The 56,904-nt window shown below is 67.6% G+C and carries 52 protein-coding genes (2 of these 52 running past the window's edge); 35 read left to right on the top strand and 17 right to left on the bottom strand.

The genetic code is table 11. The features are described 5' to 3' along the window. A protein-coding gene (locus ACTJLD_RS02760) for an ABC transporter permease subunit (RefSeq protein ID WP_027787300.1) crosses the window boundary here: on the top strand, positions 1-703 show its 3' portion. Its footprint begins 119 nt before the window's first position; the window shows 703 of its 822 coding nt (coding positions 120-822); the start codon falls outside the window, past its left edge; its stop codon occupies positions 701-703. Between the two features lie 87 nt (positions 704-790). Continuing rightward, positions 791-1,201, top strand: coding sequence for a hypothetical protein (locus tag ACTJLD_RS02755; protein ID WP_440657925.1), 411 nt, complete (start codon positions 791-793; stop codon positions 1,199-1,201). Positions 1,202-1,350: 149 nt separating this feature from the next. On the opposite strand, the gene ACTJLD_RS02750 is transcribed toward ACTJLD_RS02755, so the two are convergent. From ACTJLD_RS02750 to ACTJLD_RS02740, 3 genes are read right to left on the bottom strand one after another with little or no spacing between them, the layout of a single operon-like run. Beyond that, positions 1,351-2,157: a sulfite exporter TauE/SafE family protein gene (locus ACTJLD_RS02750; protein WP_060314095.1), complete on the bottom strand. Its 807-nt coding sequence runs from the start codon at positions 2,155-2,157 to the stop codon at positions 1,351-1,353. An 18-nt stretch (positions 2,158-2,175) separates the two neighbouring features. Next, the gene (locus tag ACTJLD_RS02745) at positions 2,176-3,846 is read right to left on the bottom strand and encodes a TIGR01244 family sulfur transferase (RefSeq protein ID WP_440657924.1); all 1,671 of its coding nucleotides are present in this window, start codon (positions 3,844-3,846) and stop codon (positions 2,176-2,178) included. A gap of 28 nt (positions 3,847-3,874) precedes the next feature. Beyond that, positions 3,875-4,759 carry an MBL fold metallo-hydrolase gene (locus ACTJLD_RS02740; RefSeq protein WP_440657923.1) on the bottom strand — a complete coding sequence of 295 codons (885 nt, stop codon included), beginning with the start codon at positions 4,757-4,759 and terminating at the stop codon, positions 3,875-3,877. Positions 4,760-5,020: 261 nt separating this feature from the next. On the opposite strand from ACTJLD_RS02740, the gene ACTJLD_RS02735 reads away from it, so the two are divergent. From ACTJLD_RS02735 to ACTJLD_RS02715, 5 genes are all read left to right on the top strand, one after another. Then, complete coding sequence (locus ACTJLD_RS02735) at positions 5,021-6,403, top strand: sigma-54 interaction domain-containing protein (protein WP_027787305.1); 1,383 nt, start codon at positions 5,021-5,023, stop codon at positions 6,401-6,403. A gap of 72 nt (positions 6,404-6,475) precedes the next feature. Beyond that, positions 6,476-7,006, top strand: coding sequence for a M949_RS01915 family surface polysaccharide biosynthesis protein (locus ACTJLD_RS02730; RefSeq protein ID WP_059696656.1), 531 nt, complete (start codon positions 6,476-6,478; stop codon positions 7,004-7,006). Between the two features lie 164 nt (positions 7,007-7,170). Then, positions 7,171-7,731 (top strand): DUF2975 domain-containing protein, encoded by a 561-nt coding sequence (locus tag ACTJLD_RS02725; RefSeq protein ID WP_440657920.1) that lies wholly within the window; start codon positions 7,171-7,173, stop codon positions 7,729-7,731. 8 nt (positions 7,732-7,739) lie between these two features. Next, positions 7,740-7,964, top strand: coding sequence for a helix-turn-helix domain-containing protein (locus tag ACTJLD_RS02720; RefSeq protein ID WP_440657919.1), 225 nt, complete (start codon positions 7,740-7,742; stop codon positions 7,962-7,964). Between the two features lie 103 nt (positions 7,965-8,067). Continuing rightward, a complete protein-coding gene (locus ACTJLD_RS02715; protein ID WP_440657918.1) occupies positions 8,068-8,646 on the top strand; it encodes a hypothetical protein in 579 nt (192 codons plus the stop codon). 57 nt (positions 8,647-8,703) lie between these two features. Here the strand turns inward: ACTJLD_RS02715 and ACTJLD_RS02710 are convergent, their stop codons facing one another. From ACTJLD_RS02710 to ACTJLD_RS02695, 4 genes are all read right to left on the bottom strand, one after another. After that, positions 8,704-9,732: a MerR family transcriptional regulator gene (locus ACTJLD_RS02710; RefSeq protein ID WP_440657916.1), complete on the bottom strand. Its 1,029-nt coding sequence runs from the start codon at positions 9,730-9,732 to the stop codon at positions 8,704-8,706. A gap of 118 nt (positions 9,733-9,850) precedes the next feature. Beyond that, positions 9,851-11,428, bottom strand: coding sequence for an efflux transporter outer membrane subunit (locus ACTJLD_RS02705; RefSeq protein ID WP_440657914.1), 1,578 nt, complete (start codon positions 11,426-11,428; stop codon positions 9,851-9,853). A 2-nt stretch (positions 11,429-11,430) separates the two neighbouring features. Further along, entirely contained in the window at positions 11,431-14,610 is a 3,180-nt protein-coding gene (locus ACTJLD_RS02700) for an efflux RND transporter permease subunit (RefSeq protein ID WP_059696664.1), read from the bottom strand. Next, a complete protein-coding gene (locus ACTJLD_RS02695; protein ID WP_440657913.1) occupies positions 14,607-15,716 on the bottom strand; it encodes an efflux RND transporter periplasmic adaptor subunit in 1,110 nt (369 codons plus the stop codon). Before ACTJLD_RS02695 ends, ACTJLD_RS02700 begins: the two co-directional genes overlap by 4 nt. Positions 15,717-15,901: 185 nt before the next feature. On the opposite strand from ACTJLD_RS02695, the gene ACTJLD_RS02690 reads away from it, so the two are divergent. Further along, the gene (locus tag ACTJLD_RS02690; protein ID WP_027787313.1) at positions 15,902-16,522 is read left to right on the top strand and encodes a TetR/AcrR family transcriptional regulator; all 621 of its coding nucleotides are present in this window, start codon (positions 15,902-15,904) and stop codon (positions 16,520-16,522) included. A 96-nt stretch (positions 16,523-16,618) separates the two neighbouring features. Here the strand turns inward: ACTJLD_RS02690 and ACTJLD_RS02685 are convergent, their stop codons facing one another. Together ACTJLD_RS02685 and ACTJLD_RS02680 are read right to left on the bottom strand one after the other, a co-directional pair. Next, a complete protein-coding gene (locus ACTJLD_RS02685) occupies positions 16,619-18,352 on the bottom strand; it encodes a ClcB-like voltage-gated chloride channel protein (RefSeq protein WP_196486452.1) in 1,734 nt (577 codons plus the stop codon). Positions 18,353-18,455: 103 nt separating this feature from the next. After that, entirely contained in the window at positions 18,456-19,523 is a 1,068-nt protein-coding gene (locus ACTJLD_RS02680) for a YeiH family protein (protein WP_440657911.1), read from the bottom strand. Between the two features lie 112 nt (positions 19,524-19,635). Here ACTJLD_RS02680 and ACTJLD_RS02675 point away from each other — a divergent pair, with 112 nt between their 5' ends. From ACTJLD_RS02675 to ACTJLD_RS02640, 8 genes are all read left to right on the top strand, one after another. Further along, entirely contained in the window at positions 19,636-20,529 is an 894-nt protein-coding gene (locus ACTJLD_RS02675; RefSeq protein ID WP_060174532.1) for a LysR family transcriptional regulator, read from the top strand. Positions 20,530-20,702: 173 nt separating this feature from the next. Then, a complete protein-coding gene (locus tag ACTJLD_RS02670) occupies positions 20,703-21,467 on the top strand; it encodes a xylose isomerase (RefSeq protein ID WP_027787317.1) in 765 nt (254 codons plus the stop codon). 28 nt (positions 21,468-21,495) lie between these two features. Further along, positions 21,496-22,488: a sugar kinase gene (locus ACTJLD_RS02665; protein ID WP_440657909.1), complete on the top strand. Its 993-nt coding sequence runs from the start codon at positions 21,496-21,498 to the stop codon at positions 22,486-22,488. Positions 22,489-22,639: 151 nt separating this feature from the next. Further along, complete coding sequence (locus ACTJLD_RS02660; RefSeq protein WP_021160915.1) at positions 22,640-23,920, top strand: MFS transporter; 1,281 nt, start codon at positions 22,640-22,642, stop codon at positions 23,918-23,920. Between the two features lie 5 nt (positions 23,921-23,925). Continuing rightward, positions 23,926-24,891, top strand: a complete 966-nt coding sequence (locus tag ACTJLD_RS02655; protein WP_440657907.1) for an NAD(P)-dependent oxidoreductase — start codon at positions 23,926-23,928, stop codon at positions 24,889-24,891. 425 nt (positions 24,892-25,316) lie between these two features. Further along, positions 25,317-26,360: a LacI family DNA-binding transcriptional regulator gene (locus ACTJLD_RS02650; protein ID WP_027787319.1), complete on the top strand. Its 1,044-nt coding sequence runs from the start codon at positions 25,317-25,319 to the stop codon at positions 26,358-26,360. Positions 26,361-26,414: 54 nt separating this feature from the next. Next, entirely contained in the window at positions 26,415-27,203 is a 789-nt protein-coding gene (locus ACTJLD_RS02645) for a YhfC family intramembrane metalloprotease (protein ID WP_222215034.1), read from the top strand. A 13-nt stretch (positions 27,204-27,216) separates the two neighbouring features. Beyond that, positions 27,217-27,579: a DUF3022 domain-containing protein gene (locus ACTJLD_RS02640; RefSeq protein ID WP_050015466.1), complete on the top strand. Its 363-nt coding sequence runs from the start codon at positions 27,217-27,219 to the stop codon at positions 27,577-27,579. A 33-nt stretch (positions 27,580-27,612) separates the two neighbouring features. Here the strand turns inward: ACTJLD_RS02640 and ACTJLD_RS02635 are convergent, their stop codons facing one another. Next, on the bottom strand, positions 27,613-28,044 hold the full coding sequence (locus tag ACTJLD_RS02635) for a PGDYG domain-containing protein (protein WP_301827072.1): 432 nt from the start codon (positions 28,042-28,044) through the stop codon (positions 27,613-27,615). A 133-nt stretch (positions 28,045-28,177) separates the two neighbouring features. After that, a complete protein-coding gene (locus ACTJLD_RS02630; protein WP_027787322.1) occupies positions 28,178-28,729 on the bottom strand; it encodes a Spy/CpxP family protein refolding chaperone in 552 nt (183 codons plus the stop codon). Between the two features lie 255 nt (positions 28,730-28,984). Between ACTJLD_RS02630 and ACTJLD_RS02625 the strand changes: the two genes are divergently transcribed. Next, positions 28,985-29,449, top strand: coding sequence for an Lrp/AsnC family transcriptional regulator (locus ACTJLD_RS02625; protein ID WP_006481526.1), 465 nt, complete (start codon positions 28,985-28,987; stop codon positions 29,447-29,449). Here ACTJLD_RS02625 and ACTJLD_RS02620 read toward each other — a convergent pair. Next, on the bottom strand, positions 29,406-29,849 hold the full coding sequence (locus tag ACTJLD_RS02620) for a hypothetical protein (RefSeq protein ID WP_440657904.1): 444 nt from the start codon (positions 29,847-29,849) through the stop codon (positions 29,406-29,408). The two genes, ACTJLD_RS02625 and ACTJLD_RS02620, sit on opposite strands and share 44 nt — an antisense overlap. Before the next feature lie 333 nt (positions 29,850-30,182). On the opposite strand from ACTJLD_RS02620, the gene ACTJLD_RS02615 reads away from it, so the two are divergent. Then, positions 30,183-31,283: a saccharopine dehydrogenase family protein gene (locus ACTJLD_RS02615; protein ID WP_011352168.1), complete on the top strand. Its 1,101-nt coding sequence runs from the start codon at positions 30,183-30,185 to the stop codon at positions 31,281-31,283. A 94-nt stretch (positions 31,284-31,377) separates the two neighbouring features. On the opposite strand, the gene ACTJLD_RS02610 is transcribed toward ACTJLD_RS02615, so the two are convergent. After that, entirely contained in the window at positions 31,378-31,995 is a 618-nt protein-coding gene (locus ACTJLD_RS02610; protein WP_027787323.1) for an AAA family ATPase, read from the bottom strand. Then, entirely contained in the window at positions 31,992-32,138 is a 147-nt protein-coding gene (gene cydX, locus ACTJLD_RS02605) for a cytochrome bd-I oxidase subunit CydX (protein ID WP_440657903.1), read from the bottom strand. Before cydX ends, ACTJLD_RS02610 begins: the two co-directional genes overlap by 4 nt. Before the next feature lie 155 nt (positions 32,139-32,293). Here cydX and corA point away from each other — a divergent pair, with 155 nt between their 5' ends. Further along, the gene (corA, locus tag ACTJLD_RS02600) at positions 32,294-33,271 is read left to right on the top strand and encodes a magnesium/cobalt transporter CorA (RefSeq protein ID WP_027787325.1); all 978 of its coding nucleotides are present in this window, start codon (positions 32,294-32,296) and stop codon (positions 33,269-33,271) included. 13 nt (positions 33,272-33,284) lie between these two features. On the opposite strand, the gene ACTJLD_RS02595 is transcribed toward corA, so the two are convergent. Beyond that, a complete protein-coding gene (locus tag ACTJLD_RS02595; protein ID WP_021160928.1) occupies positions 33,285-33,572 on the bottom strand; it encodes a YciI-like protein in 288 nt (95 codons plus the stop codon). A gap of 321 nt (positions 33,573-33,893) precedes the next feature. Then, positions 33,894-34,382 (bottom strand): adenosine-specific kinase, encoded by a 489-nt coding sequence (locus ACTJLD_RS02590; protein ID WP_091923283.1) that lies wholly within the window; start codon positions 34,380-34,382, stop codon positions 33,894-33,896. A gap of 138 nt (positions 34,383-34,520) precedes the next feature. Here ACTJLD_RS02590 and ACTJLD_RS02585 point away from each other — a divergent pair, with 138 nt between their 5' ends. Then, complete coding sequence (locus tag ACTJLD_RS02585; RefSeq protein ID WP_027787327.1) at positions 34,521-35,519, top strand: cysteine synthase A; 999 nt, start codon at positions 34,521-34,523, stop codon at positions 35,517-35,519. 100 nt (positions 35,520-35,619) lie between these two features. Beyond that, positions 35,620-36,105 carry an aminoacyl-tRNA deacylase gene (locus ACTJLD_RS02580; protein ID WP_027787328.1) on the top strand — a complete coding sequence of 162 codons (486 nt, stop codon included), beginning with the start codon at positions 35,620-35,622 and terminating at the stop codon, positions 36,103-36,105. 472 nt (positions 36,106-36,577) lie between these two features. Here ACTJLD_RS02580 and ACTJLD_RS02575 read toward each other — a convergent pair whose 3' ends face one another. Continuing rightward, a complete protein-coding gene (locus tag ACTJLD_RS02575; protein WP_124536505.1) occupies positions 36,578-36,817 on the bottom strand; it encodes a hypothetical protein in 240 nt (79 codons plus the stop codon). A gap of 122 nt (positions 36,818-36,939) precedes the next feature. Here ACTJLD_RS02575 and ACTJLD_RS02570 point away from each other — a divergent pair, with 122 nt between their 5' ends. The 14 genes from ACTJLD_RS02570 to ACTJLD_RS02505 all read left to right on the top strand — a co-directional run. Further along, entirely contained in the window at positions 36,940-37,635 is a 696-nt protein-coding gene (locus ACTJLD_RS02570) for an energy transducer TonB (RefSeq protein ID WP_440657956.1), read from the top strand. An 86-nt stretch (positions 37,636-37,721) separates the two neighbouring features. Further along, positions 37,722-38,639, top strand: coding sequence for a MotA/TolQ/ExbB proton channel family protein (locus ACTJLD_RS02565; protein ID WP_060174526.1), 918 nt, complete (start codon positions 37,722-37,724; stop codon positions 38,637-38,639). A gap of 20 nt (positions 38,640-38,659) precedes the next feature. Continuing rightward, complete coding sequence (locus tag ACTJLD_RS02560) at positions 38,660-39,082, top strand: ExbD/TolR family protein (RefSeq protein ID WP_021160935.1); 423 nt, start codon at positions 38,660-38,662, stop codon at positions 39,080-39,082. A 372-nt stretch (positions 39,083-39,454) separates the two neighbouring features. After that, entirely contained in the window at positions 39,455-39,886 is a 432-nt protein-coding gene (locus ACTJLD_RS02555) for an ExbD/TolR family protein (RefSeq protein WP_048022780.1), read from the top strand. A gap of 16 nt (positions 39,887-39,902) precedes the next feature. Continuing rightward, positions 39,903-41,093, top strand: coding sequence for a tetratricopeptide repeat protein (locus ACTJLD_RS02550; RefSeq protein ID WP_440657900.1), 1,191 nt, complete (start codon positions 39,903-39,905; stop codon positions 41,091-41,093). A gap of 322 nt (positions 41,094-41,415) precedes the next feature. Further along, a complete protein-coding gene (locus tag ACTJLD_RS02545; RefSeq protein ID WP_027787334.1) occupies positions 41,416-41,991 on the top strand; it encodes a helix-turn-helix domain-containing protein in 576 nt (191 codons plus the stop codon). 316 nt (positions 41,992-42,307) lie between these two features. Then, positions 42,308-45,106: a TonB-dependent receptor gene (locus tag ACTJLD_RS02540; RefSeq protein WP_060314053.1), complete on the top strand. Its 2,799-nt coding sequence runs from the start codon at positions 42,308-42,310 to the stop codon at positions 45,104-45,106. A 317-nt stretch (positions 45,107-45,423) separates the two neighbouring features. Further along, positions 45,424-47,277, top strand: a complete 1,854-nt coding sequence (locus ACTJLD_RS02535) for an extracellular solute-binding protein (RefSeq protein WP_440657955.1) — start codon at positions 45,424-45,426, stop codon at positions 47,275-47,277. Between the two features lie 13 nt (positions 47,278-47,290). Further along, a complete protein-coding gene (locus tag ACTJLD_RS02530) occupies positions 47,291-48,343 on the top strand; it encodes a microcin C ABC transporter permease YejB (protein WP_027787337.1) in 1,053 nt (350 codons plus the stop codon). Next, complete coding sequence (locus tag ACTJLD_RS02525; RefSeq protein WP_027787338.1) at positions 48,297-49,409, top strand: ABC transporter permease; 1,113 nt, start codon at positions 48,297-48,299, stop codon at positions 49,407-49,409. The genes ACTJLD_RS02530 and ACTJLD_RS02525 overlap by 47 nt, the downstream gene beginning before the upstream one ends. Continuing rightward, entirely contained in the window at positions 49,409-51,052 is a 1,644-nt protein-coding gene (locus ACTJLD_RS02520) for an ABC transporter ATP-binding protein (protein WP_059682489.1), read from the top strand. The genes ACTJLD_RS02525 and ACTJLD_RS02520 overlap by 1 nt, the downstream gene beginning before the upstream one ends. Continuing rightward, complete coding sequence (locus tag ACTJLD_RS02515) at positions 51,045-52,496, top strand: TldD/PmbA family protein (protein WP_440657898.1); 1,452 nt, start codon at positions 51,045-51,047, stop codon at positions 52,494-52,496. The genes ACTJLD_RS02520 and ACTJLD_RS02515 overlap by 8 nt, the downstream gene beginning before the upstream one ends. Continuing rightward, complete coding sequence (locus tag ACTJLD_RS02510; RefSeq protein ID WP_440657896.1) at positions 52,496-53,857, top strand: TldD/PmbA family protein; 1,362 nt, start codon at positions 52,496-52,498, stop codon at positions 53,855-53,857. The genes ACTJLD_RS02515 and ACTJLD_RS02510 overlap by 1 nt, the downstream gene beginning before the upstream one ends. 21 nt (positions 53,858-53,878) lie before the next feature. Further along, positions 53,879-56,904, top strand: partial view of a multidrug efflux RND transporter permease subunit gene (locus tag ACTJLD_RS02505; protein ID WP_440657894.1) — the 5' portion only. The gene runs 136 nt beyond the window's last position; the window shows 3,026 of its 3,162 coding nt (coding positions 1-3,026); its start codon is at positions 53,879-53,881; the stop codon falls past the right edge of the window.

The raw sequence follows: 56,904 nt of genomic DNA, 5'->3' as shown, positions 1-56,904 counted from the left end.
GTCGGGGTTCTCGTTCCGCTGGTACTCGGCGCTTGTCGAGGACGACGAGCTGCTGACGGCCGCGTGGCTGTCGCTGAAGATCGGCGTGCTGACCGCGTTCGCGTCGGTGATCATCGGCACCTGGGCCGGTTTCGTGCTCGCGCGGATGGGGCGTTTTCGCGGTTTCGCGCTGTTCAGCGGGATGATCAACGCGCCGCTCGTGATTCCCGAGGTGATCCAGGGGATCTCGCTGCTGCTGCTGTTCATCGAACTGGCGAAGTGGATCGGCTGGCCGGCCGAGCGCGGCATCTTCACGATCTGGCTCGGCCACGTGATGCTGTGCATCTCGTACGTCGCGATCATCGTGCAGTCGCGCGTGCGCGAGCTGAACCCGTCGCTGGAAGAGGCCGCGCTCGATCTCGGCGCGACGCCGCTGAAGGTGTTCTTCACGATCACGCTGCCGCTGATCTCGCAGGCGCTGATCGCGGGCTGGCTGCTGTCGTTCACGCTGTCGATCGACGACCTCGTGCTATCGGCGTTCCTGTCGGGCCCCGGCTCGACGACGCTGCCGCTCGTGGTGTTCTCGCGTGTGCGCCTCGGGCTGAACCCGGAGATGAACGCGCTCGCGACGCTGTTCATCGTCGCGGTGACGGCCGGCGTCGTGATCGCGAACTTCGTGATGCTGCGCCAGGAGCGCAAGCGGATGGCGGGGTTCGCGACCTGACGCCTGAATGGCGTCTGCCATGAACAACGCCCGGTGCCGACGACGAGTCGGGCCGGGCGTTTTGTCTGGCGCGACGGGAGAAAGGAATTGAAGATTTCAGAATTGCTTGGTGCAAGCCTGACTGCCGCGATCGTGGCAGGCTTGTTGATGGGCATTGTGTCCGTCAAGGATTTCGGAGAAGTTTCGATCTTTTTTTCCGCTGTGGCTTTCACGGTTGCATTTCCCGTGGCAATGCTGCTTTCGTATCCGGTCTATCGGGCCAGCACGCGGCTTCCTCGGAGGGCGGTATTGCCGATGCTGGTCATCGTGGGCGGTGCGGCTGGATTGACCGTTCTTGCGGTTCTGACACAGGCAGCCTGGCCGGACATCGCAGGGAACGGAGAAATGGCCCTGCTGTATGCGGCAATCGGAATGATGTGTGCGGTTTCGGCGCTGGGGTATGTCGAGCGATCCGGGATTGCCGGCAGGCTGCGCAAATGGCTCAAAAGGCCGAATTGACGGCCATCCAGCATCTGTCTTGACGACGGCGGGGCGTCGCGCCGTTGGCCGGTGGCGCCCGCGATAAAAAACGCCCGGTGTCGACGTCGAGTCGGCCGGGCGTTTTGTCTGGAGGCGCTGCGCGTCGATCGGCGCCGGTCGGTACGCGATTACGCGCCGAACGCCGCCTTCGCCAGCAGCCCGAGCGCGACGCACACGAGCACGGCCGCGAACCCGGCCTGTACGTGCCGCGCGGCGAGGTGTCTCGATGCGCCCCGACCGGCGGCCATGCCGAGTGCGGTCGCGACGGTGAACCATAGCGTCACGTCGAGCGGTGCACGTGTGCCCGACACGAGCGTCGCGAACACGCCGCCGGTGCCGACCAGCGCGATCACCATCAGCGATGTCGCGACCACCCCATGCATCGACACGTTCGTGAACTTGCGCAGCATCGGCACGATCACGAAGCCGCCGCCGACGCCGAGCAGCCCCGTCATCAGGCCCGTCATCGCGCCGGTCGACGCCAGCGCCACACCGACCGGCCAGGACCACACCAGCCGGCCCGTATCGGGATTCACGCGGCCGACGCACAGCGGCGACGCGTCGGCGTCGACCGCTGCATGCCGCAGTGCCTGCCGCAACAGGCGGCCGGCGACGACCAGCATCGTCAGTGCGAACAGCGCGAGCAGCAGGCGCTGCGGCAACACGTGCGCGAGCCGTACGCCGAGCGTGGTCAGCGGCACGCCGGCCGCCGCCATCAGCAATGCCGCGCGATAGCGCACGAGCCCGCGGCGGAAGCCTTCGAGCGCACCGAGCGCCGCGCTGCCGGCCACCGCGACGAGCGCGACGGGCGTGGCCTGCTGCATCGGCCAGCTCATGCCGACGACGAGCGCGGGCACCGCGAGGATGCCGCCGCCGGCGCCGGTCAGGCCGAGCACGGCGCCGACGAAACCGCCCAGTACGAGGGAAATCAGCATGACGTCATCGGGCTCCGGTCAACGCGCGATCGCGGGTTTCGCGAGCCATTCGCGGCCCTTGAGCATCGCCTTCCAGTAGAGCGGCGGCAGCACGCGTTCCTTGAGCAGCCACGCGAGCCGCGACGGGCGCTTGCCGTCGATCAGCCACGCGGGGAAGGTCGGCGCGACCTTGCCGCCGTACAGGAATTCGGCGAGCACGATCTTGCCGCGCTCGACGGTGAGCGGGCACGAGCCGTAGCCGTCGTATGCGGCGTCGCCGTGCGCGCGGCCGAGCGACACGAGCAGGTTGTGCGCGACGACGGGCGCCTGCTTGCGGGCGGCCGCGGCCGTTTTCGCATTGGTCGTGTTGGTGGCGTCGCCGAGCGCGTAGATGTCCGGGTACTGCCGGTGGCGCAGTGTCGCCGGATCGACGTCGATCCAGCCGGCCGCATCGGCGAGCGGGCTCGACCGCACGAAATCGGGCGCCTTCTGCGGCGGCACGACGTGGATCATGTCGAACGAGCGCACCACGGTTTCCTTGCCGCCGTCGGGCAGCGCGCGCGCGAACGTCGCCCGGCGTGCCGGGCCGTCGATCGAGACGAGGTTGTGGCCGAACGACAACGCGATGTCGTAGCTTTTCACGTACTCCATCAGCGCGGGTACGTAGTCGGCGACGCCGAACAGCGCGCCGCCCGCATTCAGGAACTCGACGTTCGCGGCCTCGAGGCGGCCCGCGCGCCGCCAGTGGTCGCACGACAGGTACATCGCTTTCTGCGGTGCGCCTGCGCACTTGATCGGCATCGGCGGCTGCGTGAAGAGCGCGTTGCCGCCGCGGAACGCGCGCACGAGTTCCCACGTGTACGGCGCCAGGTCGTAACGGTAGTTGGACGTGACGCCGTTGCGGCCGAGCGTGTCGGCGAGGCCTTCGATCGCGTGCCAGTCGAGCTTGAGCCCCGGGCACACGACGAGCTTGCGATAGCCGATGCGGCGGCAGCCGTCGAGCACGACCGCGTGCGCGTCGGGCTCGAAGCCCGCGACGGCGGCCTGGATCCGGTGCACGCCGCGCGGCAGCACGTCGGTGATCCGGCGTGCGGTGGTCTCGGGCCGGAACACGCCCGCGCCGACCATCGTCCAGCCCGGCTGGTAGTAGTGGACGTCGGCCGGATCGATCACCGCGATGTCGAGCGACGCGTCGCGCGCGAGCAGGCTCGACGCGACCGCGATGCCGGCCGCGCCCGCGCCGACGATCACGATGTCGTGCCGCGCGTCGACGGCCGGTGCCGCCTGCTTGCCGCCTGGCACGACACGCGACGCGAGCGCGTGCAGGTCGTAGCCGGCCGCGGCGGCCGTCGCGACGATGTCGTTCAGCGGGCGCAGGCCGGCTTGCGACAACGCCCACAGCGTGGCCGAACGCATGCCGCTGCGGCAGTACGCGAGCACCGGGCCGTCGATCGACGCGACGAGTGCGCCGAATTGCGCGGCCTGGTCGTCGGTCACCTTGCCCGTATCGACCGGCAGGTAAAGCACGTCGATGCCGAGCGGCGCGGCGGCCGCGCGGATCTCGGCGACGGTCGGCTGGTCGGGGCCTTCGCCGTCGGGGCGGTTGCAGATGATCGCGCGGATGCCGGCCGCGTGAAGCGCGGGCAGGTCGGCCGCCGCGATCTGCGGCGAGACCGACAGCGCGTCGGTCAGCTTGCGGATGGAGGTCATGTCGGGGTCTCGGTTGGGGCGCCGGCGCTCAGATCGCGTCGAGCGGGATCTTCAGGTAGCGCACGCCGTTGTCTTCGGGCTCGGGCAGGTGGCCGGCGCGCATGTTGACCTGCACGGACGGCAGCATCAGCACGGGCATGGCGAGCGTGGCGTCGCGCGTGGTACGCATCGCGACGAAATCGTCCTCGGTCACGCCGTCCTTCACGTGCACGTTCGCGCGGCGCTGCTCGGCCACGGTCGTCACGAACTGCACGTCGCGGCCGCCCGGCTGGTAGTCGTGGCACAGGTACAGGCGCGTGTCGGGCGGCAGGCCGAGCACGCGCGCGATCGAGCGGTACAGCGTGCGCGCGTCGCCGCCCGGGAAGTCGCAGCGGGCCGTGCCGTAGTCGGGCATGAACAGCGTGTCGCCGACGAATGCCGCGCGCTGCGTCGCGTCGTCGACGCAGTAGGTCATGCAGGCGGGCGTGTGGCCCGGCGTATGCAGCGCGCGGATCGTCAGCGTGCCGAGCGCGAGCGTGTCGCCGTCGTCGAGCAGCCGGTCGAACTGGCGGCCGTCCTGCGCGAAGCCGGGGCCCGCGTTGAACAGCGTGCCGAACACGTGCTGCACGCGGCGCACGTGCGCACCGATCGCGATCCGGCCGCCGACGTGTTCCTTCAGGTACGGCGCGGCCGACAGGTGGTCGGCGTGCACGTGGGTTTCCAGCAGCCAGTGCACGTCCGCGCCGAGTTCGGCGACGCGGGCGATCAGCCGGTCGGCGCTGGCGGTGCGCGTGCGGCCGGATGTCGGGTCGTAGTCGAGCACGCTGTCGATCAGCGCGCATGCGCGGCTCGCGGTATCGAGCACGAGATAGCTGACGGTGTGGGTCGCCGGGTCGAAAAAGCCTTCGACCGACAGCGTGGTGGCATTGCTCACGGGGTGTCCTTGATCGGGTTCTGCATCTGCAATCGCGATCTGTAACTCAAGAAGCGTGCCAGCCTGCGTCGCGGCACCGGCCGATCTGCCAGGGATTTGATTCGATTCGGGTTTTCGGCGCAGGCGCGGCGAAGCACGGGCGTCGCCGGCGTTCGGTTACCGCTGCCGACTGCCACTTCTGGCAGTGTCGTGGCAGAATTGGCAGTCCGTCTGGCAGTCCGCCCGCCAGTCCGTCAGGCATCTCCTTCACCGAGCGTCCGCATGAATCCGCACGACACCATCCCGATCGTCCCCGCGCCGCGCCCCGACGTCATGCCCGACGTGCGCGCGCTCGTCGCGTATCTCGAGCAGGATCCGCAGCCGATGATCGTCGTCGATCCCGATTACCGCATCCTCGCGGCGAACGATGCGTACCGGCGCCAGTTCGGCGTCGCGGGCGTCGAGCACGTGGGCCGGCACTGCTTCCAGGTGTCGCATCACTACGACGTGCCGTGCGACCAGGCCGGCGAGCATTGCCCGATGAAGCAGGCGCTCGAGTCGCGCGGGCTGAACCGCGTGCTGCACATCCATCACACGCCGCGCGGCCCCGAACACGTCGACGTCGAATTGCGGCCGATCTTCGATGCGCACGGCAACGTGATCGCGTACGTCGAGCGGCTGACCACGGTGCGCAGCGCATCCGCGCAGCCGAGTGCGGAAGGGCTCGTCGGCGGCGCCGACGCGTTCAATGCGGCGCTCGGCGCACTGCAGCGCGTCGCGCCGTCGATGCTGCCGGTGCTGCTGCTCGGCGAATCGGGCACCGGCAAGGAACTGTTCGCCCGCGCGCTGCACGAGGCGAGCGATCGCGCGATGGGGCCGTTCGTCGTCGTCGATTGCTCGGGGATCGCCGAGACGCTGTTCGAGAGCGAACTGTTCGGTTACGAGAAGGGCGCGTTCACGGGCGCGAACCAGCGCAAGCCGGGCCTCGTCGAGACCGCGCAGGGCGGCACGCTGTTTCTCGACGAGATCGGCGACGTCCCGCTGCCGATGCAGGTGAAGCTGCTGCGCCTGATCGAGTCGGGCACGTTCCGCCGCGTCGGCGGCGTCGAGGCGCTGCGCGCGGACTTCCGGCTGGTCGCGGCGACGCACAAGCCGCTGCGCGAGATGATCGACGACGGCCGGTTCCGGCAGGATCTCTACTACCGGATCAACGCGTTTCCGATTCCGCTGCCGGCGTTGCGCGAGCGGCGCGGGGACGTCGCGCTGCTGGCCGAATCGATCCTGCGGCGAATCGCGAACGCGCGCGCCGGCGCGGGCGAGACGGGCGCACGGCCGTTTGTCCTCACCGAACGCGCGCGCGCGTGTCTCGATGCCTATGCGTGGCCGGGCAATATCCGCGAGCTGCGCAACGTGCTCGAACGCGCGTGCCTGTTCGCGGACGACGGGACGATCCGGGTCGAACACTTGCCGGCCGAGCTGGTCGCCGCATCGGCGGCGCCGCAGGATCGCGCGGCCGATGCGCGCGGCGTGTCGGACGCGGAGCTCGTGCGCATCGCGCGCACGTTCGACGGCACGCGCAAGGCGCTCGCCGAGCAGGTCGGGATGAGCGAGCGGACGTTGTACCGGCGGATGAAGGCGCTCGGGCTCGGGGCGCGCGAGCGCTGAACGGGCAGGCGGCTGGCAGAGGCACGCGGCTGTGTCGATAATGGCGCGTTCGATCCTGCTTCCACCTCGCCGATGAAGAGACGCTTCCTTTCGCCTTGTCTGTTTCTTGCCGCCACTGCGCTGTGCAACCTGGCGCAGGCCGCCACCGAATACACGTGGACCGATGCGGCCGGCGCACATGCGGTGACGCTCGTACGCACCGCGTCCGGCGACGACCTCGAGCTCAAGGTCGCCGCGACGCTCGACGGCCGGCCCGACTGGACCGTGCGCGACTACGTGAAGGCATGTCCGGTCGACGTGATTCTCGACGTCGTGCCCGCATCGATCGAGATGCGCGACCTGCTCGGCAACGGCCGCAAGCAGTTTCTGTTCGCGTACAGGATCGGCTGCCGCGGCGACGTCAGCGCCGACCAGGTCAAGTACTTCCTGATCGACCAGGGCACGAAGTACGTGCTGCGCGGCGAGGAAACCGTCACGGTCAACGGCAAGTTCATGGACGGCGGCGCGGCGCCCGTGCCGAATGCGGACCTGAAAGCCCGCCCCGCGTTTCTGCGCTACATGACGAAGCACTGGCACGCGATCAGCGCGCGCGACTACCGGTAGGCGCGCGCCCGGCGATCGTGACGGCGCGTGCGACACATGCCTGCTGGGGGTGAGTCGAACCTGTCGAACAATAAAAAATCATGGTTCAACAGCAATTAATTATCGTTTTACGATAATTTCGGACGTACAATCGACGCTCGTTCATTCGTCGTCGAGGACACGTCATGCATTCCGATCGCATCGCCCGTATCAGCCAGCAGATGGCCACCGTCACGCTGTGGTTCATCGTCGGCATGCTGGTGCTCAACGCCGCGTGCTGGGCGTTCCCGTCACTGAACGCGGCGTCGGGGCCCGGCCTCGTATTCGGCCTCACCGATTCGGTGATCTCGAACCTGCACGGGGATGTCGCCGCGTTCCCGTGGTGGCAGAAGGCGGTCGGCATCTTGCTGTCGAGCGTGCCGCTGATCGCGCTCGCGAACGGCCTGCGTCATCTGCGTGCGCTGTTCCGCACCTACGCGCGCCGCGACTATTTCTCCGCGCAGGCGGCCGGCCATCTCGGCAAGACGGGCCGTGCGATCGGGATGTGGGTGCTGCTGAGCCTGCTGTGCGAACCGCTCCTGAGCGTGTGGGCGACGCTGCGCGAACCGGTCGGCCATCGCGTGGTCAGCATCGGGTTCAGCCTGCCGTACGTGGTCGCGCTGTTCACCGCGGCCTGCATCGCGGTCATCGCGCACATCCTCCGGCAGGCGAGCGAACTCGATGCCGAACATCGGCAGTTCGTCTGAGGCGCGCCATGTCGATCGTGGTCAAGCTCGATGTGATGCTCGCGACGCGCAAGGTCCGCTCGAAGGATCTCGCGGCGGCGGTCGGCATCACCGAACAGAATCTGTCGCTGCTCAAGCAAGGGAAGATCAAGGGCATCCGTTTCGCGACGCTCGAGGCGATCTGCCGTTATCTCGACTGCCAGCCCGGCGACCTGCTCGCGTTCAGCGATGACGGTGTCGGCGAGCCGGATTGACGCATCGCCATCGCGGCTGGCCGGCGTGGCGGGGCGGCGCCGGTCGCGCATCGTCGCGCTGGCTGTTGTCGCGTCCGTATCGATTCACCTGCTCGGATGGTTCGTGCTGCAGCGGGCGTCGACGGTGGCCGGCCCGAACGCCGGGGCGCGGCCCCGGCTTGCGCTGCGCGTCGAGCTGATTCCCGCGCGGCCGGTGCCCGCGGCGGGCGTGCCTGACGCCGGGCGAACCGGGCGCGCCGCGAGTGAGCGCGGTGCCGAGGGCGCCGTGTCATCGACGAAACGATCCGCCGCGGTTGCGGTGTCGCGCATGACGAAGCGGGCGTCTTCGAATACGGGGGGCGTTTCGCGTCGGCAAGGTGAAACGCCTGCCGGCGCAATCGCGACCCGACGTGAACCCCATTCCGAGAACGCACCAGGCCCCGATCTCGACTGGCGCCGCGATCTGGACGCGATCGGCTCGCGGCATGCGGCGGCGCGCAGTCCGGCGCAGGCGGCGGTCGGGGCATTGGGCGCGTCGTCCGGCGGCGTGGCCGCGCGCCGTGACACTGTCGATGCGAGGCTGGCCGACGGCATGTCGAATGCCCGTCGCACCGACTGCCGGCACGCGTATTCACGCGCGGGCCTGCTGGCGTTGCCGATGCTCGCGCTGGATGCGGTGCGCGACACGGGCTGCAAATGGTGAAACGGGCGGCACGCGGGAAACCCGCCTGCCGCCCGCACGTTCATGCGCTCAACGCGTTCAGCGCGCGGGCGCAAGCTGCGCCATCGCCTCCCGCACGAAACCGATCAGCGTGTCGTCGACCCACGTATCCTGCGTCAGTGCAGGCTCGTTCATCATCGCCGCGCGGAATTTCGCATGCGTGGCCGGATCGTGGCCGGCATAGCTGCAGAACAGCTCGAGCCAGCGCTGCGCGAGCGCGCGGCCTTCCGGCGAAGCAGGTCGGGCGCCCGCATCGATCGCGTCGCGCACGTCGCCCATCAGTTGCGGCCATTCCATCGCGCGTTCGCCGTAGTGCGCGCGCATGAAGCGGATCTCGTCCGGCGCGAGGTACTTCTCGAAGATCCGCATCTTGTTTTCGGACGACGCACGCAGCACATAGTCGCGCAGCGCGGTCGAAATGCCGATCTTCGACTGCATCGCCGGTTCTTGCTCGTGCATCAGGTTCAGCTTCGCCAGCAGCCGCGGGTCGTTGTTCGTGTCGCGCACGAGCAGCGTCATCCAGCGACTGGCGAGCGCACGGGGGCGTTCGTCCTCGGCGGGTACGCCCGCGTCGTGCAGCGCGCGCACTTCGTCGACGAGTGCGATCCATTCGGCGTCGCCCGCCTGGCTTTTCTGGTACATCGGCAGGCGCGCGAGTTCTTCCTCGGAAAAATATTTGTCGTACACGGTCATCAACTCCAGTGTGGTGAGCCAATCGGCCAGCTCCGGCTCCGTGCCTGCGGCGAGCTGCGCATGCAGGCTCACGAGGCGCTCGCGCAGCTGCGCGGTCTGCGCGAGCTGACGGTCGAGCAGCGCGATCTGCTTTGCCACGAGATCGACGAGCGGGGTGCCGGGCCGGTTCAGGTGATCGCCGATTTCGGTGAGCGACAGGCCGAAGCGACGCAACGCCTGGATCTGGTGGAGCCGGGCGATGTCGTGGCGGTCGTACAGCCGGTAGCCGTTGTCGGCGCGCGCCGAAGGCGTCAGCAGACCGATCGCGTGATAGTGATGAAGCGTGCGGACGGTCAGCCCGCTGCGTTTCGCCAGTTCTCCCACTTTCAGTCGCATTCGTTCCTCCGTTCGGTACGCACACTGGAGTCTCGAACGTTACGCTACGTGAGGGTCAAGCGGAAGATGGGGAGGCGTGCGCGCGGGGATTCCGCGCGCACGCGATGGCGGGGCCGGCTTATTGCGGAGGCGGCGTGTCGGTGGCGGCGGTATCGGCGGTGGCGGCGCGCGCTTGCTGGCCGGTTGCGCCGTCGGCGGCTGTGTTGCCGGCCTTGCCGGACGGCCCGCCCTTGTCGACCGGCGGCGTGCCCATTGCCTGGTAGAGCCGCGCGGTATCCGCGAACCGCGCGCCGGTCGCGCGGATCTCGTCGAGCCGTGCATTGCGATACTGCAGCTCGCTGGCGCGCGCGGCCGACGGCGGCAGCGCGCCGAGCCGCACGCGGGCCGCCGCGTCGTCGTACGCGCCCCGCGCGGACAGCGCGGCGCGCGACGACGCGTCGAGCGCTTCCGCATCGTGCTCGAGCGCCGCGAGCGAATCGGCGACGTTCTGGAACGCGCCGAGCACGGCCTGCTTGTACTGGTCGACGGCGGCCTCGTAAGTCGCCTTCGCCGCGCGGCGCTGGGCGAGCAGCGCGCCGCCGTGGAAGATCGGCTGGCTCAGCGACGCGCCGACGTTCCAGATCGCGCCGGCGCCCGACAGCATCGCCGGCCAGCTGAAGCCGCCTTTGCCCATCGCGGCCGACAGCGACAGCTGCGGGAACATCTGCGCGGTCGCGAGGCCGACTTCGGCCGCGGCCGCCTTCAGCCCCGCGTCGGCGGCCTGGATGTCCGGGCGGCTTTGCAGCAGGTCCGACGGCACGACGACGGGCACCTGCTCGGGCAGGTGCAGATCGGCGAGCGTGAGATCGGCCGGCGGCCGGTCGGGCGTGCGGCCGACCAGCACCGCGAGCGCATGGCGGGCCGAGTCGCGCTGCTGGCGCAGCGCGGGCAGGCTCGCCGCGAACGTGTCGGCGCTTTGCCGCGCGTTCAGCGCGTCGCTGCGCGAGGCGGAACCGAGTGCGTAGCGGCGTTCGGCATCGTGCGCCTGGTCGTTGGCGAGGGCGACGAGCCGCTCGGTCGTGTTGATCTGCGCATTCAGCACCGACACCGTGATCGACGCGGTGACGATGTTCGCGGCCAGCGCGCGTCGCGCGGATTCGAGCTGGAACGCGCTGACGTCGACGCGTCGCGCCAGCGCGCGGTTCGCGAAACGCGACGCGCCGAACAGGTCGATCGTGTAGCTCGCCTGCAACTGGCCGACGAACGTGTCGTACAGCAGCGTCGGCGCGCCGAGCGCGGGAATCGGCACGCCGAGCGCGCGCTGACGCGCGGCCTGGCCGCTCGCGTCGATCGACGGCAGCATCGAGCTGCCGATCTGCCCGCGCAGCTGTTCGCGCGCGGCATCCAGCGAGTGCGATGCCGCACTGAGTGTCGGGCTGTTGCGCAGCCCTTCGTCGACGAGCGCGTTCAGCGCATCGGAGCGGTACTGCTTCCACCAGTCGGGCACCGGCTGCGCGCCGACCTCGAACTGCTGCGCGACGCCTTGCGCGGACACGGTCTGCTGCACTTGCGGCGTGGTGCCGTAGTGCGCGGGCGACGGCATCGCGGGCGGCTCACCGCTCGGCGCGAACCAGGCGCAGCCCGCGAGCGGGCCGGCGAGGCTCGCGACGGCGAGTGCCCGCACGGCTTTCGTTTTCAGGTTCATCGATCGATCCATGGTCAGGCTCCCGACGGCGCGGCCGGCGTGCTGCCGCCGGACGGCGGGCCGTTCTGCGGGTCGCGTTCGTCGCGCTTCACGCGGAACCACGTCGCATACAGCGCGGGCAGGTAGAACAGCGTCAGCACGGTCGCGCTCGTGATGCCGCCCATCAGCGCGGTCGCCATCGGCCCGAAGAAGTTCGAGCGCAACAGCGGGATCAGCGCGAGCACGGCGGCCGCGGCCGTCAGCGTGATCGGGCGGAACCGCCGCACGGTCGCGCCGATGATCGCGTCGACGCGGCCGTGGCCGGCGGCGATGTCCTGTTCGATCTGGTCGACGAGGATCACCGAGTTGCGCATGATGATCCCGAACATCGCGATCACGCCGAGCATCGCGACGAAGCCGAACGGCTGGCCGAACATCAGCAGCGTGGCGACCACGCCGATCAGCCCGAGCGGCGCGGTCAGCACGACCATCAGCACGCGCGAGAAGCTCTGCAGCTGGATCATCAGCAGCGTGAACACCGCGATCGCCATCAGCGGCATCTGCGCATTGATCGATTTCTGCGCCTTCGCGCTTTCCTCGACCGAGCCGCCGATGTTGATCTGGTAGCCGACCGGCAACTGCGCGCGCAATGCGTTCAGCTTCGCGTCGACCGCATGCGTGACGTCGATGCCCTGCGCGCCGGCGCGTACGTCCGACTGCACGGTGATGGTCGGCTGGCGGTCGCGCTCCCACACGACGCCGTATTCGAGCGTCGGCTTGAAGCGGCCGAGCGAGCCGAGCGGCACCGGGCCGTTCGGGGTCGGCAGCGCGAGGCCGGCGAGCTTCGCGGGGTCGACGCGATCGGCCTTCGGCGCGCGCAGGTCGACCGCGATCAGCTTGTCGCGTTCGCGGTACTGCGTGACGGTCGTGCCGGACAGCGTCATCGCGAGGAAGCTCGAGACGTCCTGCGACGTGACGTTCAGTTCACGCGCCTTCTTCTGGTCGATCTCGAAGCGCACCGAGCGCTCGGCCGGCTCGTCCCAGTCGAACTGCACGTTGACCGTGCGCGCGTCGCCGCGCATCGTCGCCGCGACCTTCTCGGCGATCGAGCGGACCGTCGCGATGCTGTCGCCGCTCACGCGGAACTGCACCGGGTAGCCGACCGGCGGGCCGTTCTCGAGCCGCGACAGCCGCCAGCGCACGGCCGGGAACTGCTCGCGCAGCGTGGTTTCGAGCCAGGTCGCGAGCTTCTCGCGATCCTTCACCGATTTCGCGGTGATCACGAACTGCGCGAAGTTCGGCAACTGAAGCTGCTGGTCGAGCGGCAGGTAGAAGCGCGGTGCGCCGCTGCCGACGAAGCTCACCGAATGATCGATCTCGGGGCGCTTGTCGATCACTTTCTCGAGGCGCTCGGTCTCGCGCAGCGTCGCCGCGAACGACGCGCCTTCGGGCAGCCGCAGGTCGACGAGCAGCTCGGGGCGATCGGAACTCGGGAAGAACTGCTGCGGCACGAGCGAAAAGCCCATCATTGCCACGACGAACAGGGCGCCCGTGATCAGCAGTACGACGAAGCGCCGCTCGATGCACCAGTCGATCCAGCCGCGCAGGCGGCGGTAGAAGCGCGTGTCGTAGATGTCGTGCTCGTGATCGTCGGGCAGGTGCGCCTCGTGCGCGTGCCGCTTGCGCTCGGGCAGCATGTGGTAGCCGAGCAGCGGAATCAGCACGACGGCCGCGAACCACGACGCGATCAGTGCGATGGCCGACACCTCGAAGATCGAGCGCGTGTATTCGCCGGTGCTCGATTTCGCGAGCGCGATCGGCAGGAAGCCCGACACGGTGACGAGCGTGCCGGTCAGCATCGGGAACGCGGTGCTCGTATAGGCGAACGCGGCGGCGCGTGCGCGGGTGTAGCCCTGTTCGAGCTTCACGGCCATCATCTCGACCGCGATGATCGCGTCGTCGACGAGCAGCCCGAGCGCGAGCACGAGCGTGCCGAGCGACACCTTGTGCAGCCCGATGTCGAACAGGTACATGAAGAGGGCGGTGACCGCGAGCACGACCGGAATCGAGATCACGACCACCATCCCGGTGCGCAGGCCGAGCGACACGAGGCTCACGACCAGCACGATCGCGACCGCTTCGGCGACGGCTTCGAGGAAATCGTCGACCGAATGCGCGACCGCGTGCGGCATGCTCGACACCTCGACCAGCTTGAGGCCGGCCGGCAGTTGCGCCTGCAGGTCCTTCGATTCGGCGTCGAGCGCCTTGCCAAGGCGGATCACGTCGCCGCCCGGCTGCATCGTCACGCCGATGCCGAGCACGGCCTTGCCGGCCGCGCCTGAGCCGGCCGCGCCTGAGCCGCCCGCGCGCATCTGCGTGACGACCGGGTCGTCGTAGCCGCGCTTCACGGTCGCGAGATCGCCGAGCCGGAACGTGCGGCCGTTGATGCGGATCAGCGTATCGGCGATCGCATCGACGTTGTCGAACTGGCCGCTCGGGCGCACGAACACGCGATCGTCGGCGGTCGTCAGCACGCCGGCCGACGAGATGTCGTTCTGCGCGTTGATGGCCTGGCCGAGCTGCTGCGGCGAGATGCCGAGGCGCGTGAGCTGCGCGTTGTTCACCTCGATGAAGATCCGCTGGTCGGGGTCGCCGAAATAGTCGACCTTGCCGACGCCCGGCACGCGCAGCAGCACGGTGCGCAACTGATCGGCGTAGTCGTGCAGTTGCGCGGGCGTGAAGCCGTCGCCCTCGAGCGTCCAGATGTTGGTGTAGACGTCGCCGAATTCGTCGTTGAAGAACGGGCCCTGCACGCCGGGCGGCAGCGTATAGCCGATGTCGCCGACCTTCTTGCGGATCTGGTACCAGGTCTCGGGCACGTCCTTCACGGGCGCCGAATCCTTCATCGTGAAGAAGATCAGCGATTCGCCGGGGCGCGAATAGCTGCGCAGGAAGTCGATGGCCGGCGTTTCCTGCAGCTTGCGGCCGATCCGGTCGGTCACCTGTTCCTGCACCTGCCGCGCGGTCGCGCCGGGCCAGAACGTGCGGATCACCATCACGCGGAACGTGAACGGCGGGTCTTCGGACTGCGCGAGCCGCGTGTACGCGAGGATGCCCGCGAGCGTCGCGAGCGCGATCAGGTAGACGACCAGCGCCTGGTGGCGCAGCGCCCACGCGGAGAGATTGAAGCGGCCTTCTTCGTACGAAACGCTCACGATGCGAAGTCCTCCGGATGCAGCGGCGCGATCGCGCGTACCTTCTCGCCCGCGCTGACCGTGTGCACGCCCTGCAACACGACGCGCTCGCCGGGCTGCAGCCCGTGCGACACCGTCACCGTGCGCTCGTTGAAGCGCGCGACGTCGACGCGGCGCAGCTCGAGCGTGTCGTCCTTCGTGCGCACGACCCACACGGCCGGCTGCGCGCCGTCGTGGAACAGCGCGGTCGCGGGCAGCGTGATCGACGGCGCGTCCCCGGCGGCCGGTGCGCCGTCGAACGCGACGCTGGCCGTCATCCCGAGCCGGATCGCCGGATCGGGCGCGGCGAGCGTGAGCTTCACGCGATACGTGCGGCTTTGCGGATCGGCGGCCGGCGCGATTTCGCGCACCTTCGCGGCGAACTGGCGACCGGGCAGCGACGGCAGCGTGACGCTGGCCGCGTGGCCGGGCGTGAGCGGCGCAAGCGCGGCTTCGGGCACGTCGCTGACGACGTCGACGTCGCCGGACCACGCGAGCTGGTAGACGGGCTGGCCGGCCGACACGTTCTGGCCGGTGTCGGCCTGTTCGGCGGTGATGTAGCCCGCGTGATCGGCGACGAGCGTCGCGTAGCGAAGCTGGTTCCGGGCGAGCGCGAGCTGCTGCTGCGCCTGGTCGCGCTGCGCGAGCGCCGACGTGTAGCTGTTCTCGGTCTGTTCGAGCTGGGCGGTCGCGATCAGGTTTTCGCGCGCCTGTGCGCGGTCGCGGTCGAGCTGCTGCTTCGCGAACGCGAGGCTGTGCGTCGCGGCGTCGAGTTGCGCCTGTGCGCTCGCGGCGTTCTTCTCGACGTCGGACGGATCGAGCAGCGCGACGACCTGGCCGACCTTGACCGTATCGCCGAGGCGCACCTTGCGCTCGATGATCTTGCCGGCGATGCGGAACGACAGAGGGGTGGCATAACGCGGCTGGATCTCGCCGGGGAGCGTGCGGGCGACCGCGGCGTCGTCGGCATGGGCGGGCAGTGCGACGACGGGGCGCGGGGCGGACGGCGCGGATTCTTTTGGATGACAGGCGGCGAGGACGAGCGCGGTGCCGATCAGCAGCACGGCGCGGGAACCGGAGCGATTCACGAAACCCCCAAGTGAGGTGAGAGCGAGAGCGGAACGAAGCCGGCAAGCGCGGCGCGCGCTTGCCCCGAGCGGCGCCGACAGGGGCGCGCGGACAGCATTTTCAGAAACTGTGGCGAATTCTAATACACACCTGTATCTGAGTGCAAAGATGAATTTGAAAGGGAATCGATGCTAGACTGCGCGCCATGAAACCACAGCGCTTAACCCGCGAGCAGAGCAGGGATCAGACGCGCGAACGTCTGCTGAATGCCGCGCATCGCATTTTTCTGAAGAAAGGTTTTGTGGCCGCGAGCGTCGAGGACATCGCGGCCGCGGCCGGCTATACGCGCGGCGCGTTCTACTCGAATTTCCGCAGCAAGTCGGAACTCCTGCTGGAGTTGCTGGAGCGCAACCATGCGCAGGTGCAGGCCGATTTCCAGGCGATCTTCGACGAGGGCGGGTCGCGCGAACAGATGGAATCGATGACGCTCGCGCATTACCGCACGCTGTTCGCCGACGACGAATTCTCGTTGCTGTGGGGCGAGGCGAAGCTGCAGGCCGCGCGCGATGCGAAGTTCCGCGTGCGCTTCAACCAGTTCCTGCACGCCAAGCGCGTGCAGATGGCCGAATTCATCCGGCGCTTCTCCGAGCGCTCCGGCACGCCGCTGCTGTTGCCGGCGGAGACGCTCGCGTTCGGGCTGATGTGCCTGTGCGACGGCGTGCAGTCGTATTACGCGGCCGATCCGCAGCACGTGCCGGCCGAGGTGGCCGAGTCGGTGCTCGCGGGGTTCTTCGCGCGTGTCGTGCTCGGGCGTGCGCCGGACTGACGCGGCAGCGGATTCGTCGTGCCGCGTGCGATGCGCGGCAAAGGCGGGGTGCGATGAAGCATGCGGCATGCGCCGCGCCTCATCGCGTCGTGCGAATCAGCGCTCGCCGGTCATCCGCCGGTACGCGTCGAGCAGCGACGTCTTGTAGACGACGCCCGCGAGCGTCGGCTCGGCTTCGCTTTCGATCACCGGCAGGCGTTCGCCCTGGAACGCCATGAAGCGTTCGAGCGCGGTGGCGAGCGGCATGTCGGGCGTCAGGAGCGGAAACGGCGTGTGCGCGTAATGCGCGGCCGTCTTGTCGGTCGTGTCGCGCTTGTCGAGCAGGTCCGACGTGATGTCCTTCAGCGCGACCGCGCCGCGAAAGCGCCCGGCATCATCGGTGACGTACAGGTACTTCACCGGATATTCGAGAAACACGCGCGTCATGTCGGCGACGCTCGCCGTGAGCGGCACGACCGTCTGCGCGGGCTGGATCAGCTCGCGCATCTGCGTGGTGCGCAGGCGCAGCTTCTCCTGCGCGTCCTGGTAATGGTGCTGCGTGATTTCGTACATCGACGTCGTCCCGGTCGCGCGCGCGACGAAATACGCGAATACGCACGACACCAGCAGCGGCAACACGACCTGATAGCTCAGCGTCATCTCGAAGATCATCAGGATCGCCATCAGCGGCGCCTGCGTGGCGCCCGCCATGAACGCACCCATCCCGACGATCGCGTACGCGAAGTATGCCGACGTATGGCCGGGCCACAGCGCTTCCATCGCGAGCCCGAACAGCGAACCGAACACCGCGCCGACGAACAGCGTCGGCGTGAACACGCCGCCGATCGCACCCGAGCCGACCGTGGCGGAGGTTGCGATGACCTTGAACACGAGCACCGCGACCAGCGCCTGCCAGGTCCACGGCGAATGCAGGATCTGGTTGACGACGCTATAGCCGTTGCCCCATACGTCCGGCGTCCACACCGAGATCACGCCGACGACGAGGCCGCCGAGCGCGAGCCGCACCGGCAGCGGCACCGGCAGCCGCTTGAAATGGTGCTTCGACGCGTCGAGCAGGTGCAGGAACTGCGGCGCGAGCACGCCGCACAGCGCGCCGAGCACGACGAACAGCAGCACCTCGGGGCCGGTGACGGCCGGAAACACCGGCATCTCGTACGGCGGCCGATAACCGGCGAATTCGCGCATCACGATGTTCGCGACGACCGACGCGACGACCATCGGGCCGAAGCTCTCCATCGCGATCGTGCCGAGCACGATTTCCGACACGAAGAATGCGCCGGCGATCGGCGCGTTGTAGGCGGACGTGATGCCGGCCGCCGCCCCGCAGGCGACCAGCAGGCGCAGGCGCGGCGGGTCGAAGTGCACGAAGCGGCCGACGAGCGACGCGGCGAGCGCCGCGAGCTGCACCATCGGGCCTTCGCGGCCGATCGAGCCGCCGCTGCCGATCGTCAGCAGCGACGATACGCTGCGCCACAGGCTCTGCCGTACCGGCACGACGCCGTTGCCGAGCGCGACCGATTCCATGTAGTCGGTATTGCCCGCCTTCTTGTCGCCGCGCGTCGCGAGCAGCAGCACGCAGCCGGCGAGGAAGCCGCCCGCGGCCGGCATCCAGAACCGCACGTACCACGGCAGGCGTTTCGCCATCTGCACGAAGCTGCCGCTTTGCCCGGAGATCAGGTGCTGCATCAGGTCGATGCCTTCGCGGAACGCCATCGTCGCAAAGGCGCCGCCGACGCCGACGATGGCCGACCAGATCAGCATCGTATGGGCGTCCGACAGGCGGAACAGCGTTTGGGCGCGAGTGCGCAGCTTCAGCAGGAACGAGAGCACGGCTGAAAGAGGGCGATGGAAAACGACGCGAAGCATAGCACTGCGACGCGCCCGCGGGACCTTCCCGGCGGGCGCGTCGCGCGACGTGTCACGGGCGGGCAACTCAGCCAAGCCAGTGCTGCACGGCCCAGGTGATCCCGTAGCCGCCGGCGATCAGCCACACGTACAGGATCAGGCCGGTCATCAGCGCGCGCGGGCCGGCTGCGCGGATCTGTGCCACGCGGGTTTCGATGCCGAGCGCGGTCATGGCCATCGTCAGTGCGAAGGTGTCGAGCACGTTCAGCGTGTGCGTGACGTCCGTCGGCAGCACGTTCAGCGAGTTGACGATCACGAAGCCGAGGAACCCGAGCGCGAACCAGGGCACGGCCACCTTGCGCTTGCCTTGCGCGCCGCCGGCGGTGGCGCGGGCCGAGCGGGCGAGCCACCAGCCGAGCACCAGCAGCACCGGCACCAGCAGCATCACGCGCGTCATCTTGACGATCGTCGCGATGTGCGCGACCTGCGGGCTGATGTCGCTCGCCGCGCCGACCACCTGCGCGACCTCGTGGATCGTGCCGCCGAAGAACAGGCCCAGGCCGGCCGGGTCGAGATTCAGCAGACCGGCGTGATAGGCGATCGGGTACAGGAACATCGACAGCGTGCCGAACAGCACGACGCTGCCCACGGCCATCGCGCTCTGGTGCGGCTTCGACTGCAGCGTCGACTCGAACGCGAGCACGGCGGCCGCGCCGCAGATCGCGCTGCCGGCGGCGGTCAGCAGCGCGGAATCGCGGTCGAGCTTCATCAGCTTCATGCCGGCCCAGGTGCCGATCGCGAGCGTGCTGATGACGACGAGGACCGACACCGTGAGGCCCGGCAGCCCGACCTGCGCGATTTCCTGCAGGCTCACGCGCAACCCGAAGAACGCGACCGCGATGCGCAGCAGCTTGCGCGCGGAGAAGTTGACGCCGGCCGCCCAGCTCGCCGGCATGCCGTCGCGCAGCGCGTTGCCGTACAGCGCACCGGCGACGATGCCGACGATCAGCGGCGACAGGCCGAGCCCCGCGATCGCGGGAAGCTGGGACAGGCTCGTGACGGCGGCGGCGAACAGCGCGACGAACAGCACGCCGTTCAACTGGCCGCGCATCGACGGCGCGGCGGGGCTGAGATGGGGACTCGGGGCAGTGGACATGGAGGCACCGTGATGGAGCGTGTTGCGATGCTGTAATCCTAATTTCGTTATATCGATATGAAAAATTGTGATTTGTGACGTAAACTATCCGGAAAGCCGATAATTTATCCCCATGACCCCGGATCAACTGATAACGTTCGCCGCCGTCGCCGAACACCTGAACATCAGCCACGCCGCCGTGGCGCTGCATCTGTCGCAGCCGGCCGTGTCGGGCCAGTTGCGGCTGCTGCAGGACGAATTCGGCGAGCCGCTGTACCAGCGCGAAGGCCGCGGCATCCGCCTGACCCCGATCGGCGAACAGCTCGCGCAGTACGCGAAAGCGCAGCGCGATACGTTCGCGCAGGCGCGCGCGTTTCGCGACGCGGTGCGCGGCCTGGAAGCCGGCACGCTGCGCATCGGCGCGAGCACGACACCCGCGAGCTACCTGTTGCCTTATCTGATCTCGGCGTTCCAGCCGCGCGCCCCGCGCGTGGCGATCCACACGATGAGCGGCAACACGGCCGACGTGGTCGCGGCGCTGCCGTCGCTCGACATCGCGATGATCGAAGGGCCGCCCGGCGAGGCGCTGCCGCCGGGCACCGCGGTGCACGCGTGGCGCGAGGACGAGATCGTGGCGATCGTGCCGACCGGGCATCCGCTGGCTGCGCCCGAATACGCGCCGGGCGTCACGCTCGACGCGCTGGCGGCCCATCCGCTCGTCCTGCGCGAGGCGGGCTCCGCCGTGCGGCAACTCGTCGAGCGCGCGTTCGCGCAAGGCGCGGCGCCGATGCGTGTCGCATTCGAGATCGCGGGTGTCGAGGCCGTGAAGGAAGCCGTGCGTGCCGGGATGGGCGTCGGGTTCGTGTCCGCGATGTCGCTGCGTCACGACGATGCCGCGCTCGTCCTGCGCTCGCTCGCGCCCGCGCCGCTCACGCGTCACTTCTCCATCCTCGTGCCGCACGGCGGCGCGCCGTCGCGGGTCGCCGCACAATTCCTCGAAATGAGCCTCGCGCACGATATCGCCTGAACCTCGCCGGAACGGCCGAAGCCGGCCCGGGCATGCGTGATGCGTGCCGTCGGAACGTGCGTTCGTGCCATGCCCCAACTTAGGGATTTCCTCTATGGCGTGGGTTCGAGGCGAAGCGCACCATCCGTCTCAAGCAAATGGAACCGGTTCCATTCCGGGGAAAAGAGGGCAGAATGACAGACATCGTGATCGTGGCGAGCGCATTCGGGATGGACCGCGTGCGTCAGGAGGGCCACAGCGCATTCGTCGCGACCGCGGCGGCATCGGGTGCGACGGGTTTCGAGGTGCGGCGCGAACTGTTCGCGTCGGAAGCGGACGCTGCGCCCGGCGCGCTCGCCGCGCTGGGTGCGCTACTGGCCGGCCACGGGCTGTGGTCGGTCTATTCGACGCCGGCCAACCTGTACACGGAAACGGGCGCGCTCGATGCGGACGCATTGCGCGGCGCGCTTGCGGAAGCCGACGCGCTCGGCGCGCGCTTCGTGAAATTCCAGCTCGGCGGCTTCGCCGGCGACGCGCACGCGGCCGACATCGTCGCGCTGTCGCGCGGCGCGAAGGCCCGCGTGGTGGTCGAGAACGGCCAGCTTCCGGTCGGCGGCGCGCTCGCGCAGTTCCGCGGCCTGTTCGATGCATTGGCCGCCGCGGGCATGCCCGATGCGCTCGGGATGACGTTCGACATCGGCAACTGGCAGTGGCCGGGCGAAGCGCCGCTTGATTGCGCACAAGTGCTCGCGTCCCATGTGGAATACATTCACTGCAAGGCCGTCGAGGGCGAGGGCGCGCGCCGTTTCGCCGCCGCGCCGGCGCCGAACGACCCGCTCGTGACCGGCGTGCTCGCGGCGCTGCCGCAGCAGGCGCCGCGCGGCATCGAGTTTCCGTTCGACGCGGCCGACCTGGCGGGCGATGCATGCCGCCGAGTCGCGTGGCTCGCAACCGCGTGACGGCGGAAGGATCCTGGAGAGTTCATTCATGAAAGCAGCACTCGATGTCGTGACCTACGGCGAAGCGATGGCGATGTTCGTCTCGACCGAGCCCGGTCATCTCGCGCATGCGACGCAATTCGCGAAGCGGATCGCGGGCGCCGACCTGAACGTCGCGATCGGCCTGTCGCGGCTCGGCTTCCGGGTCGGCTGGATGAGCCGCGTCGGCCGCGATTCGTTCGGCGGCTACGTGCTCGACACGCTGGCGCGCGAGGGCATCGACGCATCGTGCGTGACCGTCGATCCGCGCTACCCGACCGGCTTTCAGCTCAAGTCGCGCAACGACGACGGCAGCGACCCGACCGTCGAGTATTTCCGCAAGGGCTCGGCCGCGAGCCACCTGTCGTGCGACGACTACGTGGCCGACTATGTGCTCGGCGCGCGCCACCTGCACCTGACGGGCGTCGCGCCGGCGATCTCCGCGACGTCGTGCGAGCTCGCGTTCAAGCTGGCGCGCGAAATGCGCGCGGCCGGCAAGACGATCTCGTTCGACCCGAACCTGCGCCCGACGCTGTGGCCGTCCGCCGACGTGATGGCGAAGACGCTGAACGCGCTTGCGTCGCTCGCCGACTGGGTGCTGCCGGGCATCGCCGAAGGGCGGCAACTGACCGGGCACGACACGCCGGCCGATATCGCGGGCTTCTATCTCGCGCAAGGTGCGCGCGCGGTGGTGATCAAGCTCGGTGCCGAAGGTGCGTATTACCGGACGGCTGACGGCCGTGACGGAACGGTGGCGGGCGAGCGTGTGCGGAACGTCGTCGACACGGTCGGCGCCGGTGACGGCTTCGCGGTCGGCGTGGTCAGCGCGCTGCTGGAAGGGAAGACGATCGAACAGGCCGTGGCGCGCGGCAACCGCATCGGCGCGCTCGCGATCCAGGTGATCGGCGACTCGGAAGGGCTGCCGACCCGTGCCGCGCTCGATCGATTCGAAAACGTCACCAATCACGCCGATCGCTTAGAGGAAACCTTCACCGCGCAATGAGAGGCCGGACACGGCACAATCCGCGGACTCATTTCGTCGTGCATGTATGGGATCGGAGTAAGGGCTGAAGCGCGAACTCTGGTCGACCGCGAAGCATGGGATCGGAGTAAGCGCTAAAGCGCTAACTCCGATCGACACAGGAGACATTCTGATGGCCAATACACTCGCTGCCCGCCGCTGGTGGACGATCATGCCGATCGTCTTCATCACCTACAGCCTCGCCTACCTCGACCGCGCGAACTACGGGTTCGCCGCCGCAGCCGGCATCAACCAGGACCTCGGGATCAGCAAGGGCCTGTCGTCGCTTATCGGCGCGCTGTTCTTCCTCGGCTACTTCTTCTTCCAGATCCCCGGCGCAATCTATGCGGAACGCCGCAGCGTGAAGAAGCTCGTGTTCGTCAGCCTCATCCTGTGGGGCGCCTGCGCGGCACTCACGGGCGTGGTCAGCAACATCCCGTCGCTGATGGCGATCCGCTTCGTACTCGGCGTCGTCGAGGCGGCCGTGATGCCCGCGATGCTGATCTACATCAGCAACTGGTTCACGAAAAACGAACGCTCGCGCGCGAACACGTTCCTGATCCTCGGCAACCCGGTCACCGTGCTGTGGATGTCGATCGTCTCGGGCTATCTCGTGCATGAATTCGGCTGGCGCCACATGTTCATCGCCGAAGGCGTGCCGGCCGTCCTCTGGGCCGTGTGCTGGTGGTTCCTCGTGCAGGACAAGCCCGCCGATTCGCCGTGGCTCAACGCACAGGAAAAACGCGACCTCGACGCCGCGCTCGCGGCCGAGCAGGCGGCGATCAAGCCCGTGCGCAACTATGGCGAGGCATTCCGCTCGCCGGCCGTGATCAAGCTGTGCGCACAGTATTTCTGCTGGAGCATCGGCGTGTACGGCTTCGTGCTGTGGCTGCCGTCGATCGTCAAGAACGGCTCCGACCTCGGGATGGTCGCGACCGGCTGGCTGTCCGCGCTGCCGTATCTCGCCGCGACGATCGCGATGCTCGCCGCGTCGTGGGCGTCCGACAAGGTCGGTTCGCGCCGTGGCTTCGTGTGGCCGTTCCTGCTGATCGGCGCGGCCGCGTTCGCCGCATCGTACGCCCTCGGCTCGTCGCATTTCTGGATCTCGTATGCGCTGCTGGTCGTGGCCGGTGCCGCCATGTACGCGCCGTACGGCCCGTTCTTCGCGATCGTCCCGGAACTGCTGCCGAAGAACGTCGCCGGCGGCGCGATGGCGCTGATCAACAGCATGGGCGCGCTCGGCTCGTTCGTCGGCTCGTACTTCGTCGGCTACCTGAACGGTGCGACCGGCTCGCCCGTCGCGTCGTACGCGTTCATGAGCGCCGCGCTCGTCGCCGCGGTGATCCTCACGCTGTCCGTCAAACCCCAGGCGCCCGATACGCATCCGCTCGCGGCGCCGCTGCAAGGAAAATGAATCAGATGAAGCCCCGTATCGTCGCGTACAAGCCGCTGCCCGATGACGTCCTCTCGTACCTGCGCGAGCATGCGGACGTCGTGCAGGCCGACGGCGCCGCAGCCCTCGCCGATGCGCTCGGCGACGCGGACGGCGCGATCGGCGCGAGCCTGAAGGTCACGCCGGACATGCTCGACCGCGCACCGCGGCTGAAGGCGTGGTCGACGATTTCGGTCGGCTACGACAACTTCGACGTCGCGGATCTCACGCGGCGCGGGATCGTGCTCGCGCATACGCCGGACGTGCTGACCGAATCGACCGCCGATACGGTGTTCTCGCTGATCCTCGCGTCCGCGCGACGCGTGGTCGAGCTGGCCGAGTGGGTGAAGGCAGGCCACTGGCATCGCAGCATCGGCCCCGACCTGTACGGCACCGACGTGCAGGGCAAGACGCTCGGCATCGTCGGGCTCGGGCGGATCGGCGGCGCGGTCGCGCGCCGCGCGGCGCTCGGTTTCCGGATGCAGGTGCTGTATGCGAACCGGTCCGCGCATGCGGAAGCCGAAACGCAGTACGGCGCACGGCGCGTGACGCTCGACGAACTGCTCGCGCAAGCGGATTTCGTGTGCCTGCAAGTGCCGCTGTCGCCCGAAACGCACCACCTGATCGGCGCGGCCGAATTCGCGAAGATGAAACGCGGCGCGATCCTGATCAACGCATCGCGCGGGCCGGTGGTCGACGAAGCCGCGCTGATCGATGCGCTGCGCGCGGGTACGATCCGCGGCGCGGGGCTCGACGTGTTCGAGAAGGAACCGCTGGCCGCGGATTCGCCGCTGCTGCAGATGAAGAATGTCGTCGCGCTGCCGCATATCGGCTCGGCGACGCACGAGACGCGCCACGCGATGGCGCGTTGCGCCGCGGAAAACCTGGTCGGCGCGCTGGCCGGCACGCTGCGCACGAATCTCGTCAATCCGGATGCGCTCGCACGCGCCTGAGCCGCGGCGGGTAACGGGCCGACCGCGAGCAGGTGCCCGCCCGGCGGACGGGCGGCTTCGTTAGAGTCGATGGTCTTGGTGCCGGAGGGCTGGCTGCGTTATGATCCCCGCGCGTCGTATCGACGGCACGGCAGCGCTGCCTGCGGCGTCTCGCGACGGGTATCCGCGCCAGGTCCGGTGCGGCCGACTGCTTGTGCACGTGACCGGGGCGGGTGCCGACGCGCCGGCGCCGATCGACCGCGAAGCATGGGATCCGCGTAAGCGGTGAAGGGCGGACGCTGATCGACCGCGAAGCATGGGATCCGCGTAAGCGCTGAAGCGCTAACGCTGATCGACAGGAGATTCCACCGGGTGGCTTACGTTTCCAACAACAAAGATCCGTCTGCTCACGACGCGGCGCGGATCGAACGTCGCGAGGCACGACAGTGACCGATTCGCAACCAACCACAACGCGTCCGGCGACGATCAGCGATGTCGCGCGCGAAGCCGGCACCGGCAAAACCAGCGTGTCGCGCTACCTGAACGGCGAGACGCACGTGCTGTCCACCGATCTGCGCCAGCGGATCGAAGCGGCAATCGCGCGGCTCAACTACCGGCCGAACCAGATGGCGCGCGGGCTCAAGCGCGGCCGCAACCGGCTGCTCGGCATGCTCGCAGCCGACCTGACCAATCCCTATACCGTCGAAGTGCTGCAAGGCGTCGAGGCGGCCTGCCAGGCGCTCGGCTACATGCCGCTGATCTGTCACGCGGCGAACGAAGTCGAGATGGAGCGCCGCTTCCTGCAGCTGCTCACGACCTACCGCGTCGAAGGGCTGATCGTCAACGCGCTCGGCGCCGATGAGGACGTGCTGCGCCCGCTGCGCGGGGCCGGCATCCCGGCCGTGCTCGTCGACCGGACCGTCGAGGGCTTCGAGGCCGACCTGATTGGCCTCGACAACGCCGACGCGATCGAGACGGCACTCGCGCACCTGATCGAACACGGTTTCGACGCAATCCATTTCGTCGTGCAACCGTTCGAGCGCGTCAGTTCGCGGCGCCTGCGCGAGGCCGCATTCCGCGCGGCACTCGGCGCGCGCGGGCTGACGGTGCCGTCGACGGTCGTGCTCGACCTGAACGAGCCCGATGCGACCGCGGCGGCGTTCGCCGACATCGATGCCCGCATCGACGACGCGGCACGGCGCGGCGTGCGTGCGGCGCTGTTCGCCGCGAACGCGCCGGTCGCGCTCGCGATCGCGCGCCACCTGCGCGCGCGCTTCGGCGCCGCATGGCAGCAAAAGGCGGCGCTGCTGTCGATCGACGATCCGGAATGGGCCGAGCTGATCGGTATCACGACGATCCGGCAGCCGACCTACGAAATCGGCTACAAGGCCGTCGAATTCGTGCACGAGCGGATCGACGGCGCAGCGGGCGACGTACGCGTCTCGCTGTTGCCCGGCGAGCTGGTTGTGCGCGCGTCGACCGCAAGCTGAGTATCATTCGGGGCACGCAGCGCGTCAGGTGCGCTGCCCCGAACAAGGAAATACATGACTGTCGCCCCCGTCACGCTGGCGGTGCTGATCGCCGCCACGCTGATCATCGCGCTCCTGCCGCTCGTCCTCTTCCGTATCCTGCGCAAGCCGCTTGCGCTGAACCGCCGCGACACGATCGTCGGCGTGGCCGTCTTCACGCTGTTCGCGATGATCCTCGAACGCGCATTCCACGGGCTCGTGCTGAGCCAGACGCCGCCCGACGGCTGGCTCACGCAGCCGCTCGCGTTCGTCGCGTACAGCGCGCTTGCGACCGCCGTGTTCGAGGAAGCCGGCCGTTATCTCGGGATGCGTTTCCTGAACCGCCGCTACGGCGCGTCGGCCGGCGACAGCCGCGGAATCGGCTACGGGATCGGCCACGGCGGCGCCGAAGCGTGGTTCGTCGGCGTACTCGTGTGGGGCCAGTGGTCGTATCTCGCGTGGCTCGCGAGCCGCGGCCAGCTCGAGACCCAGCTCGCCGATCTGCCGGGCGATACCGTCGTGCGGCTGCACGTGATGCTCGCGACGCTGTCGGCACAGTCGATCCTGCTGTTGCTGCTCGAGCGCTGCGCGGCGTTCGTGCTGCAGCTTGCGCTGTCGGTGCTGGTCTGGCGCGGCGTGCGCGCCGGCCGCGCGGGCGTGTTGCCGCTCGCGATCGTGCTGCATGCGCTGGCAGCCGCGCCGGCGCTGCTGTACCAGGTGCGCGTGCTGCCGGCCGGCTGGGTCGAGGCCGCGTATTTCGTGCTGGCCGCGCTTCTGGTCGTCGTGCTGGTGAAGGCGTGCCGGCCGTCGCAATCGGCAGCCTGACGGGAGAGACGGGATGGACGACTATCTGATCGAATGCCAGAGCGCGGAATTCGACGCGCTCGCACGCGTGATCTGCGATCTCTTTCCGGAGCAGACGCGTTTCGCCGAAAGCAGCGACGCGCGCGGGCGGTTCCTGTCCGTGCACTGGCTCGCGATGCGTTTCGGCGCGACGCCGAAGCGGATGACGCTCGATATCCGCATCGTGCCGGCGGCACTCGCGCGCTATCTGGCGCTCAAGCCGATGCAGCGCGCGCGCAGCCATGCGGTGCTGCATGCGTATACGGAAGCGATGCTCGGGTCGCTCGAGGAGCGCCACGCGGCCGGCGAGGCCGTCGAGCGCGACGCCGAACTCGAGCTCGACGAAGACTTTGCGTGATCGTTCGCGCCGGCGCGATGCCGGCACGACGCGTCACGCGTCGTGGTAGACCTGCGCGAAGCGCTGCGCCTGCACGACACCGTAGTCGCCGGGCGCGTATTGCATCACCCAGTCTCCGGCGACGCCGCGCAGCGTGTCGCCGTTTTCCGAGCGGGCGATCGTGAACGGCTCGTCCATCCGGCGGGCGAGCACGACGGCCGGCCGGTTCCGGTAGGCGCCCGGTGCGCCGTGTGCGAGTGCCGGATCGGCGGGCAGGTATTTGGCGTCGAAGCGCGCGCGCGACACGACCCAGCGGTCGCCGGTGGAGCCCGTGATCAGCGCGTCGCCCGCCACATAGCGGTTCGGGCCTTCGAGGCTCATCAGTTCGCCGTCGGCGTCCGCGAAGGAAACGGCGACGGTTTCGTCCTTGACGACGCGACGGGCCTGCGGATCGGTACGCAGGTCGATGTGCTTGAGTTCGAGCATGGCGGGGAAGTGCGGGAAAAGCCGGGAGCTTATCCCGAATCCGGCGCGCCGTGTGACGCGCCGGTCGCCTGTAGCGGTGCCGTTCGGCCCGGACGGGCCGTGTGCGGTGCCGGCGGCGCCGGCAGGGCGGGCGTCAGGGTTGCGCGGGTGCGCTGGCAGCCGGCGCGGCTGCCGCCTTGCCTTCCTTGCCCTTTGTCTTGCCCTTGCCACGATGCTCGCCGCCGTGGTGCAGCCAGCTGCGGAACGTCGTGTCGGCCAGTGCCTTCTGGTCGGCCGGGAAACTCTCGTAGAGCGGTGCGAAGGCGTCGGCGAGCTTCTTCGCGCCGTCCGCGTTCGCCTGCGACAGTTCCGCATACTGCTTCATGTCGTCGAGTGCGGAGACGTCGTGCTTGGCCATCCGTTCGCGATAGAGGCGGCCCATCGTGTCGCCGTTGCCGCGCATCGTGTCGGCGAACGTCTTCCACTGCGGCTCCTGCGCCGACGTGATCTTCAGCTGGTCGTGCAGGTACTTGATGCGCTGCTCGACGCGGGCTTCATGGCGCGCCTCGCGCTGCTCGGCGGTCGGGGCCGAAGCCGCGGCTGCGGTCGTCGTGGCCTGAGCGGGCGCTTGCGGCTGCGCCGGGGTTTGCGCGAACGCGCTGGCTGCAACGGCGAGCGTAGCGAGGGTGAGCGAGATTTTCTTCATGGTTGGCTCTCCGGGGTGGTGTCTGGCGAGCGGGCGCGGCGGCAATTGCCGCAAGCACGCATCTCGCATCGCCAGCTATTAGTAGCACGTTGAGTGCGGCGCAGCAGTGAATGCGACACTTGCTTACATCCGATACGAATCGAAATTGAAAGGTTCGAATCGGTTCCGGGCGATGCGGTTTGGGCAGGCCGGCGTTCGGCGCTATCATCGCGTCACCTTCCACTTTGCCGGCACGTCGTGCCCCGGCCCAGCCTCATGCGTCCACCCCGCCTCGACCAACTCGACGATCTCGACCGGCAACTCGTCGCGCTGCTGCAGGCCGATGCGCGTGCCAGCGTCGCGGATCTCGCGCGCCAGCTCGACGTCGCGCGCACGACGGTCGTCGCACGCATCGCGCGGCTCGAACGTACCAACGTGATCGCCGGCTACAGCGTCCGGCTCGGGCAGGACGTGCTCGACGCGAGCATTTACGCGTATGTCGGCATCATCCTCACGCCGAAGTTCGGCAAGGACGTGTTGCGCAAGCTCGACCGGATGCCCGAAGTGCAGCTGCTGTGCGCGGTGAGCGGCGAGTACGACTACGTCGCATGGCTGCGCGCCGATTCGCCCGAACGGCTCAACGACCTGCTCGACCAGATCGGCACGCTCGAAGGCGTCGAGCGCACGACGACGTCGATCATCCTGTCGCGCAAGATCGATCGCGGGACGATCGGCGGCTGACGTTCAGGCGCGGTGTTCGTTGCACCGCGCTTGTTGCGCTGCCGTATCGGCCCGACATAGAGCCGCTCGCATTGCGGTGTGACGATCGTGTCGATAGACAGCGTGCGTTCAACGCGATGCCGCACGATGAAGATCGCCGCGAGCGCGCCGCGTTGATCGTCGCGCTCGCGTGGAGGCTGACGTTCACTTCGACGATGAGCAGGTCGGCGATCCGCGTACCGACGATGTTGACCAGCACCACCGTTGGCTGGCAGATCCACGACACATCGCAGTGCGTACGCAACTGCATCCACAACGCAATCGCGAGCCGCGACGCCATCGCGATGCGCGTGACGATCCGGCCGAGCTCCACGTTGACCGCGAGATAGTCCGCGCCGGTTTCGCCGACCGTGGTCGACATGATCTTGACGATCCGGAGCGACAGCGCGACGTCGGGCACCTTGTTCAGCTAGTGCGGCGTGCGTTCGGCGGGCAGGGATTGCATGCGATGCCACCTCGGCAATCGTGTAGTCGGCATGCAGTCCGGCTCGCGAGACTTTGGCCAGTCACGGCCGGCCCGTAACGGGTGAAAAAACCTCGTTTCGACGTTTCGACGAAATGTGTCGTCGTAACGTCGAAATTATCGGTCGTTTCGCATCATTCTTCGTCTTGGAACTGATTTTGCGCGTCCCTAAACTGTGTTCATGGCTCGACGCCGTCCACTACATCACACCCATCATCAGGAGATAAGCGCATGAAAATCGCCATCGTCGGCGCAGGTCTGATCGGCCACACCATTGCTCACATGCTGCGTGAAACGGGCGACTACGAAGTCGTCGCGTTCGACCGCGATGCGGATGCGCTCGCGAAGCTGTCGCGCGAAGGCATCGCGACGCAACGGGTCGATTCGGCCGACGCAAACGCGATTCGCGAAGCAGTGAAGGGTTTCGATGCGCTCGTCAATGCGCTGCCTTATTACCTCGCGGTCAACGTTGCCGCCGCCGCGAAGGCTGCAGGCGTCCACTACTTCGACCTGACCGAAGACGTGCGTGCGACCCATGCGATCCGCGAGCTGGCCGAAGGCTCCGACCGTGCGTTCATGCCGCAGTGCGGCCTCGCCCCGGGCTTCATCGGTCTCGCCGCGCATGAACTGGTGAACGGCTTCAGCGAAGTGCGCGACGTGAAGATGCGCGTCGGCGCCTTGCCCGAGTATCCGACCAACGCGCTGAAGTACAACCTGACGTGGAGCGTCGACGGCCTGATCAACGAATACTGCCAGCCGTGCGAAGCGATCCGCGATGGCCGCAAGCAGTGGGTGCAGCCGCTCGAAGGCCTCGAGCACTTCTCGCTCGACGGTACCGAATACGAAGCATTCAACACGTCGGGCGGCCTCGGCACGCTGTGCGAGACGCTGTCGGGCAAGGTCGAGACGCTCGACTACAAGTCGGTGCGCTACCCGGGCCACCGCGATCTCGTGCAGTTCCTGCTCGAGGACCTGCGCCTGTCGACCGATCGCGACACGCTGAAGTCGATCATGCGCCGCGCGGTGCCGTCGACGAAGCAGGACGTCGTGCTCGTGTTCATCACCGTGACGGGCGTGAAGGACGGCCAGCTGGTGCAGGACGTGTTCACGCGCAAGATCTTCGCGAAGGACGTGTGCGGGATGCACATGAGCGCGATCCAGATCACGACGGCCGGCGCGATGTGCGCGGTGCTGGATCTGTTCCGCGAGAAGAAGCTGCCGCAAAGCGGTTTCATCCCGCAGGAAAAGGTGTCGCTGAAGGCGTTCCTGTCGAACCGCTTCGGCAAGCTGTACGAAGGCGGCACGATGGAGCGCGTGCACGCGGTGGCCTGACCGTCCGCCAGCCTCCGGCACGAGGGCCGTACGACGCCGGGAGCGCAGCAGCGCTTCCGGCGTTGTTTTTTGCGGGAACGAACAGGAGGGGCGATCAGGCCGGCAGCGGCGGGACGATCGTCGCCGCAGGCGGAGGCGGCGCGATGCGGTACAGCAGCGTATCGATGTCGGCGTCGGATGGCGCGGTGTTGTCGAACATCACGATGCCGTCGCATTCGTGGCCGGTCGGCACGAAGCGGCGCTGCCGGTATTCGTCCCAGTGCGCGAGCTTGTAGGCATCGTTCGGGTTGCCGCGCGCGACGATCCGCTGGTGCGCGACGTCTTCCGACGTGTAGACCCAGACGACCGTCAGCGTGACGTCGGGGGAGATGCCGAGCCATGCGCGGTCGAGAATGCGGCGATCGCGCACTTCGCGCGACAGCGGGCCGACGACGAGCGCGCCGATGCCCAGCGCGAGATTTTCACGGGCCGTGTCGAGCAGGCCCTGGTATTCGGGATCGCGCAGGTGCTTCAGGTAGAGCGGGCTGTCGCGGTCGTTCGGATCCTCGGTGAGCGCACCCATTGCGGCCGAGCTGTAGCGGCCGTACAGCGTGTCCTTGTCGAGCAGGCAGAAGGCCTCGCCGGTCGCGCGCATCAGCGGCCCGATGAGCCGCTTCGCGAGCGTGGTCTTGCCGGTGCCGGCGTGACCGCAGAAGAACACCAGGTGCGTCACGAAACCTTGCCTCCCGGCTGCGGGCTCGGCGCACCGTTGCGCGTGTCGCCGCGCGAGAACACTTCCGCCTCGAGCCACATCGCGTTGATGATGCCGAAGCCGAGCGCCACGCCGATGCCGAGTATCCACGAGAAATACCACATGGGTCTGTCTCCTTGACGGTTGGGCCGCAGTGTCCTGGTGCGCGTGCTGCGGCGCACGCAGCCCGATCATGACCAATATCGTCGTGCCGCGCAAGCCGGGCCGCCCGCGCAGCAAACCGGTAAACTGATGCGCAAACCGCAACATCAGAGACACCATGCTGATCAACTGTGCTGCATACCAGGACGGCCGCAAGCTGGCCGACATCGATATCGACGCCATCAGCGACTACGTGTCGAAGCCCGAATGCTTCGTGTGGGTCGCGCTGAAGGATCCGACACCCGAGGAAATCGACCTGATGGGCGAGGAGTTCGGGCTGCACGAGCTCGCACTCGAGGATGCCCGCAAGGGGCACCAGCGGCCGAAGATCGAGGAGTACGGCGATTCGCTGTTCGCGGTGCTGCATACGGTCGAGCTCGATGACGACGGCGAATTCAAGGTGGGCGAGCTGAACGTGTTCGTCGGCCCGAACTACGTGCTGTCGATCCGCAATCACACCGAGCAGGATTTCCGCGACGTGCGCAAGCGCTGCGAGCACGAGCCGCATCTGCTGCGGGAAGGCTCGGCGTTCGTGTTCTACGCGCTGATGGACCAGGTCGTCGACCGCTATTTCCCGATCCTCGAAACGCTCGGCACCGAGCTCGAGGAACTCGAGGATCGGATCTTCGCGAAGGCCACGCCCGCGTCGTCGCGCGCGATCATCGAGGATCTCTATTCGCTGAAGCGCCGGCTCGTGACGCTGTACCAGCACACGGCGCCGCTGATCGAACCGCTCGCGAAACTCACCGGCGGACGCGTGCCGCAGGTCTGCAGCGGGATGGCGGCTTATTTCCGCGACGTGTACGACCATCTGCAGAGGATCGTGAAGACGATCGAAGGTCGCCGCGAGATGGTCGTCACGGCGATCCAGGTCAACCTCGGGATGATTTCGCTGGCCGAGAACGAAGTGACGAAGCGGCTCGGTTCGTTCGCCGCGCTGTTCGCGATACCGACGATGATTGCCGGCATCTACGGGATGAACTTCGCGAACATGCCCGAGTTGCACCTGAAATACGGCTTCTACGGCTGCATCGCGGTGATGGTCGTCGCCGACTTCGCGCTGTGGTGGCGATTCAAGCGGGCAGGGTGGCTGTAGTCCTGCGTCGCGGCTAGCGCGGCGCGTGCTTGCCGATCACGACGCGCCACGGACGCACACGCCACGATTTCACGAGGCCGTTCTGCACATACGGATCGGCGCGCGCGAACGACTCGGCCGCCTCCGGCGAATCGCCTTCGAACACGAGTACGGCCTGGTCGGCCGGGTCCGACAGCGCGCCGGCGAGCACGAGTTCGCCGCGCTCGGTCGCGGCCTGTGCAAGCGCGAGATGTTCGGCGCGGAACGGTTCGCGCCGCGACAGGTAATCGTCGACGAGTTCGTAGATCAGCTGGTAATGCATGCGTGGCTCCGGGAAGGGGGCGGCGGCGCGGTCGTCGTGTCGGCTTGGCTGCCGGTCGGTCTGTTGCGGCCAGTATAGGACAGCCGGGTGGCCGGCGCGTCGCCATCGGGAGCGTAATCCTGTTCTCGAGATTGCAACTAACGGTCAGCCAACTCAGCGACCTGAAATCCTGACCGCGGTCGCGCCTTTGATCCCACCGCTTTTTCTTCGTGTTTCGCAGGGCCGGGAGACGCGGTCCGCATCGGCGATGCGGCCACGTCTGCAGGGCAGGCCCTGGCGGAAGCTCGATGTATGCGCCGCGGCCGCACCGGCGGCCCGCGCCTACGCCTTGTATCCGATCGTGCGCAGCAGATCCTTGCGCCAGCGCACGTCGTCGTCGTTTTCGACGCCGAGCGGCGGAAAGCCGTCGACAACACCGGCGATCCCGCGCCCCTGCGCGCTTTCCGCGACGATCACGTCGGTCGGGTTCGCGGTCGCGCAGTAGATCCGGCAGACCTCCGGCACGGCCTTGATCGCATTGAGCACGTTGACCGGATAGAAACCGTCGCCGAGGAACACGATGAACGCGTGACCGGCGCCGATCGCAAGGGCGTTGCGGCACGCGAGCTCGACGAGTTCCGCATCGGTGCCGGAGCGGCGCACGAGACGTTTGCCCGATGCCTCGCAGAACGCGAGCCCGAAACGAATGCCTGGCACGGTACCGACCAGCGTCTCGTGGATGTCCTCGACGGACTTGATGAAATGCGACTGGCCGAGGATGAAGTTCACGGCCTCGGGTTTGTCGATGGTGACGGTTTCGAATTGCAGCATGGCGGACCTCGTCTGGCGATGCGGCGCGCGCGCCGCAATGGGCTCTCCAAGCTTAGTACGCGGCGGCTGGCGTCGAAAGCGACGCGTCCTATCCTTGGTTGTGTAGGGCGCGCGAGCGCGAATGCAACGGAGGGGAACATGGACGTGCGACACGGCTTCGTCGACTGCGTGGGACGCACGCCGTTGATCCGGCTGGCGAAGCTCAGCGCGGAAACGGGCTGCGAAATCCTGGGCAAGGCGGAATTCATGAATCCGGGCGGTTCGGTGAAGGATCGCGCGGCGCTCTACATCATCCGCGACGCCGAGCAGCGCGGCGCGCTGAAGCCGGGCGGCACCGTCGTCGAGGGCACGGCGGGCAACACGGGCATCGGTCTTGCGCACATCTGCGCGGCGCGCGGTTATCGCTGCGTGATCGTGATTCCCGACACGCAATCGCCGGACAAGATGGCGATCCTGCGCACGCTCGGCGCCGACGTGCGCCCGGTGCCGGCGGCGCCGTATCGCGACCCGAACAACTATCAGAAGATTGCCGGGCGGCTCGCGGACGAACTCGACAACGCGGTATGGGCCAACCAGTTCGACAACGTCGTCAACCGGCAGGCGCACTACGAGACGACCGGACCGGAAATCTGGCGCGATACGGCGGGCACGGTCGATGCGTTCGTCTGCGCAACCGGCACGGGCGGCACGCTGGCGGGCGTGAGCCGCTACCTGAAGGAGCAGAATCCTGAGGTCCGGATCGTGCTGGCCGATCCGCACGGCAGCGGGCTCTACGGTTACGTGAAAACGGGCGACCTCGGTGCCGAAGGCAGCTCGATCACCGAAGGCATCGGCTCGACGCGCGTCACCGCGAATCTGGCCGGCGCACCGATCGACGACGCCGTGAGGATCGACGATTCGCAGTGCGTGACGATGGTCTACCGGCTGCTGCGCGAAGAAGGGCTGTACGTCGGCGGATCGAGCGGAATCAACGTCGCGGCGGCGGTCTGGCTGGCCCGCAGGATGGGCCCGGGGCATACGATCGTGACTTTGCTGTGCGATCGCGGCGACATCTATCGTGCTCGGCTCTTCAACCGCGAATGGCTGCGCGAAAAGGGGCTGGAATCGGGGTTGGAACCAGAACGGGCACCCGAATGAGGAAGGGGTGAGGCGGCGTTTCCATTGGCTCGAATGCGACCTATGCTGAACAAATCCGGAGCGAACGCCGTTCGCCCGATTCGCCCAGACGAGGTGTGCCATGCCAGTATCAGCCACCCTGCAGGATTGCCTGCGCCAGAAGTCATCGCGGTACGAAGTGGTGTACCACCCCTATAGCCATACGAGCATGGAGACGGCCGCCGCCGCGCATATCCCCGGCGATCGCCTCGCGAAAACCGTGCTCCTCGAAGACGACGAAGGCTACGTCGCAGCCGTATTGCCGACCACGCACGCCGTGCGCCTGTCGGATCTCTGGGTGAAGACGGGACGCCATCTCGTGCTCGCCCGCGAGGTCGAACTGCGCGAGCTGTTCAAGGATTGCGACATGGGTGCACTGCCGCCGGTCTGCATGGCGTACGGCATGAAGACGTTTCTCGAGGAACGTCTCGCACAGCAGCCGGAAGTCTATTTCGAGGCCGGCGACCACGAAGCGCTGATCCACATGATGCAGGATGAATTCCTGACGCTGATGGAGACGGCCGAGCGTGCGCATTTCTCGCACAAGATGCAGGGCATGCAGTCCTGACGCTTGCGGTGCCCGGGCATTTGTCGGTGCGAGTGTGACAGGGTTGCAGGTCTTGTCAGCGGGATGGCCGTCGGATAGTTAATTCGCCATCCGAATTTTTTGGCGACGTATTTACGGCGGCCGACCAATCATGAATTTAAGTCGCATTCCAGATTAACTGTTCTGATACCTCTGGTTCGACATCTCCGGTGCGCCGTCCTTGAGGAAACGATCCCGGCCAGTTCGAGGCGGTCGACCGGCATGCCCGTCGACATGCGGGCGATGACGAGGCGGGGGATGCATCCTCGAGGTTACTTTCCGAATTCCCTTTTTTGGTGCGGTGCAGGAGATATGCCGATATTTATGTTGAAGCGGATCAATATCCGTTTTCGCATATACCCATACAATTCAATTACCAAATTAATAATAAAAGTTGTATTTGTGCTTACCGGAATATTATTTGAATATCCCCTCCAAACTTTGTATTCGGGTATCAAATAAAGTTTGACGGCAAAATTTTTTCCTTGCTATCTTCTGCACCCAAGTGAACGGCGCCAATGACATCACCGCGTAACGAACGGTGAATCGTCATACGAAACGCGCGGCGCCGCCCGCTCAGCTGACAATTGCCTGAACGTGCAGGCGCGTGGTTTTCCGGTGCAACACCGGGCCGCGCCGGCCGGAACGATTCCTTGAAAAAGAGTGTATTGGAATTCGAATGTAATTCTTTCAATTCGGATTGCAAATTGAATTTGAAATGAAATGTTCGGGTAGATGCGATGGCGATGCCGACCTGGCTTCGCCGCCGGCAGCAATCCGAAACTGGGCGAATCGCTTGGGGGATGGATGGTGGGCATGAAAGTCGAAGAAAGTCTGGTTACGTCGAACAGCGGACTGGCTACGCTGGGCCGTCCGCGAGAGTTCGGCAAGAAGCAACAGAATCCGGTACGCCGGTTCGGCGGCGTCGGAATCGTCCTGGTGCTGCATGCAGTGCTGATCTACGCATTGCTCAACGGCCTGGCGACGAAAGTCGTGCAGGTGATCCAGCACCCGATCGAAACCCGCATCATCGAGCCGGTCAAGCCGCCGCCACCGCCGATGCCCGTGGTCAAACTCCCGCCGCCGAAGTTCGCGCCGCCGCCGCCCCCGTTCGTCCCGCCGCCGGAAGTGGCGGTGCAGGCGCCGCCGCAGGCGACGATCACGCACCAGTCGGCCCCGGTACCCTCCGCGCCGGCCGTGCAGGCACCGGTCGTGGCGCCCCCGGCGCCGGCCAAACCCGTCAGCCATGACGTGGGTGTCGTCTGCCCGAATTCGGACGCGCTTCGCGCGTCGATCCAGTATCCGAAGGAAGCGCAGGAAAACAACATCACGGGTGACGTAACGATCGAATTCGTCGTGGATGCGGAAGGGAACATCACGAACGAGCGCGTGGCGCAGTCGGCAGATCCGGTCCTCGATCGCGCTGCCTACAACACCGTAAAACGATTCAAGTGCGTCGCGCAGGGCCAGTCGGTGCGGGTCCAGGTACCGTTCTCGTTCAATCTGAATTGATGCAGTGGGCGGCCCGGCGCGAACCGGGTCGGGAAAAACCATCACGAACTGCCGTATTAAGTTCACCGAAATAACTGGAGTGGGGTATGACGAAGCGTTCACTGGCCGCGTTGGCGGCAAGCATCCTGATGTCCGTCGTCGCAGTCGACGGGTTCGTTGCGCCGCAGCTCGCCCGTGCGCAGGCAAGCGGCGCGGCCGGCACGGCGGCACAGGCCGCGGCGCCGTCTGCCGCACCCGCCACGGCTCCGGCCGCCGCCGAACCGGCTCCGCCGCCCGCGCCGGCCACGACGGAAGCGGTCGAGAACCCGTACGGGCTCGGCGCGCTATGGAAGAACGGCGACTTCGTCGCCCGTTTCGTGCTGATCCTGCTGGTGATCATGTCGATGGGGAGCTGGTACATCATGATCACGAAGTTCCTGGAACAGTTGCGCGCCAACCGCCGCGCGAAACTGGCAGATGCGCAACTCTGGTCCGCACCGTCGCTGGCCGAGGGCGCCAGGCTCCTCGACGAGGCGTCACCGTTCCGGTTCATCGCCGAAACGGCAATCGAGGCCGGCGAGCATCATGAAGATGCGCTGCTGGAAGCCGTGGACCGCAACACGTGGATCGACGTATCGGTCGAGCGCTCGATCACGAACGTGTCGAACCGGATGCAGGACGGGCTCGCATTCCTGGCCACGGTGGGCTCCACGGCGCCGTTCGTCGGGCTGTTCGGCACGGTCTGGGGGATTTATCACGCGCTGACCGCCATCGGCATCGCCGGCCAGGCGTCGATCGACAAGGTCGCGGGCCCGGTGGGCGAGGCGCTCATCATGACCGCGATCGGCCTCGCCGTCGCGGTGCCCGCGGTGCTCGGCTACAACTTCCTGGTCCGGCGCAACAAGTCGGTGATGGAGCGGGTTCGCAACTTCGGCGCGCAACTGCACACGGTGCTGCTGGCCGGCAATCGGCGCCCGGTACGCGCGGCGTCCTCGTCGCCGGCCGCGGCGTCGCTCGCGAACTGACCGGCTGACGGAGACGCGCGATGGCCATGAACGTCGGGCAGGACGATAGCGACGAGGTGATCGCCAACATCAACACGACGCCGCTCGTCGACGTGATGCTGGTGTTGCTGATCATCTTCCTGATCACGATCCCGGTCGTGACGCACACGATCCAGCTTCAGTTGCCGAAGGAGACGGTGCAACCGCTGCAGACGACACCGAAGAGCATCGAGATCGCGGTGAACCGCGACGGCGACTTCTTCTGGGGCGAACAGCTGGTGGATGCGCAGACACTGCTCGCGAAGCTGAAGGACGTGTCGCAGCAGCAGCCGCAGCCGAGCGTCCACGTGCGCGGCGACCAGAACACGCGTTACGAGTTCATCGGCCGGGTGGTCACGATGTGCGAGCGCGCGGGGATTGCGAAACTGTCGTTCATTACGGAGCCGCCCGCGCGCGGCGGCTAGTCGTGGACGGGAATCTTGGTGAGATGGCGGGCTGGCGGTTGGGGTTGATGCACTGACGCTGGTCGGCCTTGGGGCATGGGGTCGGTGTAGGTGCTGAAGCATTAATGCTGATTGATTGCGAAGCATGAGGGCGGCGTAGGCGCTAAAGCACCAACGCTGATCGACCGCGAAGCATGGGACCAGCGTAAGCGCTAAAGCACTAACGCTGATCGACCGCGAAGCATGGGACCAGCGTAAGCGCTAAAGCACTAACGCTGATCGACCGCGAAGCATGGGACCAGCGTAAGTGCTAAAGCACTAACGCTGATCGACCGCGAAGCATGGGACCAGCGTAAGTGCTAAAGCACTAACGCTGATCGACAGGAGTCGACGATGGGAATGAATGTGCCTTCGGGCGGAAGCAATGCCGAACCGGAAGTGATGGTCGATATCAACACCACGCCGTTGATCGATGTGATGCTGGTGTTGCTGATCATGCTGATCATCACGATCCCGATTCAGATGCATTCGGTGAAGATGGACCTGCCGGTGGGTAACCCGCCGCCGCCGGCCACGCCGCCGGAAATCGTGCAGATCGACATCGACTTCGACGGCACGACGACGTGGAACGGTGCACCGGTGCCGGACCGCACGGCGCTCGAGGCGAAACTGACCCAGGTGGCGGCGGAACCCGTGCAGGCGGAAATCCACCTGCGCCCCAACAAGCTGGTGCCGTACAAGGACGTGGCCGCCGTGCTCGCGTCCGCGCAACGCGTGGGCGCGACCAAGATCGGCCTGATCGGTAACGAACAGTTCATGCAATGACGCCACGGACGAGCCGATGAACCAGCGACGATGGAAACGGATGATGGCGGTGGCGGCGCTCGGCGCGGCAGGCTTGCTCGGACGCCCGGCATTACCGGCGGACGCGCTGCGGCCGGACGTGGCAAAGCCATTGGCGGCCGCACAGGACCTGTACCGGGCGCACAAGTATCGCGATGCACTGGGCAAGATCGCCCAGGCGGCGGCCGTGCCGAACCGGACGCCGTACGAAACCTACATGGTGGAGGAGATGCGCGGCGCGGCCGCGATGGCGGCAGGCGACTCGGGCACGGCTGCGCAGGCTTACGAGGCCGTGCTGAACTCGGGGCGGCTGTCGGGCGAGGACGAGCAGCGGACCACGGCGGCGCTGGCCGGCATCTACTTCCAGCAGAAGAACTACCCGTTGGCGATCCGGATCGCCCAGCGCTACCTGAAGGCCGGCGGATCCGATCCGGAAATGCGCACGCTGCTCACGCAGTCGTACTACCTGTCAAACGATTGCACACCGCTCGTGAGCCAGTTGAAAGCGAGCACCGACGCGCAGGCGAACGGCGGACACGCGCCGGATGAAGGGCAGTTGCAGATGCTTGCGACCTGCGCGCAGAAAGTGAAGGACGGCAACGCGTATCGCGGTGCGCTCGGGCTGCTGGTGGCTTACCACCCGAGCCCCGCATACTGGGACGAAATGGTCACGGCGATTCGTGGCAACCCGGGGTATCTGCCGTCGCTCGATCTCGACATCTACCGGTTGCGCCGGGCGACGGGCTCGCTCGCGACAGCCGACGCGTACATGGAAATGACGCAGCTCGCGCTGGTGGCAGGGTCGCCCGCCGAAGGCAAGCAGGTGATCGACCAGGGGTTCGCGTCCGGCGTACTCGGCAAGGACGCACAGGCGGATCGCGAGAAGCGGCTGCAGGCGCTCGCGGCAAAGCGCGCGCAGTCGGGCGGGGAAGCCGCGACGCCGGCTGCGCCGATCGACGCGGGTATGAACCTCGTCTTCGCAGGCAAGGCGCAGCAGGGCCTGCCGATGATGGAGCAGGCGATCGCGGAGGGCGGGCTCGAGCATCCGGACGCGGCGCGACTGCGGCTCGGCGAGGCGTATTACGTGGCCGGTCAGAAGGCGCGGGCGGTCCAGGTGCTGCGCACGGTCAAGGGCACCGACGGTTCCGCCGACCTCGCACGGCTCTGGACCGTGGTGGCATCCCGCTAACGCAACGCACGGGCACGACGGCCCGCGGCGCGGGAGCGGGAGCGGGAGTGGTCGGTGAGCGGAAATCGGTGCTCCGATCAGACGGCACCGATGCATGAAGGGCAGGTCAGCCGAGGGAAAAGGGGTAGCCTTGTTGATTAGTAAACCGAATGAAATGTGCGGGATCGGCACGGCCGAGCAATGCGGGTGCCGTGCCGCACCACGCGCGGCGTGCACGCCGCGACAGCGTGCAGCCGGGTATCGCGCCGGGCCGGTCGCGTCATGGCATCGGTCGAGGCTTGACGACATCAAACCGATTTCGACTGCGAGGGTCCGTCTTTCCATGGTTTTGCCCCCTGATGAGTCGGTGCTCGTCGCCGTGTCGCTAGGCAACAAGATCCGGGCGCTGCGCCAGCGCCTGAAACTCACACTCGACGAAACGTCGACGATCGCCGGCATTTCGAAGCCGTTCCTGTCGCAGGTCGAGCGTGGGCGGGCGACGCCGTCGATCACGTCGCTGGTCCGGATCGCAAAGGCGTTGGGCGTGACGATGCAGTACTTCATCGACACGCCGACGGAGGCGCGCTCGGTATGCCGCGGCAATGCGCTGCAGTATTTCCAGTTCACCAACTCGGCCAGCCGGTTCGCCCGGCTGACGAATCTGGTGGACGGCCGCAAGCTCGACGCGATCCTCGTCAGGATGCCGGCGGGGCAGTTGTCGTCCGAGATGACGACGCACGCGGGCGAGGAGTTCGTCTATGTGTTGCGCGGGCAGGTGGCGCTGACGCTCGAGGATTGCACGTTCACGCTGAACGAGGGCGATACCGCGCATTACGAATCGACGATGCCGCATGCGTGGCGCAACACGGCCGACGAAGAGGCGGTGATCGTCTGGGTCGGCACGCCCAGGCTGTTCTAGCAAGGGCGGCCGGCGCGGCGGGCCGTCAGGAAGGAGAGGTACCCGATCGGTAGCGGATGCCGGTCGAATCGGCAGGAAGCAGGTAATGCGCTCAATGTAGGTGTTTAGTATGGCGAATCAAAATAGAAAACGACGGTGATGCTGAATGGTGCTGGTGCCCCGAAGCCGAGCCGTTCGAGTCGTGGCGGTAGAAAACGTGGCAATCGAAGGCGTGGCAATCGCGGGTTCCGGTACACGGTCACCCAGGACGCGCAAGGAATTCACAAGGTTCCGGCGCGCAGCAGGTGGGGTCTTACTACGAGCGAGAGGGAACAAGATGAAGCAGAGAGTTTTGGCGTTGGCCATCAAGAGGATAGTCTGGGCGGAGCTGGCGCTGACGGCAGCATTGGCGCCGCCGGCGTTTGCCCAGAGCCAGCCGGCGCCGGGCGCCGTCGCGATCGCGGATGCGGTCGCGAACGGCGCGCCCGTGACCGTTGCACAGGCGGGCGGCACGCCGGATGCCGCCGCTGCCACGGGCGCCGCGGCGCCCGACGCGGCAGCGGGCGCCGCAACAGAGGCCACGCCCGCCGCACCCGGCGCGAACGGGCAGGGCAAGGTCGCGCAGATCAAGCGCTTCGAAGTGACGGGTTCGCTGATCCGGCAGGCCGACAAGACCGGTTTCCAGCAGGTCCAGACGATCACGCCGAAGGAAATCCAGGCCAGCGGCGCGGTGACCGTCACCGACTTCCTGCGCGATGCGGCGGCCAACTCGGCGAACAGCTGGGGTGAAGGGCAATCGGGCAACTTCGCGGCCGGCGCGGCCGGTATCGCGCTGCGCGGCCTGTCCGAGAAGTACACGCTCGTGATGGTCGACGGCCAGCGCGTCGCACCTTACGCATTCTTCTCGAACAGCGTCGACTCGTTCTTCGACCTCAACACGATCCCGCTCAACGATATCGAGCGGATCGAAATCGTGAAGACGGGCGCCGTGTCGCAGTATGGTTCGGACGCGATCGGCGGGGTCGTCAACATCATCACGAAACACAATTTCCGCGGCCTGCAGCTCGACGGCAGCCTCGGCAGCGCGATCAATGCCGGCAACGGCGACGGCACGACGAAATTCGGCGTGCTCGGCGGCTTCGGCGACCTGAACGCCGACCGCTTCAACGTGACGGCCGCGCTCAGCTACTACAAGTCGAACGGCTTCACGCTGGCCGACCGCGATTCGACGCGCAACCAGGACTTCACGGGCAAGCCGGGCGGCTTCTCGCTGCTCGCGCCGTCGTACTGGAACATGCCCGGCGGTGTCGCGCAGGCGCTGAGCGGGGGCTGCCCGTTCGGCGGCTCGGTCCATCAGGCCGCGTCGAATTCGCTGTCGTCCGGATCGCCGGGCACGATCTGCGCGTACAACACGGCTGAAAGCACGTCGATCCTGCCGATGACCGAGCGCCTGAACGCGAAGCTCCACGGGGACTTCAAGATCGACGACAAGACGACCGCGTTCGCGGATTTCCTCGAGAGCTACAACACGACCACGACCAACGACGGCCTGTGGAACAACGTGATCGGCAACCCGCAGAACCCGGCGCTCGTCTGGAATCCGCAGACGAAGCTGCTGTCGCCGTTCAACTACACGGTACCGGTCAGCAACCCGTACAACACGACGGGCGCGGCCACGCCGCTCACCTACGCGTTTCCGAATACGGTCGCGCAGAAGACCTGGGCGAACTACTGGCGTGCGGCCGCCGGCATCAAGGGGTCGTTCACGCTGCCGTACGGCGACTGGGACTGGGCGACGTCGGTCAGCCACTCGCAGAGCACAGTGTCGAACGTGTTCACGAACCAGCTGAACGTCAACGCGCTGAACAACATCTACCAGAACGGCACGCTGAACTTTGCGAACCCGGCGGCGACGCCGAACGCGTTCAACGGGCTGTTCCAGGAAGCGAACAACCTCGGCATCTCGAAGCTCGACACGATCGACGCGACGCTGTCGACGCCGAACCTGTTCCATCTGCCGGCCGGCGATGTCGGGATCGGTTTCGGCGCGCAGTTCACGCACCAGAGCGAAGTGCTGACGCCGGGCTCCGAATACCTGAGCGGGGCGGTCGTTACCCCGGACCTCGAGACGGTGAACGGCCAGCGCAACGTCGCGGCCGTCTATTACCAGATCAACGTGCCGATCCTCGAGAACCTGACGTTCAGCCAGGCCGGCCGCTATGACCACTACACGGACGTGGGCGGTGCCTTCTCGCCGCGCTTCGCGTTGCGCTACCAGCCGATCAAGGCCCTCACGCTGTATACGTCGTACAACCGCGGCTTCCGCGCGCCGACCTTCGTCGAGGACAGCAAGTCGCAGACGCTCGGCATCCAGGTCGATCCGGCCACCGGCCAGAACTACACGTCGATCACCGTCGGCAACCCGAACCTCGCGCCGGAACGCACGCGCAACTTCAACATCGGCTTCCAGGTATCGCCGAGCCGCTACACGGATCTCGGCTTCGACTGGTACAAGATCCGCATCGACAACGTGATCGGCCAGGGCGCGCCGTCGCAGGTCGTGACCGATCCGACGACGGGCCAGCTGCTGTACAAGATGATTCCGTACCAGAACCTCGGTTACCTCGACACGAACGGCTTCGAAGGCACGTTCCGCCAGGGCTTGCCGCTCAAGGGCTGGGGCACGGTCACGCTGTCGGGCGACTGGGCGTACATCAACAGCTACAAGATCGGCTTCCCGGGCGGCACGCCGGTCAACGGCGCGGGCAACAACTTCACGATCACGCAGCCGTTCGGCGGCAGCTTCCCGCGCTGGCGCGGCAACACGACGCTGGACTGGAACTACCGGAAGTTCGATGCGGCGCTGACGTGGCAGTTCACGGGCCCGTACGCGCAGAACCTGCTGCCGGCGCCCGCGCCGTCGAAGGTCGGCTCGTACAGCCAGTTCAACCTGATGATGACGTACACAGGCTTCAAGAACTGGACGATCTACGGCGGCATCAACAACCTCTTCAACCGCACGCCGCCGTACGACCCGATCTTCGCGAACGGCACGCTGGACCAGAGCGGGTACGACACGTCGGTGTATTCGTACATCGGCCGGTTCGCGCAGGTCGGCGCGACGTACAAGTTCTGACGGCGATCGTTATGCGCTGACAGGCTTTGGACAGGCCGCTCCACGTCCACTACCCCCTTTTCGGGGCGGCCTTTTTTCGCCTGGCGCCACGACGTCCCGCAACTGGGCCGCGCGGCGGCGCAGTTGATCCGATCGTGTACAGCACGAACCCCACGCGGGACGCGGCCGGCATGCGGCGTCCGGCACAGGCATCGACCGTGCGCAGGCAGCGCGCCCGCACGCTTCCGGACAGACTGACCATGAGACTGTTGAATGGGCGACGGGCACGCGTGCCGCGCCACTCGCACCTGAAGCGCCTGAAGCGCACGCATGCGTGGATGCGTGCCGCCACGCGCGCCGCGCTGCTTGCGTGCGCCGCGTGGCTCGTGTCGGGCGGCGTCATGCCGCAGGCCGCGCTCGCCGTGCCGGCGATCTCGCAATACGACCATCCGAAGTATCCGCCGGGCTTCACGCATTTCGACTACGCGAATCCGGACGCGCCGGACAGCGGCACGCTCGATTTCGAAAACTACGACGAAGCGCAAAGCTACGACTCGCTGAACCCGTTTCTCGTGCGCGGCTCGCCTGCGCCGGACATCAAGAACCTGATGTTCGACACGCTGATGCAGCGCAGCTGGGACGAGCTCGCATCCGAATACGCGCTGATCGCCGACGACGTCGAGGTCGCGCCCGACGGACTCTCGGCCACGTTCCACCTCGATCCGGCCGCACGCTTCTCGAACGGCGACCCGATCACCGCGGCCGACGTCAGGTATTCGTTCGATACGCTGACGAGCCCGCAGGCTTCGCCGCTGTACAACGCGCAGCTCTCGATCATCAGGCGTGCGGTGGTCGTCGACGGCCACACGGTGCGCTTCGAGTTCAAGCACGCGGAGCGCGACGCCGCGCTGATCGCGGGCGACCTGCCGGTGTTCTCGCCGAAGTGGGGGCAGCGTGCGGACGGCACGCGGCCGCCGTTCGACCAGATCGCAACGGTGCCGCCGATCGCGAGCGGCCCGTACCTGATCGAGCAGCGCAAGAACGACAAGCAGATCGTCTATGTGCGCAACCCGCACTACTGGGCGGCGAACCTGCCGTCGCGACGCGGCATGTTCCGCTTCGCGCGCGTGTCGTTCAAGCTGTACCTGGATCAGTACACGGCGCTCGAGGCATTCAAGGCCGGCGACATCGACGCGCGCATGGAATACAGCGCGACGCAATGGGCGCGCAAGTACGTCGGCAAGAACTTCCGCAACGGCATGCTCGAGCGCGGCGAGTTTCCTGACGGCCCCGCGCAGATGCAGGGCTTTTTGATCAACATGCGCAAGCCGATGTTCCGGGACGTGCGGGTGCGGCACGCGCTCGCGCTGGCGTTCGACTTCGACTGGATGAGCCGGATGATGTTCTACGGGCAGTATCGCCGTACCAACAGCTTCTGGGAGGCGAGCCCGTTCGCGGCAACCGGCATGCCGAGCGAGAAGGAGCGCGCGTTGCTCGAACCGTTCCGCTCGACGCTGCCCCCGGAGGTGTTCGGCCCGATGGTCCGGCAGCCGTCGACGCTGCCGCCCGACTCGTTGCGCGCGAACCTGAAGCAGGCGCGCGACCTGCTCGCGCAGGCGGGCTGGTTTTACCGCGACGGCGCGCTGCGCGACGCGAACGGCACGCCGATGACGATCGAGATCATCGACGACCAGCCCGGCATGGACCGCCTGATCCTGCCGTACACGCAGGCGCTCGCGATGCTCGGCATCCACGCGTACCTGCGCGAGATCGACAGCGCGGTCTACCTGAAGCGGCTCGACAACTTCGAGTACGACATGACGACGTACATCTACCTGCCCGTGACGATCCCGGGTGCGGAGCTGACGCGCCGCTTCGGCAGCGCGGCTGCGTCGCAGCCGGGCTCCGAGAACTATCCGGGCGTGAAGTCGAAGGCGGTCGACGCGCTGATCCGCGCGGCGCTCGCCGCCGACACGCTCGACGATCTCGAGACGGCCACGCACGCGCTCGACCGCGTGCTGATCAACCTGTACGCGCTGATCCCGCAGTATTACCTGCCGAATGCACGGATCGCGTACAAGACGACGCTCGGCCACCCGGCGATCGTGCCGAATTCCTATCAGTACGAAGACTGGATCATCGACTACTGGTACGTGAAGCATCCGGCGGCGAAACCCGTGCCGGCGGCCTGACGGGGGAACGACGATGCTCGCATACATACTCAGGCGGTTGCTGCTGATGGTCCCGACGCTGATCGGGGTGGTGACGATCACGTTCGCGGTCACGCAGTTCGTGCCGGGCGGGCCGGTCGAACAGGTGCTCGCGCAGTTGCGCCACGGCAGTGCGCGCGGCGGGGAGGCGGGCGGCGGAGGCGGCGGCTACCACGGCAGCCAGGGCGTCGACCCGCAGCAGATCGAACAGATCCGCAAGCAGTTCGGCTTCGACAGGCCGCCGCTCGAACGCTATGTGCTGATGCTGAAGAGTTATGCGACGTTCGACCTCGGCCAGTCCTATTTCGCGCATCGCAGCGTGTGGGCGGTCATTCGCTCGAAGCTGCCGGTGTCGATCACGCTCGGGATGTGGACGGTGATCCTCACGTACCTGGTGTCGGTGCCGCTCGGCATCGCGAAGGCGGTGCGCAACGGGTCGCGGTTCGACACCGTGACGAGCGTGCTGGTGCTGGCCGGCTACGCGGTGCCGGGCTTCGTGCTCGGCGTGCTGCTGCTGATGCTGTTCGGCGGCGGCACGTTCTGGCAGGTGTTCCCGATGCGCGGGCTCACGTCCGACAACTTCGACGACCTGACGCTGATCGGAAAGGCGCTCGACTATCTATGGCACATCGTGATGCCGGTGACGGCGTCGGTCGTCGGCAACTTCGCGATCGTCACGATCCTGACCAAGAACACGTTCCTCGAGGAGATCGGCCGGCAATACGTGCTGACCGCCCGCGCGAAGGGCGCGCCCGAGCGCGACGTGCTGTGGAAGCACGTGCTGCGCAACGCGGCGATCCCGCTGCTCACCGGGCTGCCGGCCGCGTTCGTCGGCGCATTCCTGAACGGCAACCTGCTGATCGAGACGCTGTTCTCGCTCGACGGCATGGGGCAACTGTCGTACGACTCGGTGATCCGCCGCGACTATCCGGTCGTGCTCGGTTCGCTGTTCCTGTTCACGCTGATCGGCCTGCTGACCAAACTCATCGCGGATATCTGCTATGTCCTCGTCGACCCCCGTATCCAGTTCAACCGCCTGGACCACTGACCAGGCATGCGCGGCGTGCGCGGCCTCGCCGTCGCCGTGGCGGCGCACGTGGTTGCGCTTTCGCGCACAGCCGCTCGGTTACTGGAGCCTCGTGATCTTCACGGTGCTGTTCGTGCTCAGCCTGGGCGCGAACCTGCTGTCGAACGACCGGCCGCTGATCGTGCGCTACGACGGGCACTATTACTTCCCGATCGTGAAGGACTATCCGGAGACCGCGTTCGGCGGCGATTTTCCCGCGATGACGAACTATCTCGACCCGTACATCCGCACGAAACTCGAGTCGCACGGCAATTTCGCGCTTTATCCGCCGAACCGCTATCGCTACGACACGATCGACTATTTCGCGTCGCGCCCGTATCCGGCGCCGCCGTCGGCCAGCAACTGGCTCGGCACCGACCAGTTCGGGCGCGACGTGCTCGCGCGGCTGCTGTACGGGTTCCGGCTGTCGGTGCTGATGGCGTTCGCGCTGACGGTATCGGGCGTGCTGGTCGGCGTGCTGACCGGCGCGCTGCAAGGCTTCTACGGCGGCCGTACCGACCTGGTCGGCCAGCGCCTGATCGAGATCTGGAGCGCGCTGCCCGACCTGTACCTGCTGATCATCTTCGCGTCGATCTTCACGCCGTCGCTGTGGCTGCTGTTCGTGCTGCTGTCGATGTTCGGCTGGCTCGTGCTGTCCGACTACGTCCGCGCCGAATTCCTGCGCAACCGCGCGCTCGACTACGTGAAAGCGGCACGCACGATGGGGCTGACGAACGCACAGATCATCTGGCGCCACGTGCTGCCGAACAGCCTGACGCCCGTGATCACGTTCCTGCCGTTCCGGATGAGCGCGGCGATCCTGTCGCTGACGAGCCTCGACTTCCTGGGGCTCGGCGTGCCGCCGCCGACGCCGAGCCTCGGCGAACTGCTGCAGGAGGGGAAGAACAACCTGGATGCGTGGTGGATCTCGATCGCGGCGTTCGCGGCGCTGGTGGTGACGCTGCTGCTGCTCACCTTCATGGGCGATGCGCTGCGCAACGCGCTCGACACGCGCACGCGCGGCTCGGCATTCGGCGGAGGGCGATGATGACGAGACCGTTGCTGCAGATCGACGGGTTTTCCGCGCATTTCGGCGCGAACGCGGCCGTCCAGGACCTGAGCCTGTCGATCGGCCGCGGCGAGCGCGTGGCGCTCGTCGGCGAGTCGGGGTCGGGCAAGAGCGTGACCGCGCTGTCGATCCTGCGGCTCGCGCAGCAGGCGACGCTATCGGGACGGATGCTGTTCGACGGCGAGGATCTGCTCGCTAAGACCGAGCAGCAGATGCGCGGGATCCGCGGCGCCGACATCGCGATGGTGTTCCAGGAGCCGATGACGGCGCTCAATCCGCTGTATACGATCGGCAAGCAGATCGCCGAGAGCCTGCGGCTGCACGAGGGGCTGCGCCCGGGAGAGGCGCGCGAGCGCGGAATTGCGCTGCTTCGGCGCACCGGGATTCCCGAGCCGGAGCGGCGTATCGACAGCTTTCCGCATCAGCTGTCGGGCGGGCAGCGGCAACGCGCGATGATCGCGATGGCGCTGGCGTGCCGGCCGCGGCTGCTGCTCGCGGACGAGCCGACCACTGCGCTCGACGTGACGGTGCGCCAGCAGATCGTCGACCTGCTGATCGAGTTGCAGGAGCGGGAGGCCGCCGAGCGCGGGATGGCCGTGCTGCTGATCACGCACGACCTGAACCTCGTGCGGCGTTTCGCACAGCGTGTGGCCGTGATGGAGAAGGGCGTGCTGGTGGAGACCGGCACGACCGCCGGGCTGTTCGCGGCGCCGCAGCATCCGTACACGCGCCGGCTGCTCGACAGCGCGCCGCAACGGGCGGTCGAGCCGGTCGCCGCCGGCGCGCAGACGATCCTCGACGTGCGGCAACTCGCCGTCGACTACCGCATCGCGGCAAAGGGCTGGCGCTCGGTGCTCGGCAAGACGACGTTCCGCGCCGTGCACGACGTGCAGTTGAGCCTGAAGCGCGGCGAAACGCTCGGGATCGTCGGCGAGTCGGGTTCGGGGAAATCGACGCTCGCGTCGGCGGTGCTCGGCTTGCAGCGGCCGGCGTCGGGCGGGATCGAGATCGACGGCATGCCGCTCGCGTCGCTGCGCACGACGCAGGGCCGGCGCACGCTGTACGGGCGCATGCAGGTGGTGTTCCAGGATCCGTTCGGCTCGCTATCGCCGCGCATGACGGTCGAGCAGATCGTCGGCGAAGGGCTGGGCGTGCACCGGCCGCAGGTGACCGGCGACGCGCGGCGGGCGCGGATCGCCGCGCTGCTGCAGGAGGTCGGGCTGCCTGCCGAGGCGATGCTGCGCTATCCGCACGAGTTTTCCGGCGGGCAACGGCAGCGGATCGCGATCGCGCGGGCGCTGGCGGTGGAGCCGGAACTGCTGGTGCTCGACGAGCCGACGAGCGCGCTCGACGTGTCGATCCAGAAGCAGGTGCTGAATCTGCTGACGAATCTGCAAAAGAAGTACAAACTCAGCTACCTGTTCATCACGCACGATCTGGCGGTGATGCGCGCGATGGCCCACCGGGTCATCGTGATGAAGGCGGGGCGCGTGGTCGAGGAGGGCGAGACGCTCGACGTGCTGCACGCGCCATCCCATCCGTATACACGGGCGCTGCTCGCGTCGTCCATGCCGGCGCCGGCGCACGGCCCGCAGCAGAGGCAAGAGAGAACCGATGATTGACGAGAACCGGGCGCCGGGCGCCCGAGCCGTACAGGCAGCGCAGGCGTTGCGCAGCGACGCCGATTTCTGGTCGCTGCGCATCGTCGACGAGACGATCGACGAACATGCGGTGCGCAACGACGTCGCGCAGCCGTTCTCGCGCACGCGCGAGCGCGGCGCGATGCTGATGGCCCGGGCCGGCACGGGCGCGGGTTATGCGGCGACGCCCGACCTGTCCCCGGCCGGGCTGCAGGCGGCGCTCGACATCGCGACCGCGCGGGCACGGGCAAGCGCGCCGTGGGCGCTGGTCGATCATCTCCAGGCCGCGCGCCCGCAGACGAGCGGCACGTATGCGTCGCCCGATGTCGACGCAGCACTGCCGTCGCGCGCGGAATGGATCGAGCGTCTCGCGCACGAATGCGCGGCGGCGAACCTCGGCGCGCGCATCGTCGAGCGCGCGGCGAGCGTGATGATCGTCGACACCGAACAGTGTTACCTGACGAGCGACGGCGTCCGGATCGACCAGCGGTTCCGCTTCCTGATGCCCGAGCTGCACGCCGTCGCCCACGGCGACGGCGACACGCAGACGCGCTCGCTCGGTCAATCGGGCACGCTGGCGCAGGGCGGCCTCGACGTGCTGGCGCGCTACGGCTTCGACGGCGCCGGCGCGCGCGTCGCCGACGAGGCGCTGCAGCTGCTCGCCGCACCGAACTGCCCGACCGGCCGGCGCGACCTGTTGCTGATGCCCGACCAGATGATGCTGCAGATCCACGAGTCGATCGGCCATCCGCTCGAACTCGACCGGATCCTCGGCGACGAGCGCAACTTCGCCGGATCGAGCTTCGTCAGGCCGGAGATGGTCGGCCACTATCAGTACGGCTCGCCGCTGCTGAACGTCACGTTCGATCCCGAGCCGGCCGCCGAAGCCGCGTCCTACGCGTTCGACGACGACGGCACGCCGGCGCGCAAGCAGTACCTGATCCGCAACGGCGTGCTCGAACGGCTGCTCGGCGGGGCGCTGTCGCAGCAGCGTGCGGGCCTGCCGGGTGTCGCCAATTCGCGCGCGTCGAGCTGGAACCGCGCGCCGATCGACCGGATGGCGAACCTGAACGTCGAACCCGGCGACCAGTCGCTCGATGCGCTGGTCGCGGGCACCGAGCACGGGATCCTGATGCGCACCAACACGTCCTGGTCGATCGACGACCACCGCAACAAATTCCAGTTCGGTTGCGAATTCGGGCAACTGATCGAGAACGGCCGGCTCACGCAGGTCGTCAAGCGCCCGAACTACCGCGGCATCTCCGCACAGTTCTGGCGCAGCCTGCGCGCGGTAGGCGACGCGGGCACGTTCGGCATCTACGGCACGCCTTATTGCGGGAAGGGCGAGCCCGCGCAGATCATCCGGGTCGGCCACGCCGCGCCGGCCTGCGTGTTCGCCGATGTCGACGTATTCGGAGGCGCGTGATGACGGGATTCGAACCGATGGCACGCCGCGCCGGAATCGACTGGCACGCGCATTTCACCCGGCTCGCCGACGAGGCGCAACGGCTGAAGGCGCCGGCCGAAACCGTCCTGCTCGGTTTCTCCAGCGAAACGTCCGACTTCGTCCGCTTCAACGGCGGCAGGATTCGCCAGACCGGGCGCGTCACGCAGGGGCGATTGTCCGTGCGGCTCGTCGACGGGGCGCGGCAGGCGCACTCGGCGCTGACCGTCTGCGGCGATCCGGCGGCCGACCTGCCCGAACTGGCCGCCGCGCTGGCCGTGCTGCGCGACGGCCTGCGCGACGCGCCGGACGATCCGCACCTGCTGTTCGATACCTCGTCGTGGCTGCAGGAAACGCACCGCACCGGGCGCCTGCCGGATGCGGACGGGCTCGCGCGCGTCGTGGCCGAATGCGCGCGCGGTCTCGATTTCGTCGGCTTCTACGCGGGCGGTACGCTGGCGCGCGGCTTCGCGTCGTCGACCGGCAGCCGCGGCTGGTACGAGGTCGAGAACTTCAACTTCAGCTGGTCGCTGTACGACCCGAGCGGACGGGCGATCAAGACCGTCTACGCGGGCGACGACTGGAGCGATGCGGCGTTCGCCGCCCGCGTCGAGGCGGCCGCCGCGCGGCTGCCCGTGCTCGGTCGCACGCCGAAGGCGCTTGCGCCCGGACGCTACCGCGCGTATTTCGCGCCGGACGCCGTTCACGAGATGACGAGCCTGCTCGGCTGGAGCGGCTTTTCGGCGCGTGCGCTGGCGAGCGCCCGCAGCCCGCTGCATCGCCTGTACGCCGGCGAGGTCGCGCTCGATCCGCGCGTGTCGATCACCGAGGATTTCTCGCTGGGCGTCGCGCCGGCGTTCAACGCGGACGGCTACCGGCGCGACAGCGTGCCGCTCGTCGTCGGCGGGCGGGGGGAAGGGCAGCTCGTGAGCGCACGCACCGCGCGCGAGCACGGGCGTGTGCCGAACGGGGCGGACAACGGCGAATCGCCGCAGTCGCTGACGATCGCGGGCGGCACGCTCGCGGATGCCGACGTGCTGGCCGCGCTCGACACGGGGCTCTACGTCGGCAACCTCTGGTACCTGAACTTCTCGGACCCGATCGCCTGCCGGATGACGGGGATGACGCGCTTCGCGACGTTCTGGGTCGAAGGCGGGCGCATCGTCGCGCCGGTCGACGCGATGCGGTTCGACGACAGTTTCTACCGGCTGTTCGGATCGGAGCTCGAGCAGCTCGGCGCGACGCCCGCGCTGCTCGCGAACGACGACACGTACGGCGAGCGCGCCACCGGAGGCGCGCAGCTGCCGGGGCTGCTCGCGCGCGCGTTCGAACTCACGCTATAGCGCGGCTGCCGGTACTCGCCGATGCCGTCATTCTTCATCGACCGTCCCGTCTTTGCGTGGATCGTCGCGCTCGCGATCGTCGTCGCGGGCGTGCTGGCCATTCCGCAATTGCCGATCGCGCAGTATCCGCGCCTGGCGCCGCCGCGGGTCGTGGTCACCGCGTCTTATCCGGGCGCGTCGACCGAGACGGTCGATGCCGACGTCGGCAGCGTCATCGAGGAAAGCCTCGACGGCGCCGACGGGCTGCTGTACTACGAGACGAGCAGCGACGGTCACGGCAACCTCGAGATCGACGTGACGTTCTCGCCCGGCACCGATCCGGACATCGCGCTCGTCGACGTCAACAACCGGTTGAAGCAGGTCGAGCCGCGGCTGCCGCAGCAGGTCGTCCAGCAGGGGATCGGCGTGTTCAAGGCGGCGAACACGTTCCTGATGCTCGTCACGCTGACGTCGACCGACGGCACGCGCGATTCCGCGCAGCTCGGCGATTACCTGAACCGCTACGTGCTGCGCGAGCTGAAGCGTGCGCCGGGTGTCGGCGCGGCCGAGCTGTGGGATGCCGACGAGGCGCTGCGGGTCTGGCTCGATCCCGTGAAGTTGCGCGAATACGATCTCGGCGCCGACGACGTGATCGCGGCGATCAGCGCGCAGAACGCGACGGTCACGGCCGGCGCGATCGGCGACGCGCCGTTCGTGCATGGCCAGCAGCTGACCGCGACGGTCGTGGTCAAGGGGCAGCTTGCGTCGCCCGAGGAGTTCGGCCGGATCGTGCTGAAGTCGAAGCAGGACGGTTCGGCGGTGCGCGTCGCCGAAGTCGCGCGCGTCGAGATCGGCCGCGACGACTATTCGTTTTATTCGCGGCTGAACGGCCGGCCGGCCGCGACGGTCGGCATCCAGCTCGGCCCGCGCGGCAACGCGCTCGAAACGTCGAATGCGATCCGCGCACGGCTCGCCGAGCTGTCGCGGACGCTGCCGCCGGGCATCGCGGTCGAGATTCCCTTCGACGGCGCGCATTTCGTCAAGATCGCGATCCACGAAGTCGTGCTGACGCTCGTCGAGGCCGTCGTGCTGGTGTTCTGCGTGATGTGGCTGTTCCTGCGCGACCTGCGCTACACGCTGGTGCCGACCGTCGTGATTCCGGTCACGCTGATGGGCGCGTTCGTCGCGATGTGGGCGTTCGGATTGTCGATCAACGTGTTCACGATGTTCGGCCTCGTGCTGGCGATCGGCATCCTGGTCGACGATGCGATCGTCGTCGTCGAGAGCGTGCATCGCGTGATGGAGGAGGGCGTATCGCCGCGCGACGCCACACGGCGGGCCATGAAGCGGATCGGCGGGGCGATCGTCGGCGTGACTGCCGTACTGACCGCCGTATTCGTGCCGATGGCGTTTTTCCCGGGCAGTGTCGGCGGCATCTACCGGCAGTTCGCGGTGGCGATGATCGCGTCGATGCTGGTGTCGTCGTTCATGGCGCTGTCGCTCACGCCCGCGCTGTGCGCGAACCTGCTGAAGCCGGTCGCGCGACACGACGGGAGAACCGGCCGGGCGACGCGACGCGGCATCGGCGCGCGTCTGGCCGACCGGTTCGGTGCGGCCTTCGCGCGCGCCGAATCCGGCTATCGCCGCGTCGCGGTGTTTGCCGTGCGCCGCACCGGGATGGTCGTGGCCGTCTATGCGGCACTCGTGCTCGCATGCGGGCTGCTGTACTGGATGATGCCGGGCGGCTTCCTGCCCACCGAGGATCAGGGGCAACTGCAGGTGATGATCCAGTTGCCGGCGGGCGCCACGCAGGCGCGCACGCTCGCGGTCGTCGAGCGTGTCGAGGCGATCCTGCGCGCGGAGCCGGCGATAGCGAACGTGACGAGCGTGATCGGCTGGAGTTTCGCGGGCAGCGGGCAGAACGTCGGGATGGCGTTCGTGGAACTGAAGGACTGGGCGCAACGCGACGTCGACGCGATGGCGTTGCGCGACCGGCTCAACGCGCGTTTCGGCGCGATCCTCGACGGCGACGTCGAGGCGGCGCTGCCGCCTTCGGTGCGCGGCATCGGGCATTCCGACGGATTCACGTTCCGGCTCGAGGATCGCGGCGGGGGCGGGCTCGACGCGCTGAAGGCGGCCCGCGCGCAGCTTGCCGAGCGTGCGAAGGCGGATCCGCTGCTCTCGGCCGTGCATTTCGAAGACCTGCCGGACGCACCGCGTATCGAGCTCGACGTCGATCGCGCGAAGGCGTATGCGCTCGGCGTGCCGTTCGAGCGGATCGCGGGGCTCCTGGGCGGCACGTTCGGCTCGAACTACATCAACGACTTTCCGGCGTCGGGCCGGATGCGGCGGGTGATCATCGAGGCCGACCCGGTCGCGCGCGCGACCGACGCGCAACTGATGGCGCTGACCGTCCCGAACCGCACCGGCGACATGGTGCCGCTTTCGGCGATTGCCGCGCCGCACTGGACGATCGGCCCGGTGATGCTGAACCGGTACAACGGCTATCCGTCGCTCGACATCAGCGGCCGGGCGGCGACCGGCACGAGTTCGGGCGCGGCGATGGCCGAGATGGAGCGGCTGGCCGGTGCGCTGCCGGCCGGGATCGGTTTCGACTGGGTCGATGCGGCGCGCGAGGAGCAGGTTGCCGCACGGCAGACGCCGCTGCTCGTCGGGTTGTCGGTGCTCGCGGTCTTCATGGCGCTGGCCGCGCTGTACGAAAGCTGGACGATTCCGTTGTCGGTGCTGACGATCGTGCCGCTCGGCATGATCGGCGCGATCGCGGCGGCACTCGTGCGCGGCATGCCGAACGACGTGTACTTCAAGGTCGGGATGATCACCGTGATCGGGCTGGCGGCGAAAAACGCGATCCTGATCGTGCAGTACGCGCGCGACCTGGCCGGTCATGGCGTGCCGCTGCGGCAGGCGGTGGTCGATGCGGCCGCTGCGCGATTCCGGCCGATCGTGATGACGTCGATGGCGTTCCTGCTCGGTGTCGTGCCGCTCGTGCTGGCGACGGGCGCCGGGGCGGAAAGCCGGCGATCGATCGGTACGGGCGCGTTCGGGGG

The organism is Burkholderia sp. 22088 (assembly GCF_052045915.1).
Lineage (GTDB): Bacteria > Pseudomonadota > Gammaproteobacteria > Burkholderiales > Burkholderiaceae > Burkholderia > Burkholderia cepacia.
This window is presented reverse-complemented; position numbering and strand designations above follow the sequence as displayed.

Bases quoted from the DNA above. Each gene is read 5' to 3' on its own strand.
- ACTJLD_RS02735 (WP_027787305.1), top strand. From the start codon at position 5,021: ATGAATCCGCACGACACCATCCCGATCGTCCCCGCGCCGCGCCCCGAC.
- ACTJLD_RS02570 (WP_440657956.1), top strand. From the start codon at position 36,940: ATGAAAGTCGAAGAAAGTCTGGTTACGTCGAACAGCGGACTGGCTACG.
- ACTJLD_RS02560 (WP_021160935.1), top strand. From the start codon at position 38,660: ATGGCCATGAACGTCGGGCAGGACGATAGCGACGAGGTGATCGCCAAC.
- ACTJLD_RS02535 (WP_440657955.1), top strand. From the start codon at position 45,424: ATGCGTGCCGCCACGCGCGCCGCGCTGCTTGCGTGCGCCGCGTGGCTC.
- corA (WP_027787325.1), top strand. From the start codon at position 32,294: ATGCTGATCAACTGTGCTGCATACCAGGACGGCCGCAAGCTGGCCGAC.
- ACTJLD_RS02680 (WP_440657911.1), bottom strand. From the start codon at position 19,523: ATGTCCACTGCCCCGAGTCCCCATCTCAGCCCCGCCGCGCCGTCGATG.
- ACTJLD_RS02710 (WP_440657916.1), bottom strand. From the start codon at position 9,732: ATGCGACTGAAAGTGGGAGAACTGGCGAAACGCAGCGGGCTGACCGTC.
- ACTJLD_RS02645 (WP_222215034.1), top strand. From the start codon at position 26,415: ATGACTGTCGCCCCCGTCACGCTGGCGGTGCTGATCGCCGCCACGCTG.
- ACTJLD_RS02520 (WP_059682489.1), top strand. From the start codon at position 49,409: ATGACGAGACCGTTGCTGCAGATCGACGGGTTTTCCGCGCATTTCGGC.
- ACTJLD_RS02660 (WP_021160915.1), top strand. From the start codon at position 22,640: ATGGCCAATACACTCGCTGCCCGCCGCTGGTGGACGATCATGCCGATC.
- ACTJLD_RS02745 (WP_440657924.1), bottom strand. From the start codon at position 3,846: ATGACCTCCATCCGCAAGCTGACCGACGCGCTGTCGGTCTCGCCGCAG.
- ACTJLD_RS02655 (WP_440657907.1), top strand. From the start codon at position 23,926: ATGAAGCCCCGTATCGTCGCGTACAAGCCGCTGCCCGATGACGTCCTC.
- ACTJLD_RS02580 (WP_027787328.1), top strand. From the start codon at position 35,620: ATGCCAGTATCAGCCACCCTGCAGGATTGCCTGCGCCAGAAGTCATCG.
- ACTJLD_RS02730 (WP_059696656.1), top strand. From the start codon at position 6,476: ATGAAGAGACGCTTCCTTTCGCCTTGTCTGTTTCTTGCCGCCACTGCG.
- ACTJLD_RS02525 (WP_027787338.1), top strand. From the start codon at position 48,297: ATGTCCTCGTCGACCCCCGTATCCAGTTCAACCGCCTGGACCACTGAC.
- ACTJLD_RS02530 (WP_027787337.1), top strand. From the start codon at position 47,291: ATGCTCGCATACATACTCAGGCGGTTGCTGCTGATGGTCCCGACGCTG.
- ACTJLD_RS02540 (WP_060314053.1), top strand. From the start codon at position 42,308: ATGAAGCAGAGAGTTTTGGCGTTGGCCATCAAGAGGATAGTCTGGGCG.
- ACTJLD_RS02585 (WP_027787327.1), top strand. From the start codon at position 34,521: ATGGACGTGCGACACGGCTTCGTCGACTGCGTGGGACGCACGCCGTTG.
- ACTJLD_RS02555 (WP_048022780.1), top strand. From the start codon at position 39,455: ATGGGAATGAATGTGCCTTCGGGCGGAAGCAATGCCGAACCGGAAGTG.
- ACTJLD_RS02750 (WP_060314095.1), bottom strand. From the start codon at position 2,157: ATGCTGATTTCCCTCGTACTGGGCGGTTTCGTCGGCGCCGTGCTCGGC.
- ACTJLD_RS02510 (WP_440657896.1), top strand. From the start codon at position 52,496: ATGACGGGATTCGAACCGATGGCACGCCGCGCCGGAATCGACTGGCAC.
- ACTJLD_RS02595 (WP_021160928.1), bottom strand. From the start codon at position 33,572: ATGCATTACCAGCTGATCTACGAACTCGTCGACGATTACCTGTCGCGG.
- ACTJLD_RS02565 (WP_060174526.1), top strand. From the start codon at position 37,722: ATGACGAAGCGTTCACTGGCCGCGTTGGCGGCAAGCATCCTGATGTCC.
- ACTJLD_RS02635 (WP_301827072.1), bottom strand. From the start codon at position 28,044: ATGCTCGAACTCAAGCACATCGACCTGCGTACCGATCCGCAGGCCCGT.
- ACTJLD_RS02640 (WP_050015466.1), top strand. From the start codon at position 27,217: ATGGACGACTATCTGATCGAATGCCAGAGCGCGGAATTCGACGCGCTC.
- ACTJLD_RS02545 (WP_027787334.1), top strand. From the start codon at position 41,416: ATGGTTTTGCCCCCTGATGAGTCGGTGCTCGTCGCCGTGTCGCTAGGC.
- ACTJLD_RS02720 (WP_440657919.1), top strand. From the start codon at position 7,740: ATGTCGATCGTGGTCAAGCTCGATGTGATGCTCGCGACGCGCAAGGTC.
- ACTJLD_RS02675 (WP_060174532.1), top strand. From the start codon at position 19,636: ATGACCCCGGATCAACTGATAACGTTCGCCGCCGTCGCCGAACACCTG.
- ACTJLD_RS02550 (WP_440657900.1), top strand. From the start codon at position 39,903: ATGAACCAGCGACGATGGAAACGGATGATGGCGGTGGCGGCGCTCGGC.
- ACTJLD_RS02590 (WP_091923283.1), bottom strand. From the start codon at position 34,382: ATGCTGCAATTCGAAACCGTCACCATCGACAAACCCGAGGCCGTGAAC.
- ACTJLD_RS02665 (WP_440657909.1), top strand. From the start codon at position 21,496: ATGAAAGCAGCACTCGATGTCGTGACCTACGGCGAAGCGATGGCGATG.
- ACTJLD_RS02725 (WP_440657920.1), top strand. From the start codon at position 7,171: ATGCATTCCGATCGCATCGCCCGTATCAGCCAGCAGATGGCCACCGTC.
- ACTJLD_RS02690 (WP_027787313.1), top strand. From the start codon at position 15,902: ATGAAACCACAGCGCTTAACCCGCGAGCAGAGCAGGGATCAGACGCGC.
- ACTJLD_RS02615 (WP_011352168.1), top strand. From the start codon at position 30,183: ATGAAAATCGCCATCGTCGGCGCAGGTCTGATCGGCCACACCATTGCT.
- cydX (WP_440657903.1), bottom strand. From the start codon at position 32,138: ATGTGGTATTTCTCGTGGATACTCGGCATCGGCGTGGCGCTCGGCTTC.
- ACTJLD_RS02515 (WP_440657898.1), top strand. From the start codon at position 51,045: ATGATTGACGAGAACCGGGCGCCGGGCGCCCGAGCCGTACAGGCAGCG.
- ACTJLD_RS02705 (WP_440657914.1), bottom strand. From the start codon at position 11,428: ATGGATCGATCGATGAACCTGAAAACGAAAGCCGTGCGGGCACTCGCC.
- ACTJLD_RS02630 (WP_027787322.1), bottom strand. From the start codon at position 28,729: ATGAAGAAAATCTCGCTCACCCTCGCTACGCTCGCCGTTGCAGCCAGC.
- ACTJLD_RS02625 (WP_006481526.1), top strand. From the start codon at position 28,985: ATGCGTCCACCCCGCCTCGACCAACTCGACGATCTCGACCGGCAACTC.
- ACTJLD_RS02620 (WP_440657904.1), bottom strand. From the start codon at position 29,849: ATGTCGACCACGGTCGGCGAAACCGGCGCGGACTATCTCGCGGTCAAC.
- ACTJLD_RS02670 (WP_027787317.1), top strand. From the start codon at position 20,703: ATGACAGACATCGTGATCGTGGCGAGCGCATTCGGGATGGACCGCGTG.